The organism is Cupriavidus sp. 291-E7 (genome assembly GCF_057798835.1).
Map to the genome: position 1 here is coordinate 1 of NZ_JBYOJV010000032.1, position 48,788 is coordinate 48,788.

The 48,788-nt window shown below is 62.9% G+C and carries 44 protein-coding genes; 17 read left to right on the forward strand and 27 right to left on the reverse strand.

Features of this window, described 5'->3' with window-relative positions; all coding sequences use genetic code 11:
* Positions 1 to 70 precede the first annotated feature (70 nt).
* Positions 71 to 1,158 (forward strand): IS3 family transposase gene (locus tag AC3FLX_RS31235; RefSeq protein WP_488696234.1). Its coding sequence is split into 2 segments (ribosomal slippage): positions 71 to 323 and positions 323 to 1,158, totalling 1,089 coding nucleotides; the frame shifts between segments, so codons are not numbered across the junction.
* A gap of 19 nt (positions 1,159 to 1,177) precedes the next feature.
* Here AC3FLX_RS31235 and AC3FLX_RS31240 read toward each other — a convergent pair.
* From AC3FLX_RS31240 to AC3FLX_RS31255, 4 genes are all read right to left on the reverse strand, one after another.
* Positions 1,178 to 2,026 (reverse strand): FecR family protein, encoded by an 849-nt coding sequence (locus AC3FLX_RS31240; protein ID WP_488701193.1) that lies wholly within the window; start codon positions 2,024 to 2,026, stop codon positions 1,178 to 1,180.
* A complete protein-coding gene (locus AC3FLX_RS31245) occupies positions 2,010 to 2,597 on the reverse strand; it encodes an RNA polymerase sigma factor (RefSeq protein WP_488701194.1) in 588 nt (195 codons plus the stop codon). The genes AC3FLX_RS31240 and AC3FLX_RS31245 overlap by 17 nt, the downstream gene beginning before the upstream one ends.
* Positions 2,598 to 2,777: 180 nt before the next feature.
* Positions 2,778 to 3,506 carry a hypothetical protein gene (locus tag AC3FLX_RS31250; protein ID WP_488701195.1) on the reverse strand — a complete coding sequence of 243 codons (729 nt, stop codon included), beginning with the start codon at positions 3,504 to 3,506 and terminating at the stop codon, positions 2,778 to 2,780.
* 7 nt (positions 3,507 to 3,513) lie between these two features.
* The gene (locus AC3FLX_RS31255; RefSeq protein ID WP_488701196.1) at positions 3,514 to 5,676 is read right to left on the reverse strand and encodes a TonB-dependent receptor; all 2,163 of its coding nucleotides are present in this window, start codon (positions 5,674 to 5,676) and stop codon (positions 3,514 to 3,516) included.
* A gap of 373 nt (positions 5,677 to 6,049) precedes the next feature.
* Between AC3FLX_RS31255 and AC3FLX_RS31260 the strand changes: the two genes are divergently transcribed.
* Positions 6,050 to 6,559, forward strand: coding sequence for a helix-turn-helix transcriptional regulator (locus AC3FLX_RS31260; protein ID WP_488701197.1), 510 nt, complete (start codon positions 6,050 to 6,052; stop codon positions 6,557 to 6,559).
* 32 nt (positions 6,560 to 6,591) lie between these two features.
* On the opposite strand, the gene AC3FLX_RS31265 is transcribed toward AC3FLX_RS31260, so the two are convergent.
* The 6 genes from AC3FLX_RS31265 to AC3FLX_RS31290 form a co-directional block, all read right to left on the reverse strand.
* Positions 6,592 to 7,302: a hypothetical protein gene (locus AC3FLX_RS31265; protein WP_488701198.1), complete on the reverse strand. Its 711-nt coding sequence runs from the start codon at positions 7,300 to 7,302 to the stop codon at positions 6,592 to 6,594.
* 3 nt (positions 7,303 to 7,305) lie between these two features.
* The gene (locus tag AC3FLX_RS31270; protein ID WP_488701199.1) at positions 7,306 to 9,762 is read right to left on the reverse strand and encodes a TonB-dependent siderophore receptor; all 2,457 of its coding nucleotides are present in this window, start codon (positions 9,760 to 9,762) and stop codon (positions 7,306 to 7,308) included.
* Positions 9,763 to 9,944: 182 nt separating this feature from the next.
* Positions 9,945 to 10,391: a Fur family transcriptional regulator gene (locus AC3FLX_RS31275; protein WP_488701200.1), complete on the reverse strand. Its 447-nt coding sequence runs from the start codon at positions 10,389 to 10,391 to the stop codon at positions 9,945 to 9,947.
* 594 nt (positions 10,392 to 10,985) lie between these two features.
* Positions 10,986 to 11,351: a hypothetical protein gene (locus AC3FLX_RS31280; protein WP_488701201.1), complete on the reverse strand. Its 366-nt coding sequence runs from the start codon at positions 11,349 to 11,351 to the stop codon at positions 10,986 to 10,988.
* A 127-nt stretch (positions 11,352 to 11,478) separates the two neighbouring features.
* Positions 11,479 to 11,718 (reverse strand): DUF2789 domain-containing protein, encoded by a 240-nt coding sequence (locus AC3FLX_RS31285; protein WP_488701202.1) that lies wholly within the window; start codon positions 11,716 to 11,718, stop codon positions 11,479 to 11,481.
* A 121-nt stretch (positions 11,719 to 11,839) separates the two neighbouring features.
* The gene (locus AC3FLX_RS31290) at positions 11,840 to 12,208 is read right to left on the reverse strand and encodes a 5-carboxymethyl-2-hydroxymuconate Delta-isomerase (RefSeq protein ID WP_488701203.1); all 369 of its coding nucleotides are present in this window, start codon (positions 12,206 to 12,208) and stop codon (positions 11,840 to 11,842) included.
* A 65-nt stretch (positions 12,209 to 12,273) separates the two neighbouring features.
* Between AC3FLX_RS31290 and AC3FLX_RS31295 the strand changes: the two genes are divergently transcribed.
* Positions 12,274 to 12,792, forward strand: a complete 519-nt coding sequence (locus AC3FLX_RS31295) for an MgtC/SapB family protein (protein ID WP_488701204.1) — start codon at positions 12,274 to 12,276, stop codon at positions 12,790 to 12,792.
* A gap of 56 nt (positions 12,793 to 12,848) precedes the next feature.
* Here AC3FLX_RS31295 and AC3FLX_RS31300 read toward each other — a convergent pair whose 3' ends face one another.
* Both AC3FLX_RS31300 and AC3FLX_RS31305 read right to left on the reverse strand, forming a co-directional pair.
* Positions 12,849 to 13,688 carry an IclR family transcriptional regulator gene (locus tag AC3FLX_RS31300; protein WP_488701205.1) on the reverse strand — a complete coding sequence of 280 codons (840 nt, stop codon included), beginning with the start codon at positions 13,686 to 13,688 and terminating at the stop codon, positions 12,849 to 12,851.
* An 8-nt stretch (positions 13,689 to 13,696) separates the two neighbouring features.
* Positions 13,697 to 15,298: a class I adenylate-forming enzyme family protein gene (locus AC3FLX_RS31305; protein WP_488701206.1), complete on the reverse strand. Its 1,602-nt coding sequence runs from the start codon at positions 15,296 to 15,298 to the stop codon at positions 13,697 to 13,699.
* 303 nt (positions 15,299 to 15,601) lie between these two features.
* Between AC3FLX_RS31305 and AC3FLX_RS31310 the strand changes: the two genes are divergently transcribed.
* From AC3FLX_RS31310 to AC3FLX_RS31325, 4 genes are all read left to right on the forward strand, one after another.
* Positions 15,602 to 15,901: a DUF3649 domain-containing protein gene (locus tag AC3FLX_RS31310; protein WP_488701207.1), complete on the forward strand. Its 300-nt coding sequence runs from the start codon at positions 15,602 to 15,604 to the stop codon at positions 15,899 to 15,901.
* Positions 15,901 to 17,529: a PepSY-associated TM helix domain-containing protein gene (locus AC3FLX_RS31315; protein WP_488701208.1), complete on the forward strand. Its 1,629-nt coding sequence runs from the start codon at positions 15,901 to 15,903 to the stop codon at positions 17,527 to 17,529. Before AC3FLX_RS31310 ends, AC3FLX_RS31315 begins: the two co-directional genes overlap by 1 nt.
* A complete protein-coding gene (locus AC3FLX_RS31320) occupies positions 17,526 to 17,912 on the forward strand; it encodes a DUF3325 domain-containing protein (protein ID WP_488701209.1) in 387 nt (128 codons plus the stop codon). Before AC3FLX_RS31315 ends, AC3FLX_RS31320 begins: the two co-directional genes overlap by 4 nt.
* A 119-nt stretch (positions 17,913 to 18,031) precedes the next feature.
* Complete coding sequence (locus AC3FLX_RS31325; RefSeq protein WP_488701210.1) at positions 18,032 to 20,236, forward strand: TonB-dependent receptor; 2,205 nt, start codon at positions 18,032 to 18,034, stop codon at positions 20,234 to 20,236.
* Positions 20,237 to 20,241: 5 nt separating this feature from the next.
* On the opposite strand, the gene AC3FLX_RS31330 is transcribed toward AC3FLX_RS31325, so the two are convergent.
* A complete protein-coding gene (locus AC3FLX_RS31330) occupies positions 20,242 to 21,123 on the reverse strand; it encodes an AraC family transcriptional regulator (protein ID WP_488701211.1) in 882 nt (293 codons plus the stop codon).
* 128 nt (positions 21,124 to 21,251) lie between these two features.
* On the opposite strand from AC3FLX_RS31330, the gene AC3FLX_RS31335 reads away from it, so the two are divergent.
* On the forward strand, positions 21,252 to 21,797 hold the full coding sequence (locus AC3FLX_RS31335) for a carboxymuconolactone decarboxylase family protein (protein ID WP_488701212.1): 546 nt from the start codon (positions 21,252 to 21,254) through the stop codon (positions 21,795 to 21,797).
* Positions 21,798 to 21,883: 86 nt separating this feature from the next.
* Here the strand turns inward: AC3FLX_RS31335 and AC3FLX_RS31340 are convergent, their stop codons facing one another.
* The 3 genes from AC3FLX_RS31340 to AC3FLX_RS31350 all read right to left on the reverse strand — a co-directional run bounded on the left by AC3FLX_RS31340 (position 21,884) and on the right by AC3FLX_RS31350 (position 24,867).
* Positions 21,884 to 22,534 (reverse strand): HAD domain-containing protein, encoded by a 651-nt coding sequence (locus tag AC3FLX_RS31340; protein WP_488701214.1) that lies wholly within the window; start codon positions 22,532 to 22,534, stop codon positions 21,884 to 21,886.
* A gap of 345 nt (positions 22,535 to 22,879) precedes the next feature.
* Entirely contained in the window at positions 22,880 to 23,080 is a 201-nt protein-coding gene (locus tag AC3FLX_RS31345; RefSeq protein ID WP_488701215.1) for a hypothetical protein, read from the reverse strand.
* Positions 23,081 to 23,262: 182 nt separating this feature from the next.
* Complete coding sequence (locus AC3FLX_RS31350; RefSeq protein ID WP_488701216.1) at positions 23,263 to 24,867, reverse strand: methyl-accepting chemotaxis protein; 1,605 nt, start codon at positions 24,865 to 24,867, stop codon at positions 23,263 to 23,265.
* Positions 24,868 to 25,177: 310 nt separating this feature from the next.
* Between AC3FLX_RS31350 and AC3FLX_RS31355 the strand changes: the two genes are divergently transcribed.
* Complete coding sequence (locus AC3FLX_RS31355) at positions 25,178 to 27,010, forward strand: EAL domain-containing protein (RefSeq protein ID WP_488701217.1); 1,833 nt, start codon at positions 25,178 to 25,180, stop codon at positions 27,008 to 27,010.
* Between the two features lie 11 nt (positions 27,011 to 27,021).
* On the opposite strand, the gene AC3FLX_RS31360 is transcribed toward AC3FLX_RS31355, so the two are convergent.
* On the reverse strand, positions 27,022 to 27,792 hold the full coding sequence (locus tag AC3FLX_RS31360; RefSeq protein ID WP_488701218.1) for a response regulator transcription factor: 771 nt from the start codon (positions 27,790 to 27,792) through the stop codon (positions 27,022 to 27,024).
* A 326-nt stretch (positions 27,793 to 28,118) separates the two neighbouring features.
* Between AC3FLX_RS31360 and cls the strand changes: the two genes are divergently transcribed.
* Positions 28,119 to 29,552 carry a cardiolipin synthase gene (cls, locus tag AC3FLX_RS31365; protein ID WP_488701219.1) on the forward strand — a complete coding sequence of 478 codons (1,434 nt, stop codon included), beginning with the start codon at positions 28,119 to 28,121 and terminating at the stop codon, positions 29,550 to 29,552.
* A 119-nt stretch (positions 29,553 to 29,671) separates the two neighbouring features.
* Positions 29,672 to 30,319: a TetR/AcrR family transcriptional regulator gene (locus tag AC3FLX_RS31370; protein WP_488701220.1), complete on the forward strand. Its 648-nt coding sequence runs from the start codon at positions 29,672 to 29,674 to the stop codon at positions 30,317 to 30,319.
* A gap of 89 nt (positions 30,320 to 30,408) precedes the next feature.
* Here the strand turns inward: AC3FLX_RS31370 and AC3FLX_RS31375 are convergent, their stop codons facing one another.
* Both AC3FLX_RS31375 and AC3FLX_RS31380 read right to left on the reverse strand, forming a co-directional pair.
* Positions 30,409 to 32,670, reverse strand: a complete 2,262-nt coding sequence (locus AC3FLX_RS31375) for a xanthine dehydrogenase family protein molybdopterin-binding subunit (RefSeq protein ID WP_488701221.1) — start codon at positions 32,668 to 32,670, stop codon at positions 30,409 to 30,411.
* A gap of 1 nt (position 32,671) precedes the next feature.
* On the reverse strand, positions 32,672 to 33,145 hold the full coding sequence (locus tag AC3FLX_RS31380) for a (2Fe-2S)-binding protein (protein ID WP_488701222.1): 474 nt from the start codon (positions 33,143 to 33,145) through the stop codon (positions 32,672 to 32,674).
* 232 nt (positions 33,146 to 33,377) lie between these two features.
* Between AC3FLX_RS31380 and AC3FLX_RS31385 the strand changes: the two genes are divergently transcribed.
* Positions 33,378 to 34,355 (forward strand): D-2-hydroxyacid dehydrogenase family protein, encoded by a 978-nt coding sequence (locus tag AC3FLX_RS31385; RefSeq protein ID WP_488701223.1) that lies wholly within the window; start codon positions 33,378 to 33,380, stop codon positions 34,353 to 34,355.
* Positions 34,356 to 34,412: 57 nt separating this feature from the next.
* Here the strand turns inward: AC3FLX_RS31385 and AC3FLX_RS31390 are convergent, their stop codons facing one another.
* Positions 34,413 to 35,402, reverse strand: coding sequence for a tripartite tricarboxylate transporter substrate binding protein (locus tag AC3FLX_RS31390; protein ID WP_488701225.1), 990 nt, complete (start codon positions 35,400 to 35,402; stop codon positions 34,413 to 34,415).
* Between the two features lie 114 nt (positions 35,403 to 35,516).
* On the opposite strand from AC3FLX_RS31390, the gene AC3FLX_RS31395 reads away from it, so the two are divergent.
* Both AC3FLX_RS31395 and AC3FLX_RS31400 read left to right on the forward strand, forming a co-directional pair.
* Positions 35,517 to 36,764, forward strand: a complete 1,248-nt coding sequence (locus tag AC3FLX_RS31395; RefSeq protein ID WP_488701226.1) for a S1C family serine protease — start codon at positions 35,517 to 35,519, stop codon at positions 36,762 to 36,764.
* Between the two features lie 37 nt (positions 36,765 to 36,801).
* A complete protein-coding gene (locus AC3FLX_RS31400) occupies positions 36,802 to 37,470 on the forward strand; it encodes a hypothetical protein (RefSeq protein ID WP_488701227.1) in 669 nt (222 codons plus the stop codon).
* Positions 37,471 to 37,478: 8 nt separating this feature from the next.
* On the opposite strand, the gene AC3FLX_RS31405 is transcribed toward AC3FLX_RS31400, so the two are convergent.
* Positions 37,479 to 38,534, reverse strand: a complete 1,056-nt coding sequence (locus AC3FLX_RS31405; RefSeq protein ID WP_488701228.1) for an AbrB family transcriptional regulator — start codon at positions 38,532 to 38,534, stop codon at positions 37,479 to 37,481.
* 201 nt (positions 38,535 to 38,735) lie between these two features.
* Between AC3FLX_RS31405 and AC3FLX_RS31410 the strand changes: the two genes are divergently transcribed.
* Positions 38,736 to 39,731 carry a bifunctional helix-turn-helix transcriptional regulator/GNAT family N-acetyltransferase gene (locus AC3FLX_RS31410; protein ID WP_488701229.1) on the forward strand — a complete coding sequence of 332 codons (996 nt, stop codon included), beginning with the start codon at positions 38,736 to 38,738 and terminating at the stop codon, positions 39,729 to 39,731.
* Here the strand turns inward: AC3FLX_RS31410 and AC3FLX_RS31415 are convergent.
* From AC3FLX_RS31415 to AC3FLX_RS31430, 4 genes are all read right to left on the reverse strand, one after another.
* On the reverse strand, positions 39,702 to 40,733 hold the full coding sequence (locus AC3FLX_RS31415) for a hypothetical protein (RefSeq protein WP_488701230.1): 1,032 nt from the start codon (positions 40,731 to 40,733) through the stop codon (positions 39,702 to 39,704). The genes AC3FLX_RS31410 and AC3FLX_RS31415 overlap by 30 nt on opposite strands.
* A gap of 21 nt (positions 40,734 to 40,754) precedes the next feature.
* Positions 40,755 to 41,447 carry a 5,6-dimethylbenzimidazole synthase gene (gene bluB / locus AC3FLX_RS31420; RefSeq protein WP_488701231.1) on the reverse strand — a complete coding sequence of 231 codons (693 nt, stop codon included), beginning with the start codon at positions 41,445 to 41,447 and terminating at the stop codon, positions 40,755 to 40,757.
* Positions 41,448 to 41,603: 156 nt separating this feature from the next.
* On the reverse strand, positions 41,604 to 42,014 hold the full coding sequence (locus tag AC3FLX_RS31425; protein ID WP_488701232.1) for a hypothetical protein: 411 nt from the start codon (positions 42,012 to 42,014) through the stop codon (positions 41,604 to 41,606).
* Positions 42,015 to 42,243: 229 nt separating this feature from the next.
* Complete coding sequence (locus AC3FLX_RS31430) at positions 42,244 to 42,741, reverse strand: hypothetical protein (protein WP_488701233.1); 498 nt, start codon at positions 42,739 to 42,741, stop codon at positions 42,244 to 42,246.
* 428 nt (positions 42,742 to 43,169) lie between these two features.
* Here AC3FLX_RS31430 and AC3FLX_RS31435 point away from each other — a divergent pair, with 428 nt between their 5' ends.
* Positions 43,170 to 44,723 carry a DHA2 family efflux MFS transporter permease subunit gene (locus tag AC3FLX_RS31435; protein WP_488701234.1) on the forward strand — a complete coding sequence of 518 codons (1,554 nt, stop codon included), beginning with the start codon at positions 43,170 to 43,172 and terminating at the stop codon, positions 44,721 to 44,723.
* Between the two features lie 21 nt (positions 44,724 to 44,744).
* Here the strand turns inward: AC3FLX_RS31435 and AC3FLX_RS31440 are convergent, their stop codons facing one another.
* Both AC3FLX_RS31440 and AC3FLX_RS31445 read right to left on the reverse strand, forming a co-directional pair.
* The gene (locus tag AC3FLX_RS31440) at positions 44,745 to 46,127 is read right to left on the reverse strand and encodes a CAP domain-containing protein (RefSeq protein ID WP_488701235.1); all 1,383 of its coding nucleotides are present in this window, start codon (positions 46,125 to 46,127) and stop codon (positions 44,745 to 44,747) included.
* Between the two features lie 318 nt (positions 46,128 to 46,445).
* On the reverse strand, positions 46,446 to 47,237 hold the full coding sequence (locus AC3FLX_RS31445; protein ID WP_488701236.1) for a type IV pili methyl-accepting chemotaxis transducer N-terminal domain-containing protein: 792 nt from the start codon (positions 47,235 to 47,237) through the stop codon (positions 46,446 to 46,448).
* 327 nt (positions 47,238 to 47,564) lie between these two features.
* Between AC3FLX_RS31445 and AC3FLX_RS31450 the strand changes: the two genes are divergently transcribed.
* Positions 47,565 to 48,785, forward strand: a complete 1,221-nt coding sequence (locus AC3FLX_RS31450) for an ISL3 family transposase (RefSeq protein WP_488694692.1) — start codon at positions 47,565 to 47,567, stop codon at positions 48,783 to 48,785.
* Positions 48,786 to 48,788: the final 3 nt, after the last annotated feature.

A 48,788-nucleotide genomic window follows, 5' to 3' on the forward strand; every position in this document is an offset into this window, starting at 1 on the left:
GGTATTCCCCCCGTAAAGTAAGCGTCGCGGGAAGTAGAATTTTCTATCAGCGGTACCTTAGGAAATTTGCATGAAGACCTCCCGATTCACGGACAGCCAGATCATCGCCATCTTGAAGCAGGCCGAAGCCGGCACACCGGTTCCGGAGCTATGCCGGGAGCACGGCATGAGCAACGCTAGCTTTTACAAATGGCGGGCCAAATATGGCGGCATGGATGCGGCGCTGATGACACGGATGAAGGAATTGGAAGCCGAGAACGCCCGCCTCAAGAAGATGTATGCCGAGGAACGCCTGAAGGCCGATGTCCTGAAGGAAGCCATCGAAAAAAAGTGGTAAGGCCATCTCACCGACGTGAGATGGCCATGCGTGCCGTGCGAGAACGCGCCCTGACGGTCAAGACGGCCTGCGCTGCCTTTGGCGTGAGCGAGACGTGCTATCGGTATCAGGCCAAGAGCTCGACGGAGAATGACGTCATCGCCGATTGGCTGGTCAAGCTGACCCACAACCAGCGCAACTGGGGGTTCGGTCTGTGCTTCCTGTACCTGCGCAACGTCAAAGGCTTTGGCTGGAATCACAAACGCGTCTATCGTATCTACCGGCAGTTGGAGTTGAACCTGCGCATCAAGCCCCGCAAGCGGCTGGTGCGTGAGCAGCCCGAACCGTTGGCGGTGCCATTGACGTTGAATGAAAGCTGGTCGATGGACTTCATGCACGACCAGTTGGCCGACGGCCGCAGCATTCGGCTGTTCAATGTCATCGACGACTTCAACCGGGAAGGCCTGTGCATCGACGTGGACTTCTCGCTGCCATCACCGCGAGTGATCCGCGCTCTGGATCAGGTCATCGAGTGGCGAGGGCCGCCGCAGGCGATTCGGTGTGACAACGGCCCGGAGTATGTCAGCGAAGCATTGAAGAACTGGGCCCGCAAGCGGGGAATCAGGTTGCAGTTCATCCAGCCAGGCAAGCCTCAACAGAACGCCTATATCGAGCGGTACAACCGGACTGTGCGGTATGACTGGCTGGCGCATTACCTGTTCGAGACCGTCGCCGAAGTCCAGGACTACGCGACAAAATGGCTATGGTCTTACAATCACGAACGCCCCAATATGGCGCTCGGTGGCATTACCCCGAAACAACGATCGGCCATCATGGCCTAGCCTCTACTTCCAGCGACCGCTAGAAATGGGGGGAATACCGCACGACAGCAACGGGGAGGATGGTCGGCAACGTGTCGATAAAGGACTCAAGTCTGCTGATGTCGAAGTCGCCAGACAGTCGCAATGTGCCAATACCTTCATCGCGCATCCGTATTGGGGCGGTTCGATAGCGCTGAAGTTCGGCTACCAATTGCTGCAATGGCGTACCGTCCAAAACCAGCCGGCCATCGGCCCACGCCGTATGGTCGGGGTGCGTGGCGCGTTCGGACATGGCGCCGCCCGCCGTTACCTCGATGGCGCGTCCTTGCAGCAAAGCCATCGCTTGCGGAGCGCTGGTGGTCGATACGGCAACCTCCCCATCCAGTACGGCAACATCGACCGTGCGAGTGGGGTCATCTGGGCGGCGTCGGACGTTGAATACCGTACCGATGTCCAGAATGGTCGTATTGCCGGCCTCCACGACGAACTTGCGCCATCCGTGAGACACGGTAAAGCGGGCCTCTCCCTGTTCCAGGACGATGCGCTGGCTGCGCAAGTGGTTTTCGACCACCGCGACCGAGTTGGTATTGAGCTGGATGGTCGAGCCATCGCGGAGGGTCCAGGTTGTTCTTTCGCCGATACGGGTGGCAATCTGAGACGACTGCCACGCCGGATCGACGGCCCACAACGTGGCAATCAACGCGCTGACAGCCGCGACCGTGGCTCCCGCGGCACGCTTGCGTCGGCGCTGAACTTCGACACGCGCCTGTTTGAGCAATGCATCCTTGCTCGGGTAATGCCCGATGAGCGCGTCCTTGAACGAAGCCAATGGGTCGCCCGATGTCACGGTCTGCCTGGGCGACTTGGGCGGGTCAGCACGTCTTTTCATCGGCAAAGTGCGTTGGCGTGGTAGCGGATGGCGCGGAGGATACCTCACGCCCCTCCGGTTGCGCGTCATTGGATGGACCGTTTGCCGTGCCGAAATCCAGCACGGGGCGCAGGGTGGACATTGCGCGCATGACATGGCGCGCGACCATGTTTCTTGAGATACCCAATGCCTCGGCAATCTCCGCTTGCGGCATGTCATGAAGCCGATGCAGCAAAAAGACCTGCTGGCATCGGGGCGGCAAATCGTCGATGGCACGGCGTATGAGTTCGAACTGCTGACGCCAAAGGAGCTGTTCCTGGGGGCCGATCGTGTGGATGGCGTCGGCGTACTGCGCTTCAGCTTCTGAGACGATACTGGCGTGCCTTGCTTCCGCGCGTTGACGGTCAATGGCGCGATAGAGCGAGGCGCGCCTGAGTAGCGCCAATGGCTGCCTTACCGTCGTGCGGCTTGGGCGCTCCAGTAGTTGCAGGCACAGGTCATGCACAACGTCCCGCGCGAAGGAACGTCCCGAGAAACGCCGGCGCACATGATCGACTAGGTCCTCATAGTGTCGGACCAGCGTCGCCAGCAAGGTCTGGTTCTCAGGCAGTGGATTCACGAGCGCGTGGAAGAGTGCAGGGCAAGGGTCGGGAAGTTCGGCGTTGCGCCCGACGAGTTGCCGATAAGACCGGTGCGCGGAGATGCCGCCACGTGGAAAGTGGCGGCGTCAGAGACGGTGTGCTGGCCTATAACCGCCAGCCATTGCCACGAATCAATGCGGTTGTGACGAGCCCCACTTGGTCGGCACCTGGGTGGCCGAACCACGCGAGACATTGATGGTGGCAGTGGTGCGATGGCGCATGGCCTCGTAGGCAACCCCGTTGAACTTGCCCGGGGTCTTCTCCAGACGCACGACGTGAAGGATGTACTGACCCCGCCAAGGGAAATCAAAGTGCACCTTGCCTTCCTTGTCGGTCGTTGCTTCCCGTGTCCACGCGTTGGGCGCGATGATCCGGACATCGGTCGCGGCCAGCGGGGCACCGCGGAAGACGACGCGGAACTCGCCAGCGGTAGCGGTAGGCAGGATGTCGAGGGTCATGGCCTCCGCATCGCTTGCGGGCACGCCGTCCACCAGGCGGGCGTAGAACATGGGCTTGACGATGCCGATACCGGCGCGCGTCCAGTCCTTGACCTCGTAGGCGCCTTCCGTTGCCACAATTGACGTGCCGCGCGGCGGTCGTGCGAACGCAAAGCCGCCCGCCTCGCGCGTTGCCTGCACCGCGCTCGACTGACCGGAGCTGGTCACGGTACGAATTTCGGGCGCCGGCATTTCATCGAGGCGGCCAGGGGAGCGTTCGCGCAGCATCTCTTCGTACTCGCCGAAGTAGAGATGTCCGCCGGCCTTGTCCTGTTCAAGCCAAAGGTAGTGGGCTTGCGCAGCGGACGGGGCAAGGATGGCCAGCGTCAGGGCCAGTCCGGAAAGTAGTGAATGGCGAATCATGATGTCCTCACTGGAAACGGTAGCGCGCCGTCAGCATTGCGCTTCGCTTGTCGCCAGGCAGCGCACCGGAGAAGGTCGGCGACGTGTAGTACGTCTTGTCGGTCAGGTTGCGCAGGTTCAGTGTGACGTCGAACTTCTTCTGGCGGTAATAGATCGCGGCATCGAGCACGACGTATGACGGCACCTGATACAGGTTCAGCGAATCCGCATAGCTGTCGCCCTTGTAGGTCAGGCCCAGCCCCACGCCCCAGCCATGCAGCGCCTGTTGCTGGAAGTCATAGGTGGTCCACAGGCGGCCGCCGGTGCGCGCCACGCCGGCCGGGCGAGTACCGGCAATGCTGCGGTTGTTCACGCCCATGATCGCGTTCGAAGCCAGCGCGTTCGATTCCACTTCCACGTTCTGCAGGACGAAGTTGGCCAGGATGGTCCAGCCAGGCATCGGCAAGGCGGACAGTTCCAGTTCCACGCCGCGGCTCTTGTCGCGGCCATCGGGCGTCGGGCTCAACGCGCCCGGCAGCGTGATGTAGTAGTTCTTGCGCGTGGTTTCGAACAGCGACACGTTCGTGTTCAGCTTGCCTTCCAGGAACTCGGCCTTGACGCCGATTTCCTTCTGCAGGGCTTTTTCCGGCTCAGTGGACAGCGCGGCCGGTTCGGTCGACACGTTGATGAACTTGCTGGTCGATACCCCGGCGTAGAACGACAGCGCGCGCGTGGGTTGCCAGACACCGCCCAGCGAACCGGAGGTCAGGTTCTGTGTATCGCCGATCGAACGGAAGGCGGTGCCTTGCGTGCCGACGTCGCTGAATTTCACGTTGTCGTTGCGCACGGCGCCGCGCAGCTTGAAGTGTTCGCCAAAGGCCAGCTGGTCCTGCAGGTAGACGCCAACGTCCTCCTGCTTGAGCACGCGATTGAAACCCTGGGCGGGCACCGCGGGAATGCCAGCCAGCGTCGTCTCGGGAACGACCGGTGCATTGATGTTGAGGATGTTCGGCAGGTTGTAGCCCGTGCGAACCGTGTTGATGTGGGTATCCGAGTATTCCAGCCCGAACAGCACCGTGTGATCGACCGGGCCGGTGCGCGTCTTCCAGACCAGCTCGTTTTGGGCCAGGATGAAATGGCCGTCATCGAGCTGCGTCCGCGCGGCACGGCCGGTCATCTGGTTCTGGGCGTTGCCGCCATTACCGCCCGCATTGCGGGTCATGTTGAGCGAGCGTTCGTCATAGATGAACGCCGTGCGCATGGTCAGTGACGGGTCAATGCGCCAGTCGTGGCTGACCGTGACGCGGTCGATCAGTTGGCGCGTGTCGTTGAACGGGCTGTAGTAGCGCGCATCGCGCGGCGCGCTGGCGATCTTGCCCTGGCTGTTGAAGACGATGCCATAGTTGTCCGGGACGATATTGATGTCGCGGTGGTCATAGTCGATGGTCAGCGTCTTGTTGGTGTCGTAGGCCCAGCTGAACGACGGGGAGACTTCGCGGATGTCGCGGCTCAGGCCACGGTAGCCGTCGCTCTTTTCGTAATCGGCGATCAGGCGCGCATTGACCTGCGAGCTGACGGGGCCGCCGACATCCACATAGGTGCCCCAGGTGCCGAAGCTGCCGCCGAAGGCGCCGATCTCGGCGCTGAACTTCGGCTGCGGCTGCTTGGTGACGATGTTCACCGTGCCGCCGGGCTGGCCTGATCCGTACAGCGCCGAGCCCGGGCCCTTGAGGACTTCGATACGGTCGACGTCGTACATCGTCCGGTAGTAGCCGTTCTGGCTCGGCCCGTCGATGTATCCGTCGCGCAGGAAGCGCATGGCCAGGCCGCGGATCGTGTAGTTATTGGCAAAGCCATAGCCGCCGGCCAGTTGCGGCTGAACGCCAGCCGAATTCTGCAGCGCGTAGTTCAGGTCGATGGCGCCTTGGTCGCGCAGCACATCTTCGGGAATGACGGTGATCGCGGCAGGAATATCGCGCAACGGGGTATCCGTCTTGGTGCCGGTGCTAACCGTCTCGTTGGGATTGCCAGGCAGCATCTTGCCGCCCGAGACGGTCACGGATGGCAGCGTCTGCTCGGAAGAATTGGACTGGGCCAGGACGGAGGCGGGCAGGCCGGCGATCAGGGCGGACGCCAGGGTGGCGATAACAGTGAGGCGTGGCGCGTGACCGCGGCGGGCAGAACGGGACATTGACGTAGGACGGTTGGAGTCGGAGGTTCGGATGCAACGGCGCGCGAAAACGCCGGGATTCTTGCTATCGACCCGCTGCAGAGCGCAGGTCAGCCAGGAGAAACCTAATGCGAATCATTTGCAGCAACAATCCGATTTGCGCCGTTCCCTGACGTTTGTCCCGTGGAAATTGGCTGTTTGTCAGGCGATGTTTGATGAACTTTTGCAACACAGGACATCTGTCCCGGTACACAAAAGCGCCGCTAACTTATCTTTTATGGCTGATTCTTTAGAGAAACTGCTTTCGTGATAAGTGAGAATCAGTTACATTTGGGCTCCCGTTCGGAGCCGTCGTGCACTGTGACAGGGGAGTCAACGTCCAGAGTTCGCGACCATGCCGACCAAACTCGCTTTCCTACTGATTGTTTTCCCGGCCTATCAGGCGTGGGACTTGTATCAGCTCTTCGCCATCGGTGCCGACTTTCATGTCATCACCGAAACGGTCGCGACCTTGGCGTTCGTCGCAATTCTTTTCGTCGTGATTCGAGAGCGGCGCCGTGCGGCAAAAGACTTTGCGAACCTCAAGGCTTCCGCCGAGGCCGCGCAGCGAGCCGTGGCCGAAAGGGACGAGGTGTCGCAGCAGTCGACGCGGCATTTCCTTCAGTCCATGCAAGTGCAGTTCGAATCCTGGAAGCTGACACCCTCGGAAAAGGATGTAGCTCTGCTGCTCGTGAAGGGACTGTCGCTTGAGGAAATCGCCCAAGCGAGAAAATGCGGTGCCAAGACTGTTCGTCAGCACGCGGCCAACGTGTACGCGAAGGCAAATCTCAACGGCCGTCATCAACTGGCCGCTTACTTTCTTGAAGACCTCCTGGTCGTGCCGACCAGTCAGTTCGCCCACTGAATCCGGATTCGATACAAGGGCCCGCCGCCTGATTACTTCGATTTGGATTGCGCAGCCCAATCGAGCGTGGCATCGAATAGGCGAAGTCCTTCGCGCGAGAGATTCGGGAACGTTTCGTTATCCAGAAAGAACATCACTCGGCGTGCCGGTGCGATGGACTCGTAGTCCATCGTGGCGCCTTTCTCGTAGGTGAAGACCGCCGCCTTGTCTGGCTGCCCATATAGCGTGGCAATGGTGCTGGCGCCAAGGCCCGGCTTACCCCAACTCATGGGGCCCTGCTTCTGGTACACGTTCACGACCCCTGTGGGGAGTCCCCCGGCTGCCTGATGCGGGGCATTCACAAGCCAGACATAACGCTCCCGTGGTGCTTCCCCGAAGTCGGTGTCATGGCGTTTTCCTGTCATCGCCAAATCATCGAGATAATCGTTCTCCCAGGTCATGAGTGGGACTGGAAGCTGTCTCCAGCCGGCCTTCATCGCTTTCGCGGAGACGGTCGAGGAAAGGATGATGCAATCGACGTTGGCGACAACATCGGGGGAGACGTCCTGATCGTAGATCTTGACGTGATAACCGCGTGATTCCAGATGGTTCTTCACCATCTGGTCCACGGCGGCGCTGGGGCCGGAGACTTGCGTGACGAGCGCAATATTGCGTTCGGCGGCGCAGGCTGCCGCTGACCAGATCGCGCCTGCGGTGCAAATGGCCGCGACAGTCCAGCGATGTGTATGGAAGAGACCAGGCATGGGTCAGAACTCGAAGGTGGTGATCAGGGAGACCTGCCGCGCGTCGCCGACAGCGACGAAGTAACGATTGGCGCTCGACGGGTAGTACACGCGATTGAAGAGATTCTTCGCGTTCAGTTGGAACCGAACCTTCTGGCCGCTGATGCGCGTTTCGTACGTGGCAAATGCGTCAAAGAGGGTGTAGGCCGGCAGCGTGAAGCTGTTTGCCGAATCACCGGGACGATTGCCAACATAGTGAACCATGCCGCCAAGTCGGAGCCGGTCGCCGCCAAATATCTGCCCGAAGTCGTAGACGGCCGATAGAGACGCCGTGTGCTGGGCCACGTTCCATAGACGGTTTCCGGCATACAGCGGATCTTCGGTGGTCTTGGCATCGATATAGGCATAGCTCGCGATGACATTCCATCGGGTGCCAATTTGCCCGGACAGATCCAGTTCCGCACCGCGTGAGCGGGCTTTGCCGGACGTGCGCCAGTCGGTCAGCTTCGTTACGTCGTTGAATTGAGAAACCAGTACGTTCTTCTTGTCGATGTTGAACAGCGCGAACGTGCCAGTCAGCCCGCCGACAAAGTCCACCTTCGTCCCCAGTTCCCAGGATTTTGCTTCTTCAGGCGCGATCGAGGAATCGATGACGACGCCGCTGCTAAGCGGTGCAATCGTGGAAGTTGGCTTGAGCGATTCCGTGTAGCTTGCATACACGGATAGTGCGGGTGTTGCCTTGTAAACGACGCCGGCGCGCGGCAGCCATTTGTTTCCCGAAATATCGGTGTTGGCGACGAATGGTCGCCCACGCCCGGCCATTTGGCTCCAACTCATAAAGCGAACGCCGCCCACGAGAATCCACTTGTCGGTCAAGTACAGGCTGTCCTGCAAGAAGACCGACGTATTGTGAAGCGAGTCGGTCTGGTCACTGTCGCTTGCAGAGACCGTGGTGGAAGGGCTTTCAAGGCCATACACCGGATTCAAATAGCTGAACTTGCTCGTCGTCGCCTGGCGAAGGAGGTCGGCTCGATAAATCAATCGATACTCGCTATCCATGCCAACCTGCAGGTTATTGCGCATGCCGCCCAGCTTGAAGTTGCCATCAACGTAGGCAATGCCGTAGCTGTCCGTGCTCAATGCACCGTGCGTTGCATCGTTGCTGCGTGTCAGCGTTCCATTGCTCGTGTTCACGCCATTCACGCGAAGCTGTCCCGCGTCATAGGTCTCGCGGTTGTAGCTATAACCGAAGTGGCCCTTCCAGTCGGCGTTGAATTGGTGATCCACCGACAGTTGCGCCAGATGTGACTCGCCGCTCATCTCGTTAAATGATTCGTCGAGTCGGCGTCGGCTGGGAATCGGCAGCGGTTCGTTCGTGCGAGGGTCCAATGCCGTGCCACGGTCGAACGGATAGAGGAATTTCCGATATTCGTACGACAGCACGGCTTGCGTCTCCTTCCCATACCAGGCCACCGACGGCGCGATCAGCGTTTCACGATGGATGCCGAAATTGCGCCAGTACTGCTCGTCGGTGTAGTCGGCCACGAGCCGGTAGGCGAGTGGCGTGTCACCAATGGCGCCGGTCGTGTCGAGGGTGCCACCGGCGCCGTTCTTGCCGTGACCATAGGTGGAGCCTCGGAGGGACAGCTCGGTATGGCGCTTCAGCTCTGGAACCTTGCTGACGATATTGACCACGCCGCCGGGGTCCATGATCCCGTACAGCAGCGACGCCGGCCCCTTTACCACTTCCACGCTTTCCGCCGCCGCGTTGAAGCCGCGACCTTGCACGAGGGGCATGCCGTTATGCATGATCGAGCCGTCGCGATTACCACCGAAGCCACGCTTCATGATGGTGTCCTGCGTGCCGGCCAGCGTATTGCCCTGAGTGATGCCGCTGACGTTTCCCAGGGCATCGTCGAGATTGCGGGGGCGCTGGTCCTGCAGCACCTGTGCCGGAACAATGTTGACGACCTGGGGCGTATCCTGAAGCGGCAAATCCGAGCGGAGCGTGGAGGGGCTCGGTTGCGGACGATAAGTCTCGGTAGGGCCCGCGGCGCTTACGGTCACCTGGGGAAGAGTCGGTCCGCTGGAAGATTCGTGCGACGCTTGACCTGCCGGTTCCCTGCGTACAAGAAGATAGCTCCCGTTGTCCTGGGTTGCACCGAGGCCGGTGCCCTCCAGAAGTTTGTCCAGGCCACTCTGAACCGTGTATTGGCCGCGCAGGCCATTGGTAGTCAGATTCGCCGTTTGTTCGGGAGTAAAGGCCAGCAAAATGCCAGATTCGCGGCCGAACCGGTTCAACGCCGTTTGCAGGGCGCCGGCTGGAATGTCATACGAGCGGGAAACCGGCGTGACATGCGGCGGGGTTCCCTGCGCGAAGCCTGGGGCGACGTGGGTGAAGACCGAGCCAAGGAGCGCGGTTGCAAGAACGGTGCGCGGGAATAGTTTCGTCGTGCGAGAAGAGCGGCTTTGAACGGGCATACGTGGAATCTGACAGCGTGACGTGAGAGGAGGTCTCACTAGCTATGTCACGCGAGAATCCAAAACAGACCACCCTTCTTGAAAAGTTCTTGCCCAGCGGGCTAAGCTGACCTGCCCACGACGGGCAGCGACCGTTGGCGGCGGTGCTTGGCGCGGCCGGTTGCCAGTCTGCCTTCAGTTCATCATCGATCCGCGCAACTCGAACATATTCCGACCATAGCCAGGTCGACATTGGCAGCCCTGAGTCCGTGCGCACTGAAGTGTTTCAGCAGGGTCCGCTCGAAATCGTCATCGAAAACCTCATCGATTGAGCCGCACCGTACGCAGTACAAGTGTCGATGGGATGACTGGTTTGCCAGTTCGTAGAACGTTTGAATCCGATTTTTCTTTTCCTGCACCAAAACACGTGACAGCACGCCGAAGCTCGCAAGCTCATATATCGCGTTCTTCAGGGTGGATATTCCAGGCAGCTCGCCGTTTTCCAGCATGGCAGCGCAAAGCTGCTCGGCGCTCAAATGTCGCTGCGAACTTCGCTGCAGCGCATTAAGAACGGCTACCTTGGCGGGAGTTACCGCAATCCAATTGTTTTCCAGCAATCTGGTCGACGACAGGGACGCTTCGCTGGACATCGGGTTAATCGTGGCTCCCATATGTTCGAGCGGGATTTCTCAATCCCAATAATGGACATCGGTAAAAATGCCAAATCTCGACCGTTGGCGATGATATTGGCAGCAGTCCAGAGTAGGGTAGCCAGAGAAAGGCGCACAAGATGCATTCGACTGGTTTGGGACGTTTGTACCGGTGCCTGTGTACCTTTGTACCGCGACATGGGCGACACATGACGCCGCATGCTGGGGGTCGGCGTATCGTTCGGCAACTGGCGAGCGCGGGCGCGCTTCGAGATCAGTCCGCTTTACGCGGTTAGGGGATGACAGTTTTCCCACGTTTACGGCCACGCCCGGAGCCAAAACCAGGTAAATGGATTGGTGAGCGATTTTCCTGCTTGCGACGCTTCCGGGATTCTGGCTGATACAGGGCTGGTTTGATATCGGCTATTGTCGGTGTGGCTTCAGGCAGCGCGAGAAATCAACATAAGGTATGGCGAGACGAAAATACTCGTCTTACGCTCCATACCATTTTTCGGAAGAAAAGATTCCCTTCGCCTGATTATGCGGGCTTAGGATTGATCGTCCCAATTTATGGGAGATACGGCCGTCCCCGGTCTACTGCATGCACTTTTCCTGATAGACCTTCTGCAGCTGGCGGCGTGTCCGGTCGCGTTCGACCGTGGAGATTTCGTTGCCCTGGCTATTTTCGACCGGCGAGTTCGACGGCCGATAACTGCGGCGCGGGGTCTCGCCGATCTCCAGAGCCAGCTTGTCGCATTGCTCCTCCAGAGAGGGAGGTTGTGCGGGGGTGGGCTGGAACCGGATCGAGCCCTGGCGCACCGCATCGGAAATCGCGTCGTTGATGGCGGCGTCGGCCGCGGACGGCTGCGGCGTCTGCGCGTGCCCGTGGAACATGGGCGTCAGGCCGGCAAGCAACAGGGTGGTCACTGCAAGTTGGCAGACAGGACGGCGCAGCAGCATGACGATCTCCAAAGCGTACTGGCATGCCCGCCGCGGCGCGGCGGGTGGCGGGTCGCAATCACCTGCCGGGTGGGTGAACGATGGTAGTCCCGATCGAGCGCGGGCGTCCATCGTCGTTGCGGGTGTCTCAGACCGGCGCGCGCAACGCCAGGTTGAGTTGATCGACGGCCTCGGCCCAGTCGGCATCCTCGATGATTTCGTCGCGCAGCAGGGTGGCCTGGGCAGGCGTCCAGAACGGCGCTTCCCAAAGCTCCTTGTCCTGGGGCAGCGGGGAATGGCTGGCGATAAAGGCCCGGATGCCGGCCTCGTCGGACGGCAGGCCGAGCTGTGCGAACAGGTCCGAAAACGGGTGGAATGGCGTGTCCATGCGAAGTCCCTCGGCTATCGGCGGATGGCTGGCGGCAGCCCGCCGTGTGGCGGGCCGGGCGTGGCTGGTGCAGGTTTCAGCTTAGGCCAGGATTGCCGCGCCTGCATTCGGCCGGCCTCAATCAGCCGCCGACGATCTGCTTGGAGAATGTCGCACGTTCCATTTCCACCACGTTCGCGGTCACCTGCACGGTCTGCCCCGGCGCACCGGGACGCACCATTTCCGAAATCGCATTCACTACCAGTTCGCCCAGCTGCTTGCGCACGGCCTGGTCGCGGCCGTCCAGTATCTGCAGCGTGGCATGCACGAAGGCACGGTCGGCCTGCTCGGTGCCCTGGCGGTACGTGGACAGCGTGACACAGCGCGACTTGATATCGGGTTCCTGGAACTGGCCGCTCGACAGCAATGCCGCATTGGCTTCGTCGAGCAGCTCCTCCTGCGAGCAGGTCAGGCGCGTGTTCTCGGTGAGTTCGATGACGAGGTGGGGCATTTGATCAGTTCCGATCGAGGGATTGGGAACCTGAATCGTACGGCAATCCCGACTGTCATGTCGACGTGACACGCGCTAAGCTTGCCGACATGGACCATTTCTCGCTTGAACTGTTCTGGCGCCTGCTTGGCGGGCTTGCCGCGGGTGCCGTCATCGGCCTGGACCGCAACCTGCACGGCAAGGCGGCCGGCATGCGCACACTCGGTCTGGTGTCACTGGGCGCCGCCACGGCAGTCTGCCTGGTGACGCTGGACAGCCACCCGGCCGATGCGATGTCGCGCGTGCTGCAGGGGCTGCTGACCGGCGTGGGTTTTCTGGGGGTGGGGGTGATCGCCCGGCATGGCGTGCATGATCGCCCGCAAGGCTTGACCACGGCGGCTGGCATCTGGCTGGCGGCCATACTGGGGGCCGCCTCGGGCGCCGGTTATTACGCGATCGTGGTGACCGCGCTGGTGCTTGGCATGCTGCTGCTGAGGCTGGGTGGCCGCCTGGAAAACGCTCTGCATGCGCGCTTCGATGGCAGGCTGACGAAGAGCCCGCCGTACCGCCGGGACGACGGTTCCGACGATGGCGAGAAAGGGTAACGACCGGCAGGGAGGCGACCGGCCGCCGCGTTGACTGGCAGGCGGCCGTGGCTGCTTCAGGCCGCGACGCCGAGCGCGGTTTCGATCTTGCGGATATGGTGCCGCAACTGCGGCCGCACCTTTTCCAGCAGATGCGCGGGTGGCACCAATGCGTTCGGCCCGCTGCAGCTCAACGTCATCGGCGGCAGCGATGACCCTGGGCGAAATGCGAGCGCAATCGAATTGATGTCGGGCAGCCATTCGCCAAACGACGTCGTGCAGCCCAGCCGGCGCTGCTCGTCGCGGCAGTTCGACAGGATGCCTTCGGCCTGCGCGGCGCTGACCTTGTCGTCGGCGCGGAAGGCCGTCAGCGCCTGGCGCTGCTCGGCTGGCGACAGGGCCAGCAGATAAGCACGGCCCGCGGCGGTGGTCAGGCCCGACACGCGGCTGCCCACGGGCACACGCAGCGTCAGGTAGCTCTCGGACTGGCAGTTCTCGTAGATCAGCATGCGGCCGCGATCGCGCACGATCAGCGATGCCACGCCTTGCGACAATTCGGCCAGTTCCTGCATAAACGGCTTGGCCACGGACAGTACGTCCACGCCTTGCTGTCCGGCCGGTGCCAGTGCCAGCGCCGAGCTGCCCAGGCGATAGCGCACGGGGTCCGTCAGCGCCTGCAGGTAGCCGAGTTCGGTCAGCGTGTGTGTCAGGCGCGAGATGGTCGATTTCGGCAGACCGCAGCGCTGCGCCAGTTCCGCGTTGCCCAGTTCGGCATCGAACGCGCGGAAGCAGGCCAGCACGTCGAGTCCACGCGCCAGCGCGGTGACGAAATGGCGGTCTTCCTTGCGGTTGTCTTTTCTTGCGGGCGACGTGCCGGCTTCCGGCGCGTCCGCGAGGTCGATCAGGGTATCTTCCATGAGGCTGCTCATACGTTGCCGGCCGCCAGCTGCTCGCGCAGCCGGGCCTTGAGGATCTTGCCCGACGGCGCGGCGGGCAGCTGCGCCACCGTGCGGATTTCGGCGGGAATCTTGTAGGGGGAAAGGCGCTCACGCAGGAAGGCGCGCAACGCCGTTTCGTCCAGCGTCATGCCGCCGCGAATCTCGACAAACGCAATCACTTCCTCGTTGCCTTCCACCGTGCGCCCCACGACGGCCGACTGCAGCACGGCCGGGAACGCATTGATCGATTGTTCGACTTCCTCGGGATACACGTTGAAGCCCGAGTGGATGATGATTTCCTTGGACCGGCCGACGATCGACACCGCGCCATCGTCCTCGATGCGCGCTAGGTCGCCGGTATGCAGCCAGCCATCGCTGTCGATGGTCTGTGCGGTCAGGTCGGGACGCCGGTAGTAGCCCTTCATCACGTTGGGTCCGCGCACCAGCAGCTCGCCGCTGCCGTCGGGCAGGAGCTCGCCCAGTCGGATTTCGACGTCGGGTACCGCGGGACCAACCGAGCAGTCGCTGCGCGGGCTTTCCACGCGGGTCTGACACACCGTTGGCGAAGTCTCGGTCATGCCGTAACCATTGTTCAGCACGATGCCGAAGGCGTCCTCGAAAGCAGCCTTCAGCGATACCGTCAGCGGCGCACCGCCAGACTGGGCGATGCGCAGCGACGGCGTGCGCAGGGACTGGCCGTTGGCGCGGCCCCATTCGATCACCTTGGCGTACATGGCCGGCACGCCGTGCAGCACAGTCAACTGGTCGTCGATCAGTGCGCGCACGAGCTTCTCGGGCCGGAAGCGCGGCTCGTAGTAGACCGTTGCGCCGTTGGATACCGGGCCGACCAGCAGCACCGACAGGCCATACACATGCGAGATCGGCAATACGCCGTAGATGCGGTCACCGGGCTGCACCCGCGACTGCATGCGGTTGGAATGACCGATAAACATCAGGTTGGCGTGGGTCAGCATCACGGCCTTCGACGCACCGGTGGTGCCCGTGGTGTAGATCATCGCCGCTACCTGCTGGCGCGGGTCGGCTTCCACGGGCTCGGGCGTCACGCTGTTATCGACGGCGCTGACCAGCAGCTTGCCCACGTGCGTCCACTCGGCCCATTGCGCGCCACGCGCCAGACCGTGCTCGCGCGCTTCGGGGAAATCGTTGTCCAGATACAGCGTCACGCGCGCACCGGCGTGTTCGACGATGTTGGCAATCTCACGTTGCGAGAGCCGCGCGTTGACGGGCACCGACCAGGCATCGAGCGCGCTCAATGCGAGCAGGACCACCGCGCAGCCCACGCTGTTTTCCGTCACCAGCACCACGCGGTCGCCGCCACGCACGCCGAGTTTCGACAGCGTGTCCGCCGTCTCGCGCACGGCGATGTCGAGTTCGGCGTAGCGCAGCGCGCGGTGCGCATCCACGATCGCGACGCGGTCGGGCGCGCTGGCCACCCAGGGCGCCATCGTCTGATGCAGGCGATCGAACGCCGGCTCGAAAGGTGGCGGTGAAGCAGGGGAGGAAGCAGTGGATGCGGGCGAGGCGGCTGCGGGCCCAGAACGGGCCGCGGGTACGGCGGTACTGCGCATGATGTCTCCGGTAAGGCTGTCCGGCGTTGCGAGAGTCGCCGGTATTCGATGAAGTGGATCGTCCCATCGTTCTTCGACGAGTGTCAACCGCACGGCGGAACGAGAATTCTGCAATGCAGAATTCAATGAAAATCTCTGTGCGAATATCGGCGCCCTAATTCCGCGACGCCAGGCGGGATTTGCGCCATTTGCGACATGTCTGCCAATGTCTTGTGCCGGAAACGTATCTCGTCGTACGTCCTTGAAGACAATGCAGATGAGAACGCTTATCATGTGCGCTGGATTTTTTCGATGCAGACAGACATGAAGCAGGGCGTTCCGCTCGGATATCGCATGGCGATTGCCTCGCGTGCGATGGCCGCCATCCTGGGTGGTTATGCCGTGGCCGCACTGGCTACGGGATGCGTCTCGCTGGTGCTGGCGCAATGGACCGGCATGGCCCGGCCCGAGGCCGTGGTCACATCCACGCTGCTGTCGTTTCTCTGGTTCGCGCTGGCGGTGGTCTGGGTGTTTGCCGCCGATACCGCCTGGCGCGCGTGGATCGGCCTGATCGTGCCAGCCGCCGTGCTGGCGCTAGGCTGGCTTGCCCTGCGTGGTGCGTGATGAGTGAACTCAAAAAAGGGCAAGGGTTGCGCCAGTCGATGGCCTGGCTGCATACGTGGTCGGGCCTGCTGGTCTGCTGGGTGCTGTTCCTGGTGTTTTGCGGCGGTACCGCCAGCTACTACAAGGACGAGATCACGATCTGGATGAAGCCCGAGCTGCACGGCATGCTCGGCCAGAAAGTGCCCGCCGGAGACGCCGCGCAGCGCGCCTACGCCTATCTGCAACGCGAGGCGCCCGACGCCGAGCGCTGGTTCATCACAATGCCGGACGAGCGCAATCCGGCTATCTCGATGTTCTGGACCCGCAAGGCCACACCTGCCGATGCCGGCAAATCGCCGCGCGCCCGGCTGGAGATTCGCACGCTCGATGCCGCCACCGGCGAACCGGTGCCCGGTGCGCGCGATACCCGAGGCGGTGAATTCCTCTATCGCCTGCATTTCGATCTGCACTACATGCCCGCGATCTGGGCGCGCTGGATCATCGGCTTCTGCACGATGTTCATGCTGGTGGCCATCATCAGCGGCGTGATTACGCACCGGCGCATCTTTGCCGATTTCTTCACGTTCCGTGCGCGCAAGGGGCAACGGTCATGGCTGGACGCCCACAACGCCGTGGCCGTCCTGGCATTGCCGTTCCATTTGATGATTACCTACACGGGCCTGGTGACGCTGCTGTTCATGTATATGCCCTGGGGAATTCAGGCCGTGTACAAGGGCAACGAGCAGGCATTCAATGCCGAGGTGGCGGCGCGCGCGCCGCGCGTCAAGGCGTCGACGGAGGCCGCGCCGCTCGCGCCTATCGCACCGATGCTGGCGCAGGCCTCCTCGCACTGGGACGGCGCGGCGCCACGGCGCATCGTCGTGGACGCGCCGAACAAGGCCAATGCCACGGTGTCGGTGACGCGCGAAGACGGCCGCAATATCCGCACGACGGCGCCCACAGTGGTTTTCGCGGGCGCCACCGGCGCGCTGCAGGCGAAGCTGGGCGATGAAGTCGCGCCTGCCAGCACCACGCGTTTCACGATGGTCGGACTCCATGTGGCCCACTTCGCGCCGGAGTTGCTGCGCGCGTTGTTCTTCGCGTCCGGCATCGCGGGCTGCCTGATGGTGGCGACGGGTGCATTGCTGTGGGCCGTGAAAACACGCCAGAGTCACGCGAAGCGTATCGCCGCAACCGGGCGCACGCCGTTTGGGCTGCGGCTCGTCGAGGCGCTGAACCTGGGCGTCATCGCGGGGCTGCCTATCGCCATCGCCGTGTACTTCTGGGCCAACCGCTTGCTGCCAGTCGATCTGGCGCAACGTCAGGCTACCGAGATTCAGGCATTCTTCGCGGCCTGGGCACTGGCGGCCGTGCTCGGGCAATGGCGCCCGACTCGCGCGATGTGGCGCGCGCAGCTATGGGCCGGCGCGGTGCTGTTTGCCGGCCTGCCGTTGCTCAACGCGCTGACGACGTCGACCCATCTGGGCGTCACGCTGCTTCACGGCCCGGCCGTGGTGGCGGGCTTCGACCTGACCGTGCTGGTGCTTGGCATTGGCCTGGGTGCCGCGGCATGGATGCTGGGCCGTCGCAGCACGGTGACGCGCAAGGCGACCGCACCGCGCGCGGTGTCGCAGGAGGTTGCGCAATGACCGATGGGATCGCAACGATTTCGGTCGGGGCTGCCTGCGTGGCGGGTCTGGGCTTTGCGATTGCGGGATTTGCATGGCTGGCGCAGGCGATGGATCGCCACCACGCCGACATGTTTGGCCGAGGCAGCGTCCCCGCACCGGCGCGCGTCACGCGCTTGCGCTGGCAGGGAACGATCGCGCTGGCGCTGGCATTGACGGCGTGTGTACTCGCTGAAGGCTGGGCGTTCGGCGTGGTGTATTGGGCAGGCGTGCTGACGGTCGGTGCAATGACCGTGGTCGGCGCGTTTTCGTGGGCGCCGCAAGCTGCGCCACGCCTAGCCAATGCCTCGATTGCAGTGGGCGTTGCCGCCGCGTTGGCATCGCCCTGGCTCATGCAGCCATAAGCAGGTCACGAGCATCGCCAGCAGAGCGATGCCGCTATTTACGGACACAGGTCATGTCTGTCCGCCGCGTCGGGAATCGCGGTGCTGGAGAAATCGTTTTCATTTTTGGGAGTGTCATCTTGTCTTTTGCCGTACCCCGCGCTCGCGCGCGCGCCTTACGTTCTTCTCGTACCAACCTTCGCCACATCGTCACGGCCCTGGCCGCGGCGGGCGTGCTGCCGTCGCTGGCGTTTGCCCAGGAAGCCGCCCCGCCTGCCGCGCAGGCATCGGCACAGCAAACGCTGCCGACCGTGACCGTCAAGGGCGAAGCATCGCCGGATCAGCTGCCCGCGCCCTATGCCGGCGGCCAGGTTGCGCGCGGCGGCCGTATCGGCGTGCTGGGCAACCAGGATTTCATGGATGTGCCGTTCAGCGTCACGTCGTACACGGCGGAGCAGATCCAGAACCAGCAGGCACGCACTGTGGGTCAGGTGCTGGCCGATGACCCGGCGATTCGCGTGAGCTCGGGCTTTGGCAACTTCGCCGAGACGTTCGTGGTGCGCGGCTACCAGCTTGCTTCGGACGATCTGAGCTACAACGGCCTGTACGGCATCGCGCCGCGCCAGCTCGCGTCGACCGAAGGGCTGGAGCGTGTGGAAGTGTTCCGCGGCGCCAACGCGTTCCTGACCGGCGTGTCGGCCACCGGCAGCACCGTCGGCGGCTCGATCAACCTGGTGCCGAAGTACGCCACGGCTGCACCGATTACGCAGGGCACACTCGACTACACGAGCGACGGCCAGGCTGGCGGCCACATCGATGTGGGCCGTCGTTTCGGCGACAAGAAGCAGTTCGGCGTGCGCGTCAATGCGATGGCGCGCGGCGGCGATACGGCCATCGACAACGAAAGCCGTCAGCAGCGCCTGTTCACGCTGGGCATGGATTACCAGGGTGATAACTTCCGTGTGAACGCCGATTTCGGCTACCAGAAGCAGCGCATCTATCAGGGCCGCAGCACGGTCAACCTGTCGGGCACCGCATTGCCGGCCGTGCCCTCCGCCACGACGAACTTCGCGCAACCGTGGACCAATTCCTCGCTGGAAGATATCTACGGCACCATCCGCGCGGAGTACGACATCACGAAGGACTGGACGGCATACGCCGCGTTCGGCGGTCACCACACCAATGAGTTCGGCAGCTACAGCGGCGCCACGGTAGGCAACAACGGCTTTGGCACCGCAACCCGCCTGACCGTGCCGTTCGAGCAGGACACGTATAGCGGCGAAGTCGGTGTGCGCGGCAAGTTCACGACCGGACCGGTCAAGCACACGGTCAATCTGAGCTGGTCGGGTCTGGAGCAGAAGAAGGCCACCGCCTTTGAGTTCTCCAGCAGCTTTGCGACCAATCTCTACAATGCGCCGATTGTGGCCTATCCGTCGGCACCGGCCACGGGCAATATGTCCGATCCGTTTGTCACGCAGCGGACCAACCTCAACGGCGTGTCCGTGTCTGACACGCTCGGCTTCCTGAACGACCGTGTGCTGCTGACCGCCGGCGTGCGTCAGCAGGTGATCAACGTACGCGGTTATGCCACCGCAACGGGCGCGCAGACGTCGACGTACAGCGATTCGGCGACGTCGCCGATGTTCGGCCTCGTCGTGAAGCCGCTGCAGAATCTCTCGGTGTACTACAACTACATCGAGGGCCTGGCGCAGGGTCCGACGGCAGGCAACACGGCAGTGAACCGTGGCGAAGTGTTCCCGCCGACCAAGTCGAAGCAGCACGAGGCAGGCGTGAAGTACGACGCCGGCTCGTTCGGCACGACGCTGGCCTTCTTCCAGATCGAGCAACCGATTGGTACCACGCAGTCGAACAACGTGTTCGGCCTGCAGGACCTGCGTAACCGTGGCGTGGAACTGAGCGTGTTCGGCGAGCCGCTGCGCGGTGTGCGCCTGCTGGGTGGTGTGTCGTATATCGACTCGCAGTACCAGAACACGGGCAACGCGGCGACCGAAGGCAAGAAGGGCGTGGGTGTGCCGAACTACAGCATGACGTTGAGCGGCGAGTATGACCTGCCGTTCCTGGCCGGCGCGACGGTGTCGGGCCGCTTCATCCAGACCGGCCGCCAGTATGCGAACACGACGAACACGATTGCGCTGCCGTCGTGGAACCGCTTCGACCTCGGTGCCCGTTACACCTTCAAGGCTTCGCAGATGCGCTACACGCTGCGTGCCGCCGTGGAGAACGTGTCAAACAAGGCCTACTGGGCGAGCGTCTCGACTTCGGCTAACACGCTGTACATCGGCAATCCGCGGACGTTCAAGTTGTCGATGACGGTCGACTATTGAGTCGGCTAGGGCATCGGCAGATGCTTCTGCTCCGCGCGTAGCCAGTCGCGCGGAGACTGGCCAACCCTGGCCAGAAACACACGCGACAGCGCCGACGGATTGGCATAGCCCAGTTCGTCGGCCAGCAACTTGAGCGGCGCGCCGCCGCGCAGCCTGGCCTGCGCCAGGCTCACGCGCCAGTCGGTCAGATAATCGGCCGGCGGCTGGCCCACGACGTCGCGGAACGCGGTGGCGAATGCGCTGCGCGACATGCCCGCGCATGCGGTCATCTTCTCCAGATTCCAGTTCTCCCCCGGCGCTTCGTGCATCGCCACTAGCGCCCTAGCCAGTCGTGGATCGGACAGGCCCGAGATCAGTCCGGGCTGCACGCCGACCCGGCCGGGATGATCGAGCATCCAGCGCAGCAACTGGATCACCACCACTTCGAACAGCCTGTCTGCCAGCAGCCGCTGGCCGCAGCGCACTTGTTCGGTTTCTGCGAAGAGCAGCGAAAGCGCGGGTGAAAGCCCCTGGACCTCGGCAAGGGGCAGCACGATCAGCGGCGGCAACGCGCGGGCCAGCGGATTCCTGGCGCCACCGGCAAATTCCAGCGTCGCGCACGAAAACTGAGATCCCTCGGCCGGTGGATTGTGAAACGTGTGGAGCGCTGGCCGGGGATAGAGCAGCAGTGACGGCTCGCGGATTTCCAACCGGCGCGGCAGACCCCTGGTCTGGTGCGTGACGCTCATCTCGCCTTCACGCATGACGTGCAGGAAGCCGCGATCCGGTTCGTGAAAGCGCGAGACGCCGCACAGCGGGCCGGTGTGGAACAGATGCGCGTGGATGCTGAACCGCTCAAGCAGCGCGGACAGGCGATCCACGGTAGGTAGGACGGGAGTGGCGGTCACGGCTGGACGAATAGGTAAGTTTTCTGGATGGATGGTATCCCATCGTACGCCGTGGGCGACCATAGTGGAACCCAAGGACGGCGACGTCCTGATCTCAACCAGTCAACCACCCGTACAGGAGATTCATCATGACCGCACGCATTCCTCTGCCCGAACCGAAGTCCGCACCGGCAGGCAGCCAGACCGCCCTGAACCAGATCCAGGCCGCCTTTGGCGGCGTTCCCCAGATGTTCCGTGCCGTATCGAATTCGCCGGCGGCGCTGCAGTCGATGTGGGGTGCCTTTGGCGCGCTCGGCGGCGGCGTCATTCCGGCGAAGCTTGGCGAACAGATCGCGGTGGCCGTGGCCGATCGCAACCGTTGCGAATACTGCCTGGCTGCTCACACGGCGCTTGGACGCAAGGCCGGTGCGTCGTCGGCCGAGATGACGGCGGCCCAGTCGGGCCAATCAGAAGATCCGAAAACGGCGGCGGCACTGGCTTTTGCGCTGCAGGTGGTGGAGGCACGCGGCCAGGCGTCTGACGCGGATGTGGCGCGGCTGCGCGAAGTGGGCTTCAACGACGGCGAGATAGTCGAGATCGTCGCCCATGTCGCGCTGAACCTGTTCACCAACTACATCAACGTTGCCTTCAACGTACCGGTGGATTTCCCGGCCGTGAAGCTCAACGCCCGCTAATTCTCAGACCCAGCATAAAAAATGGCCGCCATGACTGGCGGCCATTTTTTTGCATTGCATCACGGCGTGATGCTAAGGCGGCAATCTTATGCGTGGATGCCGATCGGCTCCAGATGCTTGCCGGTCAGGCTGGCCACGGCGATGGCCATCGCCTGCTCGCGTGCCTCGGCGGCGGCGGGGGCCGGCATGAAACGCTCGGGTTCATCGCGTGCCAGGCGTTGCAGGTGGCGCAGCTTGGCCTTCAGACCGGGCTCTACACGCGAATCCGGCGTGACGGTGGACGGGCAGGCGACGCCGAGGATGTCCAGCGCGCGGCGGAAGTTGTCCACGGTCAGACCTTCGGCCGGGTCTACCTGCACCAGGCGGGCACGTTGTGCCTCGGTGAAGGACGCGGCCGGCGAGGTCGACAGGATGACCCAGGCACCCGGCGCGGCGTGCTGGCTGAACCAGGCATCGATTTCCGCGACATGCCCGCCTTGCACCGGCGGCGTCATTCCCTCCACCTGCAGGTCCAGTTGCTGGAAGATGGCGGCCGGCGTGCCTCGGCGCCACGCGTCCGAAACCACCACACGGGCTCCGGCAATACCGAAGAGGCGGCGCAGATAGCCCAGGGCGATGGGATCGAAAAACCTGACGTCACGCAGGGTCCCCGTGTTTGGCGTACCACCCAGGCGGGCAGCGGAGCGGTCCGAGTACAGGACGCCGGGTACGTCCAGCATGATGAGGCGTTCGGTCATGATTTCTCGTGGTCAATCGGTGATGGGATGAATCAAGCGTATCCGGCTTTTGCGTGGGAAAGTCGACACAAAGTGTTCGTAAGTGCAACAGTTGTGTAACTTTTACGCGGGACTCGTAAATGCCGGTTACTGCGTGGGTCCAAGTGTTTCTCGCGGACACACCTGCCGCGCCAGGCCTTGTTTTCCGGCCTGATCCGCGCTGCGGATATCGCCGTAATGCACGCCTCAACGGGTGGTGAGCGAGCCTGGTTGACAGGAATTTGAAAGGAAATGTTCGCCGGAATGACACGAAGCGGGCAGACGGCCCGGCGGGGCAGGCTAACAGCCAATAACTGACAGATTGTTCTAGCCCTTCTGCAGTAATCGCATTTCGAAATGCTCGAATGCGTATTGGCAGGTGATGCTGCAGAAAAGGTCTGCCTGGCCGACCGCCTGTTCGCAGGCGTGACAGGTTCCGCAGGGCTTGAGTCTGGGTGCCCAGTCGCGGCCGGCTGCTTCGAAATCTTCCTGGAACGACATATCGTCCTGCACTGCCTTGCGTAGCATGCGTGTTCTCCGCGTTCCGTCAGCCTCAGCGTTGATCCAAGTCTCGATCGGCCCCCGCTTTCAAGGCGATGGCGCAAACGCCATGCTAACGGTGGGCGGCCGTATAGCGAATCGGATCTGACTTAATTACGGCGGCGCGCGACGAAGCTGAAGTTTGTGGCAGTGCGGCAGAAACTCAGGGTTCAGAACTGAAAGCGTGCAACGTCGGCTTCCAGCGAGGCTGCCTGGTGATCGAGCTGTGTCGCCTGCTCGCTGACGACGTCGACGAGCTTGGCATTGTCGGCGCTGGTCTGTTCCAGCCGGGACAGCGCGTCGCCCACGGTGCGGATGCCATCGGCCTGTTCGTCGGCCAGCATGCGCAGTTCGGCGGCCAGGGTATGGCTGTGGTTCACGGCGGCGTCGATGCCCGACATGGCCGCCTCCACGCGGCCGCTGAGGTCGGCGCCACGGGCGATTTCATTGGCGGCATCGCCGATGATGCCGCCAATCTCGCGTGCGGCGGTGGCACTGCGCTGGGCGAGGGCGCGCACTTCCTGCGCCACGACGGCGAAGCCTCGGCCTGCCTCGCCAGCTCGCGCAGCTTCCACCGCGGCGTTGAGTGCCAGGATATTGGTCTGAAAGGCGATGCCTTCGATGACGGACACGATTTCCGAGATATTGCGGGACTGCGCGTGGACGTTCGACATGGCGCCGCTCATATCGCGCACTGCCGCCATGCCGACTCCCGTGGCCTCGCGGGCGCGACTGGCCATGTCGCTGGACTCCTGCGCCTGTGCATGGGCCTGCTGGACGAGCGTGGTCAGGCGCGCGACATTGGTCGTGGCCTCCGTCAACGCACTGGCTTGCTGCCCGGTGCGCGTGGCCAATTCCTGGTTGCCGTGGGCGATGCCGTCGCTTGCAGTGGAAATCTCGTGCGCACACTGCTGAATGCGCGCCAGTACGCCGGCGAGCTGATCACGCATGCCCGCCAGGTTGAACAGCAGACTGCTGCTGTCGTGTTCGCGCAAGGTAATCCGAGCTGTGAGGTCGCCGCTGGCGATGCGCGTGGCGATGCTCGCTGCATCGCGCGGCTCCCCGCCGAGTTCGCGCGTCAGGCTGCGTGCGGCAATCCATGCGAGCGCGGCGGCCGAAACCAAACTGGCCACCAGCAACACGCTCATCACGGTTTGCGCCGTCACCTGTGCCGAGGCTACGCCAGCTACCGTATCAGCAGCCTGCTGGGCCATCGACACCCGTGTGGTTTCGATCAGTGCGCCAAGCTTTTGCAGTTGCTCGCCAAGGAAATGGCCGTCGATGGAGACCGCCGCATCGAATTGCAGCGAGTCGAGCGGTTGCTTGCGGATCAGGTCGACGTACTTGTCCACCAGTTCTCCGGCGGCCTTGCGTTCGTTCAGCAATGCGCGGGCCTGGGCAGGCGCGGCCTGGCGTACGCCATCGACCGCTGCATCGAGCTGCCTGGAAGCATGCGCGATATCGTTGGACGCGGTATCGCGTTCGGCGGAACTGGTGGCCAGCGTCAGCGCAAGCTGCGCGCGGCCCAGCATGGCCAGCGACGCCTGTGCGCGCTCGGCCGCGATGGCGCCGCGCATATCGCGCTGGTAGAGCTTGTCGGTGTCGCGCTTCAGGTCGATCAGATTGAAAATGCCGGTGAGACCGACAATCGCGCCGAACGCGTAGATCAAGACAAACGCCGCGGAAAGACGCACCACCAGCGGCAGCGCCGCCAGTCCTTTCCATACGGATTGGCCGCGCCGCCCCGGCAATCCAAGCTTGATGGCTTGCAACACAACAGAACTCCTTCGGAGCAACGCTCCGCCATACATGACCCTGGCAAACCGCAGCAGGCCGGCCTCTCGTCGATGCGGTCATGAAGACGTATCGCGGGGCCTGGTCTTGTTGCAGTGCGGCGTGATCCTCGGCGACCTGTATGACAACAATGTGACAAATGGCATGCGACGAGTTTGTCACACGGATGACATATTTCTGTCCTGCAATGGCGCGCGTTTCATGTGTGCCTGAATTGCAAAGTCGTGCTCAAGAATGCTTGTGGCCGGCCGTTACCAAGCAGGTGGCCTGCCATCCGTCCGAATCCGTTTCATGCTGACCGTTGCCTCCAATCTGGCTGCGGCCCGAGAGGCCGTGCGACCGCCACCGCTGCATGCGGTGTTCCAGCCTATCGTGACGCTGGCAAGCGGGGAGGTCCTGGGTTACGAGGCGCTGATTCGCGGGCCTGCCGGGTCGATGCACGCGTCTCCTGACGCTTTGTTTCGCATGGCTCATGAGACGGGCACGACCGTGGCCCTGGAAATGTCGGCGGCCCGGACCGCGCTGGCGTCCTGGGCGGCATTGCATCTGCCCGGCAAGCTGTTCCTGAATTTCAGTCCGCTGACGCTGCGCCATCTGCTGGACCAGCGCGGCCGCGTCATGGCATCGCTGCTGGGCCTGGATGGTGGGCAAGGCGCGGCAATCCGCATCGCACCATCGCGCGTGGTCATCGAGGTCACCGAGCAGACCGCGGTAGGCGATGCCGCGAGCTTTGCGCAGGTCGTGGCGGTGCTGACGGAACTGGGCATGCAGTACGCGCTGGACGACTTCGGAACCGGCCATGCCAACCTGGACCGGTTGGCCGAGCTGACCCCACAATACATCAAGATCGATAAATCGCTGGTGCGCGGCATTCAGGCCAGCTCACGCAGGCTGGAGGTGCTGCGGGCTGTCCTGAACATGATGCACGCGCTGGGCGGCCGCGTGATTGCCGAGGGCATCGAGACCGCCGAGGAACTGGCGCTGGTGCGCGATCTGGGCGTGGCGGCGGGGCAGGGCTATTTTCTGGGACGTCCTGCCGCACATCCGCCCAGCGAGATCACGGCGGAGGTGCGTACGGTGCTGGCATCGCGTCAGATCGCTGTATTTCCGCAAACGCTACGCACCGGCTGGTCGGGCATGACAGCGGGACAACTATTGCGTCCGATGCCGGCCGTCAGTGCAGAAACTCCGAACAACGATGTACTGGCGCGGTTTCATGAACACAGCGACCTGCATGCGATGGCAGTGGTCGACGAAGGCCGGCGTCCCATCGCGCTGATCAACCGGCAGACGCTGATTGATCGGTACGCGACGCCATTTCACCGCGAGCTATACGGCCGCAAGGCATGCATTGCGCTGGCCAACCTTGAACCTGTCTGCTTCGACAGGCGTGCCACGCTGGAGGAGATGGCCCAGCACGTTGCCGGCGAGCCGTCGCGTGCGCTGGCGGACGGTTTTGTGATCACCGACGAAGGCCGCTATGTAGGTCTTGGCACGGGCGCGGACCTGCTGCGCGCCATTACCGACGTGCGCATGGAAGCGGCGCGCTATGCCAACCCGCTGACATTCCTGCCGGGCAACATTCTGTTGAATCAGCATATCGACCGGTTGATCGAGGCACGCAGCCCGTTCCATGCCTGCTATGCCGATCTGAACCACTTCAAACCCTTCAACGACCACTACGGCTACTGGAAGGGCGATGAGTTGCTCAAAGGTGCCGCCGCCATTCTGGCGCAGGCCTGCGATCCGGCCCGCGACTTCCTGGGGCACATCGGCGGCGACGACTTCCTGGTGCTGTTCCAGGGGGACGATTGGGAGGTGCGCATTCACGATGCGATGACGCGCTTCAACGACGGCGCGCTGGCCATGTATGCGCCGGCAGATCGCGCTGCCGGCGGCATCCAGGGTGAGGATCGTCACGGGCGCCCGATGTTCTATCCGCCAGTGACGATGGCCGTGGGTGCGGTTCGCGTCGGCGCCGAGGCGATGGCCACCTGGCGTCTTGGCAGCCAGCATGTCGGCGCTGCCGCCGCGGTGGCCAAACGCAGGGCGAAGGGCGTGGAGCGGGGTGTCGTATGCATCGACATCGCCGACCTTGCCGCTCGCGGAGAGCTGGAGAACTAGCGGTCGGCCCCTTAGTGGTCAGCCAGTGCCGCGATGCTCAGGCGCGGCGCACGATGGGCGGTCAGCTCGGCGCGCGCGGCACTGTCGAGAATGTCCAGCCGGTAGCCTTGCGCATAGACCACCGTGACCGTCACCCCGTTTTCGGCGCAGAGATCGAGCGTGCGACGCATGCGCGAGACCAGTCCGGCCAGCGCGCGCGAGGAATGGGAGAGCGAATGTCCCCAGATGGTGTTTTCGATGCGGGAAGTGGCCAGGATGCGGCCAGCATTGGCGAACATCAGCATGGCGAGGTCGAACTCTTTGGGCGTCATCGGAATGCGTTGCCCATTCAGCATGGCGTAGCGCCCCGGATTATTGAGCTCGTACGGGCCGGCGCGCAGCGGAATGTGGGCCGACAGACGGGTGCCTGCCATTCGGCGGCGCAGTGCGGCGATGCGGGCAAGCAGCACGCGCGCATTGAGCGGACGTACGATGTAATCGTCCGCGCCGGCGTCCAGCGCTTCAACCATGTCGTCATCGTTGCTCTCGCTCGAGAACATCACGATCGGCACATCGCGGTTGCGTACCGCACGTACGGCCCGAATGACGTCGATGGCGGAAATGTCCGGTAGATCCCGGTCAATCAGAAGCATGTCGTAGCTGTCGTGGCCCAGGCCGTGGATCAGGTCCCGGCCGGACTGGAATACGCTGCATTGGAATCCCGCAATGGAGAGCAACTCCTGCATGGGATAGAGAGGTGATGTGCGGCTGGCCAGCAGCGCAATGTTGGATGGAGTATTCATACGACACACTATCGATCCTGCGAAACGCATTGAATTGGGCAAACACGATGCAGCGTATCGACGGGGCATAGGTGCAACAATCGGTGTTCCCTTAAAAGGACCGATGAAACATCCCTGAGTGATCATAGGAATACCCTCATCGTTATCCACAGATTGTGTGGATAACCGCGACCGATGCTGGCGCGGCCATGCGGTGGGCGGGTACCGGATCGGCGTGATTAAAAAATGGGCAATCGTGGTGTGCGTCACGGCTTGCTGCCGGGAAGTGACGCGCTGTGCCAGAATACGGCTCATCCTGTCCAGGGCCGTTCACGGTATACGTGCCTATGCTCAGTCCTAGCGTGATTGCCGCGGTCATTCTCGCGTTCCACATCGTTGGAATCATCGCGGCGTTGCATGCCGTCATGACGGTGCGCACCGCGCCTGGTGCCATCGCATGGGCCGGGTCGCTGGTGATGATGCCGTACTTCGCCATCATCCCTTACCTGATCTTCGGGCGCAGCCGCTTCGAGGGCTACGTCAACGCGCGCCGCTTCAATAACGATCGCCTGCGCGAGATCCGCCACGGCATGACCGCGCAGGAGCGCGAAGCGCTGGCTGCCGCCGTGTTGCCGATGCCTGACCAGGCCTACCTGCGCGCGCTGCCGACGCTGACGGGCATGCCATGCCTGAAGAACAACGATGTGCGTCTGCTGATCAATGGCGACGCCACGTTCGAAGCGATCTTCGCCGCAATCGAAGGCGCCACGCAGCAAGTGCTGGTGCAGTTCTTCATCGTGCATGACGACGAACTCGGGCGCGCGCTGCAGCAGCGCCTGTGCGACAAGGCCCGCGCCGGGGTCAAGGTTTACTTCCTGTACGACAGCATTGGTTGCCACGCGCTGGGGCGGGGCTACATTCGCATCCTTCAGCACGCTGGTGTGGAGGCGCGCCCGTTTTCTACCCATCCAGGCTTCGTCAATCGCTTTCAGCTTAATTTCCGCAATCACCGCAAGCTGGTGATCGTCGATGGGGCGCGGGCATTCGTCGGCGGACACAATGTTGGCAATGAATATCTGGGCCGCCGCCCGCCGCTGGCACCGTGGCGCGATACGCATATCGATATCCGCGGCGCCGCAGTGCTCGACCTGCAGATGGCCTTTGCGGAAGACTGGTACTGGGCCGCGCGCGAGGTGCCCTTCCTGATGACGCCACCGCCCGGCTACGTGGGCGACATGGTGTGCCAGATCGTGCCGTCCGGACCTGCCGATGCACAGGAAACCTGTTCACTGTTCTTTGTGGAAGCCATCCAGTCCGCCACGCGCAGGCTCTGGATGACTTCGCCATACTTTGTGCCCGATGAAGCCGTCTTCGCCATGCTGCGGCTCGCAGTGCTACGCGGCGTGGATGTACGCATCCTGATTCCGTCCCGCCCCGATCACCTGGTGGTGTACGGCGCATCGACGATCTACGCATACCAGGCCGTTCGCGCGGGGGTGAAGATCTATCGCTACCAGCCGGGCTTCCTCCATCAAAAGGTGATTCTGATCGACGACGAAGCGGCGGCCGTCGGCACCGCCAACCTGGACAACAGGTCGTTCCGCCTGAACTTCGAAATGATGGTGATGACCGCGCATCCCGACTTCGCCGCCGATGTCGCGCGCATGCTCGAAGCCGACTTCGCCCAGGCTCGCCAGATCGATTCCGAAGATTTTCTGGGTTCGCCGGTCATCCTGCGCGTGGCCATGCACGTGGCAAAACTGTTCGCTCCCATCCTGTAAACGTGGCGCTTGCGGCGCGATATTTGCCGCGCAGTGGCGTATCAGAAACTGGCAGTATTTGTGTACACTGTCTACTATTATTCGAAGATGAGTGGACAACGTCCACATGGGGAGCTGAGATGACACGTACTGCCGCTGCAACGCCTCCCACCCGCACCACCTACCGCCACGGCGACCTGCGCCGCGCGCTGCTGGAAGCCGGCATCGACCTGGCCCGCGAAGGCGGCCCCGACGCGATCGTCTTACGCGAAGCCACGCGCCGTGCCGGCGTGGTACCCAACGCCGCCTACCGTCACTTCGCCAGCCGGCAGGATTTGCTGCAAGCGGTGCGGGCATCGGCGCTCTCCAGCCTGGCGATGGCGATGGAAGCCGAGATGGCGGCGATCCCACCCGATGCCACACCGGCCGAACGTGCACGCGGCAGTTTGCGTGCGGTGGGGATCGGCTATCTGCAGTTTGCGTTGGTCGAGACTGGGTTATTTCGAACAGCGTTTTCGGTGCCTGACGATGTAGAGGGCGATGCGGACCCGGCGAAAGCGGGCAATAGCGGTCTGAATCCGTTTGAATTGCTTGGGGCTGCGCTGGATCGGTGGGTCGAGGCCGGATTGCTGTCGGCGGAGCGGAGGCCTGGGGCGGAGTACATCGCCTGGTCGGCGGTGCACGGATTGGCAGTGCTGCTGATAGATGGGCCACTGCGGAGCAGGGCGAAGGAGCAGGCGGGGGTGATTGGGGAGAGGTTGTTGGAGATGGTGGAGAAGGGGTTGTAAGGGCCGCTGTGCGAAGACGAGCAACGCGCCCACGTTATGAGTGTTGGCTACCGAGTCAAAAACCCCGGCAGCCAACAGTCCATCCAACCTCAGACCCCGACCTTCCCCTCAAGCCGTCGCCCCGTCCCTCTCAACCCCACCAGCATCTTCTCCGGCAAGAACGGCACCGACCTGAGTCTCACGCCCGTGGCCGCAAACACTGCGTTGGAAACGGCCCCTGGAATCGTGGCCGGCGCCATTTCCCCGGCCCCCCAGGGCGGTGCTTCCGGTCGATCGATCAGACTGATTTGGATGTTCGGAACGTCAGGGAATCGCAGGATCGGATAACTCGCCCAGTCGAGCGACGTCACGCGGTGCGCGTCGAACCGCAGCTCCTCCATCAACACACGGCTGATGGTTTGCACGATGCCGCCCTCGATCTGATTTCGCGTGCCATCCGGATTGATGATCTGACCGCAATCGTGGCTGCACCAGACGTCGGTCACGCGGATGTGGCCGTCCTTGCGGTTGACCGCCACTTCCAGCACGGTGGCGACGTAGGTGCGGTCGTTGTCGTAGCGGACGAAGGCCACGCCGCGACCGCGGACCACGTCGCGCGGGTCTCCCTTGCGGCGGATTGCCCTGGCGGTCTTCGCGTTCCAGTTTGAAAGCTTTGCCACGTCCTCCAGCACGGCGCGCGCGCGTGGATCGGAGAGATAGTCCAGGCGCCATTGCAGCGGGTCGGCGCCGGCGGCCATCGCCAGTTCGTCGAAGAACGCTTCGTTGGCGAATGAGTTCTGCAGTCGGCCAGGCGAGCGCAAGTGAGCCGTGCGGAACGCGCTGTCGGTCAGCCGGTAGACCTTGGTGCTGACATTGGGCAGGGCGTACAGCACGTCCGCATTCTTCGAGATATTGCCCGTGACATAGGCCGGTCGCTTGATGCCGGAGGTGACCGTCGCCAGCAGCGGGAACTCGGCGATCGAGCCTTTCTGCGCAGCGACGTAGAACTCGGATTGCCAGGCGACAGGCCGCTTTTGCGCGTCGAGGCCGCCTTTCATGTCGATGGCCGTCGGTGGGCTTTTGGGGTCCCAGCCGTGTTCGTCGGCGCGCATCCATTGCACGCGCACCGGTGCTCCGGCAAGTTGCGAGACCAGTGCGGCGTCGGCCGAGCAGTCTTCATGACCATTACGGCCATAACATCCGGCGCCGTCCAGGTAGATCAGGCGGACTTTCGATTTGTCTACGCCGAGCGTCAGTGCGATTTCGCCTTGCAGCGAGTGCGTGGATTGCGCGGCCGACCAGATCGTGCACTGGCCATCGCGGAAGTCACCCACGGCGCAGGCGGGACCGATGGAGCCGTGCGTATGGGGCGGAAACTCGTACGTGGCTTCGATGCGTTTGGCCGCACCCGCCAACGCAGTGGCAACGTCGCCCTTGTTGGCGGCGGTCTCGACATTGCTGACCGGCAGCTTGCGCCAGTACGCATACAGCTCGGCCTGATCGGGGAAGTGGGGGGGATCGTCCCAGCTCACCTTGAGGTTGCGCGCGGCCTTGATGGCGCCCCATTCGCTCGGGCTGACCACGGCCAGAAAGTCCTGCTTGCGGACGATGCGCACGCCGGGCAGATCACGGATCGATGATTCGTCCACGCTGACCAGCCTGGCACCCGGGCCGGATGGGCGAATGACGCGCGCGTGCAGCATGCCCGGCAACCGGAAATCCTGCATGAACGTGAACTGGCCGGTGACCTTGCCCGGAATATCCACGCGCGGGACGTTCTTGCCGACGAGTTTGTGCCGGGCCGGTGCCTTGAGCGGAACCTTCGGGTCCAGCGCCACCTGCAGCGGCTTGCCGGCAACCAGCTCGCCATAGCCGATCTTGCGTTGGCCGTCCGGGGTGGAGATCACGCTGTCGGCCACGACGAGCGTGCCGGCATCGACGGACCATTGCGAGGCCACCTTGCCGAGCAGCGCCCGTCGCGCGGAAGCAGCGGCGCGGCGCAGCGTGCCGCCGCCATCCTGGATGGTCAGGCTGCCTGCGGTCTGACCTTGGTCGAGCGTCAGCAACGTATCGCCCATGATCATGTCGACCTGGTGAAAGCGGACATCGAGTTCTTCGGCCACCATCTGTGCGAGAGAGGTCCGTGCACCGGTGCCCAGATCGACCTTGCCGCTGTAGACCGTGACGCGGCCGTCCGGGCCAATCGCCAGCCAGGCGTCGACTTCGCCTTTGGCCGTGGATGTCTTGACGACGGTCTGGCCCGTGGCGTCGATACCCGTGACCGATTGCGAATGCGCGGTGGAAACCAGACCGGGCAGGGTGAACGACACCAGCAGCCCGCCGCTACCCTTGAGGAATGCGCGACGATCCATGTCATGCCTCCTTGGCTACGGTCTCGGCAGCGCGCTGCACGGCCTTGATGATGCGGGTATGGGTGCCGCAGCGACACAGGTTTCCAGCCAGGGTGTCACGAATCTGCGATTCGGAAGGCTTGGGATTCTGCGCCAGCAGGCTGACGGACGTCATCACCATGCCGTTGATGCAGTATCCGCATTGGGCGGCCTGCTCCGCGATAAAGGCGGCCTGCACCGGGTGCGGCCTGTCGGGTGTGCCCAGGCCCTCCAGCGTGGTGATGCGGGCATCGCCGACCGAGGCCACCGGCAGCACGCAGGACCGCGTGGCCGCGCCGTTGAACAGCACCGTGCAGGCGCCGCACTGGCCAAGGCCACAACCGAATTTGGGACCGTGCAGCGCAAGGTTGTCGCGTAGCACGTAGAGAAGAGGGGTATCGCTATCGACGTCCACGGCATGCTGTTTGCCGTTGACCTGTAGCTGGTAGGTGGGCATGGGGCGCTCCTTTGTCATTGTTATCTTGATGGCGTCCGCCGACAGCGATCTCGGATGGCGTGAGACGGCGGCACTTCGGGACGCAACGTTGAATCTAGGACAATGCGCGAGCGCCGAACAGGGTCTGAAACGTTTGATTTCCACGGAATGGAAATAAAGGCTTTTCTCCCGTCGTTTTCTTCCTACACTCATCGGCACCCGATAACCGGCTGGACGCCAGACAAGGTCTCATATGCGCATCGTGATTCCCGACGACTATCAGGACTGTGTCCGCACCCTGGACTGTTTTGCGCGGCTGGCCAGCCATGACGTGATCGTCCACCATGACAACGTGAAGCCGGTCGACGCGCTGGCGGCGCGTCTGGCCGATGCCGATGCCATCGTCCTCACGCGTGAGCGGACTGTCGTCACGGCGGCATTGCTCGATCGCTTGCCACGGCTGCGGATGATCAGCCAGACCGGCAAGGTGGCGGGACACATCGATCTGCGCGCCTGCACCGAACGCGGCATTGCGGTAGCCGAGGGCAGCGGCTCCGGCGCTGCAACGGCAGAGCTGACGTGGGCGCTGATACTGGCCAGCCGGCGCCATCTCGTGGCGGAAGTGAACCGGCTGCGTGCCGGGCAGTGGCAGGGTTACCTGGGGCAGCAACTGCGCGGCCAGCGGCTTGGAGTCTGGAGCTATGGGCGCATCGGCAGGCAGGTGGCGGACTTTGGCCGGGCGTTCGGCATGAAAGTGTGGGTGTGGGGACGGGACGCATCCACCGCCGATGCACGCAACGATGGCTTCGAGGTGGCGCCATCGCGCGAGGCGTTCTTCGCGGAGAGCGATGTGGTCAGCCTGCATATCCGGCTGAACGCGGACACCGAAGGCATCGTCACGGCGCAGGATCTTGCGTCCATGAAGCCCACGGGTCTGCTCGTCAATACGAGCCGGGCCGAGCTTGTCGAGGCGGGCGCGCTGGTCAGCGCATTGCAGGCCGGGCGACCAGGCTTTGCCGCCGTGGATGCGTACGAACGGGAACCGGTGCTGGGCGCCGATGAACCGCTGCTGCGGCTCGATAACGCCTTGTGCACGCCCCACATCGGCTTCGTGGAGAAGGACAACTACGAGGCGTACTACGGCGGCGCGTTCGACAATATCAACAGCTTCTTTGCCGGTATGCCGGTGAATCTGGCAAATCCGGACGTGCTTGGGCGGTTGCGGGCGTGACCGTTGGTGGTTCGTGCCTGCGAACGGCGGCGCGAACGCCGCCGGATTGCGTCGTGGTTACTGGCTGCTGATGCCTGCCCGGCGCGCAATGGCGCGCATCTTTGGCAGCTCGGCCTCGATCTGCGCCTCGGCCTGGGCCGGTGTGCCATAGCGAGGCTCGAAGCCGGCTTCGATCAGTTGCTTGCGTGTCGCGGGATCGGCCAGCGTATCGGCCAACGCCTTCGTCAGCTTTTGTTTGACGTCGGCGGGCAGGCCGCGCGGGGCGGTCAGCACGGACCACGCATCGATGTCGACGCCGGAAATACCGGCCTCCGCGGCCGTCGGCACATCGGGAAGTTGCGCGGACCGGCGTGCAGTGGTTACCGCCAGCGCCTTGATCTTGCCCGCCTTGATTTGTGGCGCCGCCGCCGTCACGGTGTCGATGGCCAGCGGAATCTGTCCGCCGATCAGATCGTTCATGGCCGGCGCGCTGCCCTTGTAGGGCACGTGCACGAGCTTGATGCCCGCGTTGTACCAAAGCAGTTCACCGGCGAAATGCGCGGTGCTGCCTTCGCCGAACGTTCCATAGCTGTATTTGCCGGGCTCGGCCTTGGCCTTGGCAACCAGCTGCTTCAGGTCCGCGATCTGTGCCTTGGGATTGGTGATCAGTACCAGCGGCAGGCGCGTGGCAAAGCCGATCGGCTCGAAGCTTTTCACCGGATCGTATGGCAGGTTGTTTTGCAGCGCCGGGTTGATCGTGAACGTGGTAGTGCCCGCCGTCAGTAGCAGCGTATAGCCATCCGGCGCTGCCTTGGCAACATAGCTGGCACCGACGATGGTGCCCGCGCCGGCGCGGTTTTCCACGACCACGGGCTGGCCCAGCCGCTCGCCAAGTTGCTTGCCTAGTAGTCGCGCCAGCACATCGGTGGCGCCGCCCGGCGGGAACGGCGCGACCAGGCGGATCGGACGGCTGGGATAGGTGTCGGCAGTAGCGTTGCCGGTGGCCGCTGCGGCGGCCAAGCCAAATGTCATGGCCAGGGCCACGCGGGTAGTGATTGGGAAAGCCATGAAACGCTTGATTTCAGTCTGAAAATTGGGCGCCCAGTCTAGCTGCGTCACCGTTATCGCCAAACGACCGATTTGGCATATCGGTATGGCGGCCCGGCGAAGGCAGCCCCGATATTGACTTGGGAACCAAACAAGTTCCCGCACCCCACCTGTCTGCCACCTCCTCATGACGTGGGGTGCGCGCAACGTCGACGCTCTTTCAATACTTATTCCGTTACACTCGCGTCGCGGTTTCCGTCGTTATTCAAATTCCAAAATCAACGGTCGCGGATGCTCACAAAACACAAGAATTTCCGCGGCATGGTCAGCCGCGGCGGGGTCAGGAAGCTGCTTTCGGTCGTCGCCGGCGCGCTTTGCGCGCAGTTGCTGGCGGCACCGGCGCACGCGCTCGATGCGGCCCAGATCTATGCGCTGCGCGCGCCCAGCATCTGGGTCGTCCACGTGTTCGATGCCCAGGTGCGCCGTATTGGTCAGGGCAGCGGAGTCGTGATCGGACCGGACAAGCTGGTCACCAATTGCCATGTGCTGTTTCACGGCAAGAGCATTGCCGTCAAGCGTGAGAACACCTCGCATGGCGCTCGTCTCGAATATGCGGATGTGGATCGCGATCTGTGCATCCTGCGCGCGAAGGATCTTGCCGCGCCCGCAGTCCCGGTCGCACCGCTCGCCAGCCTGAAGGTCGGGGACCGCGTGTATGCCTTGGGCGCGCCTCGCGGCCTGGAGCTGACGCTATCGGACGGACTGCTGGCCGCGCTCCATCACGACAGGGATGACAATATCGTACGCCTGCAGATGACGGCGCCGATCTCGCCGGGGTCCAGCGGCGGCGGGCTGTTCGATTCGGAAGGGCGTCTGGTCGGCGTGTCTTACATGACGATCCGTGATGCGCAGAATCTGAACTTTGCCATCCCGGCGGCCTGGATCGATCAGGTACCGGCACGCGCTACCGCCGCGCTGCAGAAGTTTCGCGCCGAGCAGGCAACCGCCACGGTTGCGGCCGCGCCAAAGCCATCCAATGTGCCGCCACTCTCCGGACCGGAAGCGACGGTGGTGTCGGGGGACGATCTGAGCCGCCATGTCGCGTCGCTCGGTCGGATCATGGTGACGGCGCCGAGCGGTGTGCAGCTCGAAATGCGGTTCAGCCCGAATGGTTCCTTCGGTGTGACCAACATGCGTTCAGGCGGCTACTCGAACGGCCAGCTGACGGTGGCCCCCAACAGCAACGAGGTCTGCCTGGCGGTGGGCAATCCGCGCTTCAGCGCGATGCAGACCTGCTACCGCGTCACGCGCAACGGTGAGACATACACCATGCGTTCGGTTTCTTCCTCCTACTATTTCACCTATGCGTTCCAAGGTTCCTGACCGCGTGCGCGGGCAAATGCATGGCATGCGGCGCTGTGTGCCGATAGTGTTTCTGGCGGCGGCAGTCATGATGCTGGCCGCGTGCGCGCCGCGCACTACGGTGACGAGCGTGCGCGCCCAGGACTATGCCGGGCGGCCGCAGCGCATGTTCGTGATTTCACCGGCCGGCATGGGCTGGGGGCCGGACTTCTCGACGGCGTTCCGCGCCAAGTTTCAGGACATCGTGCGCGCCTGCAACGCAACGGCCGCTTTCGACGAGGTGACGGGCCTGGAACTCGATCGGAACCTCTCGATAAACAAGGCCGCGGCGTTCCGGGCGGATACGGTGCTGTCGATTGCCGCCGGTGGGGGCGTTGTCGATTCAAACGGGTTTCGCCTTTCCATCGTCTACAACACCACGCTTGGAGATCTGGCGCAGGACCGTGCCGTATGGCGCGCGAAAATGTCGTTCGCCCGTGGCAGCGCACTGATCTCGCTGGCCGAACGTGGTGCCGTCTTCGCCATCGAACTGACCAATGGCCTCAAGAAAGACGGCATTCTGACGGGCTGCGCGCCGATCCGGCTGGAGGGCGGTGCCCGCCTCGATGCGTCGGCCATTCCGAAGGCTCCGCCCGCCGGGCTTGCACTGCCCGACCGCAACGTCCGCCCCGAGACGACGGCAAAGCCGTCGCTGCGGGACCTTCAGGATCTGCTGCCGCCCCAATGAAACCGGGGCTATGCGCTGAGCGATCTGGTAATCCGCTTGGCGAGCCAGGGGCCGCAAAGCACGACGGAAAACAGCCTCAGCGTCTGGGTGGCCACTACGAAATTCATGTCGGCGTTGGTGCCTAGCGCGATGGCCACGATCGATTCGACACCGCCGGGAGAGGTCGCCAGATAGGCCGTCAGGAAGCTGACGTTGGAGGCGGCCGAGATCAACCATGCCGAGGCCGCGCACAACGCCATCATCGCGACGATGGCGGCAAGCATGATCGGCAGCGACGCAACCAGCGGACGCAGCAGGTCGCGCCGAAACTGCAGGCCGATCGTCCAGCCCAGAATTGCAAAGCAGCCGCCCAGGAGCGGCGACGGAACGACCGGTGGGACAGGTGCGGCCGTCACCCACACCGCGCCGATGGCCAGTGGCACGAGGAAGGCACCGGCCAGTATCCGAAAGCGTGTACCGAGCCAGCACCCCAGCGCGGCGATGCCGATGGCGATCAGCGTGCCGAGTTGGGCGGCCTGCGTGGACGTCTTGCCGGCCGCAATCACCGAGGATGCCGCCACCTGCGAATCGACAATCGCGTGGGCAACCAATGGGCCCGTGACGACGACCAGCACAACCCGCAGGTACTGCATGAGCGATACCAGGATGCCGTTGCCGCCGTTTTCGCTCGCCAATGCGCCCATGATGGATGCCGCGCCCGGCAAGCTGCCCCATGCGCCGGTAGTGCCGGGCAGTGAGGAATAGCGGACCAGTAGCCAGCCCACCGCGACCGCGCTCCCGATCGTCAGCGCGACGCCCAGCACCACCAATCCGTCCGAGGCGGCCTTCAGCAGCTCCGCAAGGTGGAGCGTGCTCGCGATTGCCGTTCCGGTGATGGCCTGCGCGAAAGCCGTCAATGCCGGTCTGATGCGAAGCCTGATATCCATGAAGGCGACGACCATGCCGCAGGTCATGGCCGCCACCAGGATGCTCGCGGTGGAAATCACGGGCTGTAGCAGATAGCTCAGCCCAAGCGTGCAGACCACGACGAAGGCCCAATGCAGAATCCAGCCGGTGTTTGCCATCTCGTGTGTGGGTGATGCGTGATTGGTGACGTCAAGCGCTGGATTCTATCCTCTGTGCGGGGGACGCCACCGGGGCATCAAGCCCATTCCAGCTTGATGCCGATGCTTTCACGATCTTTCCTCATGGATTTGGAGTTGGGCTTGCATTAGTTGCATGCCGCAACTAATATTGGTTGCGATACGCAACTGACGAGATGGCACATGGACTTTATCGATACCTCCCCCACGTCCCGCGACACCACGATTCTTGAGCTGCGGGAGTTTTCCCGAAAGCTGGTACGGGAACTCGGGTTCATGCGGACGACGCTGGCCGATAGCGATCTGGCGCCTTCGGCCGTCCATGCGGTCATCGAGATCGGCATGGCGCCCGGTATCAGCGCAAAGGACCTGGGCAACATCCTGCGGCTGGACAAGTCGAACACCAGCAGGCAGGTTGCCCGGCTTGAAGCGGGCGGGCTGGTAAGGCGCGCGGTATCCGACGACGATGCGCGGACGTCCGAGCTATACCTGACGCCGGCCGGGCAGAAGCTCCGAGAGAAGATTGACCGGTTTGCGACGGACCAGGTGTCAAACGCACTCCGGCGCCTCGTTCCCGAAGACCAGCAATCGCTGGTGCGCTTTCTCGCGCTATATGCCGACGCGCTGGCGCAAGACAACGCGGCCAAGACAGCGATTGGAAGCGCCGAGGCACCCCGGATTCTGGAGGGCTATCAACCGGGTTGCATCGGCGATATCGCAAGTCTGCACGCCCGGTTCTACTCGGCGGCCTGGGGTTTCGGGCCGGTCTTCGAGCAAAAGGTGGCAACCGAGCTGGCCGGGTTTGCCGCCACCTTGCCTGCCGACGGCAAGGCTCTGTGGCTCTATTCCGAGAACGGCCGGACGCTGGCATCGCTGGCGATCGACGGCAACAAGGAAACGGGCGTCGCCCATTTGCGATGGTTCATCGTCGACGAGTCGCTGCGCGGGTCGGGGGTAGGGCGGCAGCTGATGGCCAACGCCATGCAGTTTGTCGATCAGCGATTCACTGAGACATATCTCTGGACCTTCCGCGGCCTGGATGCCGCACGCCATCTGTACGAGTCTTTCGGCTTTCGACTGGCCAGCGAGTCGGAGGGCACCCAATGGGGCACCAAGGTCGTTGAGCAGCGATTTACCCGAACTACGTCTTCAAAGCAGGCGCTCGGCCTCGTCGAGTAGCGCACGTGAAGACAGCATGTCGCCGCGTGCGAAGCGGACAAGGGAAAAGGACCGCACCAGCGGCGGATCTCCGGGGATATGTGCGGTAAGCAAGTCGATGTCCGTGGACGGTGCGGTGCTGTTCGGTGCGAGCAAGACATTGGTCGCGCTAAGCCGCAGGGGCGTGCGCGCAAGGGTGAAGCTGTTGCGCGCATCCTGGAACGCCTCGATCAGACAATCGAGCTGGCAGTCCAGCACATCGGTCTTCGGCGCCAGTTGGGCAAGCTCGGCCTCGTTTTTGGCGATGTGCTCGCGCAAGTCGTCTGCCTTGTCGACCTTGTCGGCCGGCCGCACGCTGTCAGCGCTGCCGACCACCGAACGCAGGCCGGTGCCTTGCCGTTCCAGCAGGCGCAGGCGCGCCAGGAGCAACGTCTGCTCGCGATCGAGCACGTCGCGGCGGGATCTTCCGGCGGCATAGCGCCCCATGCCTTCGAGCGTTAGTTGGTCGAAGATCCGGCGGACGATTTCTTCGCGCAAGGCGGCATCGGAGCTGGCGATGATGGTGATCTTCCGATCGCTGAAATTGATGTTGGTTTGCGGCACATCGGATCGCAGGACGTCACCTTCCAGCGCAACGCCAAGCGTGCGCCGCTCTGACATGCTCATGCCCAGCACGGCAAAGGCCGTCGGCGTATCGGGCGATTCCGTAAAGAACTCCCGTAGCTCCGGAGACCGGCTAAAAGTCAGTTCCACTTCATCCGGCGTGGCGAAGAACGCGTGAATGTAAGGGTCCGTTCCCCATGCGTGGCAGCTGGCCGTGAGCGGGGCAGGAAAGCCGACGACGATGTCGTGCACGTACGCCAGCGCCTGCTCCAGAGATGGCCGGAGCCTGCGCTGGTAGTGGGATACCAGGCGCAGTCGTGGGTTGAGGCGCGTGACTCGTTCCGTGAGCTGGTCAATATCCCGCTTGCTGCGGGCGTCTGTTCCGGCTTGGCGCCGGCGCATCCATTCCAAGACTGCCATGATTCCGCTCCCGCACGATGGTTAGCTGGATGCTGGCTCCTGACTGGGTAAAGGCGCGGCGGGCGCCATCGGGTCCCAGAGGATGTCATGCAATGGCCGGCGTTTGCGCCAGCCTTCCTGTTCAAGCATCGGTGCCGCGTAAAAGGCGGGCACCGGCCCCAGGCAGAGCAGGCCGAAAGGCTTCGCCCCCGCGGGCAGCGCCAGTTCGGTTGCCAGGGCAACGGGATCGAACATCGAAACCCATCCGAGCCCAAGGTTCTCGGCACGTGCCGCCAGCCAGAGATTCTGCACCGCGCATGCGGCGGACGCCCAGGCCATTTCTACAGGCATGCTGTGGCGCCCGAAGATCGTGCCGTCGTCTGGGGCCAGAATCACCGCAAGCAACTCGGCGCAATCACGAATACCCTCGACCTTGAGGCGCAGGAATTCCGAGCCGCGCTCACCAAGGGCCTGCGCCGTGGCCTGCCTCTCGGCCTCCACCAGTGGCGCCAGGCGCGTACGCCATGCCGGGGTGCTCAAGCGCATGAATCGCCACGGCTGCATCAGGCCCACGGAGGGCGCCTGGTGTGCCGCCTGCAGAAGGCGCTCCAGCTGATCGTCAGCCAGCGGCGGCCCCGGCGTGAAGTGACGGCAATCGCGCCGTAGCGCCATCACGCGGTACAGCGCGGCGCGTTCGATATCGTTGATGTGAGGGCCTGTACCGAGTTCTTCCATTTTTTCAGATGCGTTGTGGAGGGCGGGTGTTACTGAAGGTGCCCGATGCGCTACCTCGCAGCGCCAGCGCGAGGGTACCTGAAAATCCTTCCTGCACGGACGTGCGATGGATGGCCACAAACTCCGCTGCGTCCAAATGAAATCCTGGAGACGGCTTCAGAGCCGCGATTTGTTTTCCATTGCTTCGCAGTCCATTTCCAGTATCGCAAGGACGTCGTAGAACACTTCGTGCCAATCCGGATGCGCTGGGTCGCCGACATGCTGGTCGTGGCCGCTTGCCACCTTTGCGTGCAGGCCGTGGCGCGTGAGAGTCATCACCACGGGAACCTCAGTGGTGTGCTCGTCGAGGCCGTTCTGGCCGAAGCCGACGACGTAGCTGAATCCATAGCGCTTGGGGTTGCCGTTTTCGCCGGAGGGCTTGACCGATATCCGGTCGGCGGGAGCCTCCAGATATGCAGCCAGTTTCTCAGCCGTTGAGCGTGCAACGGATTCCAGCTGGGCCTTTTGGTCTTTTTCGAGCGCGGATGCTGTGGCGAATCGCTCGCGTAACGCTTCATATTGAGACATCGTTACCCCCTCGCGTGATGGCGGGCGACAACGGACGATCCCGCCGCGGCTTATCCCCGCAGCCAGCAGCCACGGAGTGCTCTTTCACATTACTCCATGCGCCGGCGATTGCAGCGGCATTCGCGATGGCGCGGGACGGCTGTCATGGGAATGACACGGCAAGGGGGGAGGGGCGGCCCGGCGAGATATCGGCGTCGAATGTCCTGGGCCTGTTCGACGCCGTGAATTGTCAGCGGATCTGACCGAATCCCTCGGCGGCCCAACGCGAGGCGCTATCTCGCGTCAGACGGAAGTCCGGTCGAACAGTGATCGTCGCAAGCACCTCTCCAAATGGGTCGACTGCCGTTAGCGTTCCGAACGGCTCGAATTCATCGGGCGTGATAGCAAGTTTGACGTTGACAACTTGAGACGCCACCTCGATGGCAATCTGCTTGTTCAGTTGTGCGTGCAGTTGCTGCTCGTGCCGGCGAATGACTTCGGCAGCCGTTTTCACCAGGGTCTGGTGCGCGGTGGCATCGAGCGGCTTGGGGTCGACCTTGTTTCGGCCCATCGTCCAAGGGCCAACCAAAGCCGGCTCCGAGCTTCCATCTCGGATCATCTCAACGGCCCAACCGTCGCCATCCTCATTCTTGATGACCCTCGCGGTCCAGCCCTTGTCTCGCCAGAGTCTGGGCTCGTGGATCGGGGAGTCATCGCCGTCCAGGGAAGTCGTGTCGGTGTGGGTCATGAAGCGGGTCATCGATGCAATGAAAGGTCGCGGCGGTACTGCGTGGACCGTCGAAAGGTGGGGATTTTAGCCGAGTGCTCAGGCGACACCTGTCACGTGCTTTGGCGAGAACGCCGGATGGCACTTCGGCGGCACGCCACATCCGTGCTCGTCCATCGTCGGAAAAATAGCGGCGTGGCAGCAGGCGCATCATCCGCCACAGATGGCTTTGGTCGTGTGGACCTACGTGCCCTCAGCATCAATGTCTTGGCCACTACTGGCGGAAATTTTGGGGCATTCGGCATTTACCACCGGGACTTCGCTACCTATTATCTGACAGGTCAAATAATATTGGGCGTGCGCGGTGCAGGGCGCCGGGCAACTGGCGGGGCGATGTGCCTGCACTGCCCGTGCCCGGCGACAACCGCCGCCCCCAACCTTGAGATTCAATGACAGCAGTAACTGTGAATCCGCCGCCGTTGAGCGGCGCTCGTCTGATCTTGGGTAGCTTCGCCGTCGCGCTGGCCACCTTCATGAACGTGCTCGACTCCTCGATCGCGAACGTTGCCATCCCGACGATATCGGGCAATCTTGGTGTATCGGTGCATGAGGGCACGTGGGTCATCACGCTGTTCGCGGCGGCGAACGCCGTCACGATTCCGTTGACTGGCTGGTTGACGCAGCGTATCGGGCAGATCCGGCTGTTCGTCGGCGCGCTTCTGCTTTTTGTGCTGGCGTCCTGGATGTGCGGCATCGCGCCAAATCTGGTGACGCTGCTCGCCGCCCGCATCATCCAGGGCGCGGTGGCCGGGCCGCTGATTCCGCTTTCCCAGGCGATCCTGCTCGGTTCATACCCCAAAGAGAAAAGCGCGCATGCGCTGGCGCTCTGGGCGATGACCGCGACGGTCGGACCCATCGCAGGCCCCGCGCTTGGCGGCTGGATGACCGATCAGTACTCATGGTCGTGGATCTTCTACATCAACATCCCCGTGGGGATTTTCGCGGCGGCCATGACCTGGGCGATCTACCGCGACCGGGACACCTCGGCCGTGAAACTTCGGATCGATACGGTCGGGCTCGCGTCGCTGGTCGCATGGGTCGCCGCGTTGCAGATCATGCTCGACAAGGGCAAGGACCTCGACTGGTTCTCTTCGCCGGTGATCGTCGCGCTCGCCGTGGTGGCGGCGGTCAGTTTCCTGTTCTTCGTGATCTGGGAACTGACCGAGCCGAATCCGATCATCGACCTGCGGTTGTTCAAGGGCCGCAACTTTCTGGCCGGGACGGTTGCAATATCCGTGGCCTATGCCGTGTTCTTCGCCAATCTCGTGGTGCTACCGCAATGGATGCAGCAGTATCTGGGCTACCCGGCTGTCAGCGCGGGGCTGGCGACGGCGCCGCTCGGCATCTTTGCCGTGTTGCTCACGCCGGTGATGGGCAAACTGTTGCCGAAGGTGGAGTTGCGGGCGCTGGCCACCTTGTCGTTCCTGGGTTTCGCCGCCGTGTTCTTTATGCGCTCGCGCTACACCACCGAGATAGATATGTGGACGCTGGTGCTGCCGACGCTGCTGCAAGGCATTCCGATGGCGCTCTTCTTCGTGCCGCTGACGGCGATCATCCTTTCCGGTTTGCCTCCCGAGAAGATTGCCGCGGCTGCGGGGCTATCCAACTTCGTGCGGCTTTTCGCGGGCGCTGCGGGAACGTCGCTGGCGACGACTGCGTGGAACGACCGCTCGATCCTGCACCATGCGCGGCTGATCGAGCAGGCGCATCCGTTCAATCCAACGTTCGAGGCCAGACTGCACGCGATACAGACGGCCATGAAGCTGTCGCACAGTCAGGCGCTGGCGTACTTCGAGAAGTCACTGAACGCGCAGGCCATCATGCTGGGTTTGAACGATATCTTCTGGATTTCGTCGATGATCTTTCTTGTCATCATTCCGTTGATCTGGCTGACGAAGCCCGCGCGCGGTGCCGCGTCTGGCGCCGCTGCCGTCGCGCACTGACCTTGGGGGGCGGTGCCGCCGTCAGTGAACGTGGCTGCGCACGAGAAACGAACCCCAGACCCAGCCGCCGGCGACCCTGCACCAGTCGTCCGCCCGGCATTCGTAGAGGGGCAGGACCTGGCCTTGTCGAAGGATGCCGATTACGTTTCCGACGCCGCCGGGAACGTCATAGAGGTCGACATCCGAGATGATCGCGGTGGTTGTCTGACTGGCGGCGCGCCGTTCCACCGCCATCGTTGAGGCGAATCCCTGTATGGCTTTCGGCACGTTCTGAGCCAACACGCCAGGCGTACTTGCGTTGGCGTTTCCCGCCGGGTCATATTCGCAGGCCCAGAGGGTGCCCTGGTTTCCATTTTGCGAGCAGGTATTTTTGGCGCAGCCGAGCTTCGTTGTCGCGCGCCAGATCAACTGGGTGAAATGACCCGTCACCTTCTTGGGATTGTTCGCGGGGTTGCAGGTGTCGCCGAAAACCGTGCCCGAATCGTCTTCTCCAGCCAGTTTCGGAGATGGATTGTCAAAGTTGTAGACATTGGATTCGCAATACCATTGCTCCGCAGCCTCTTTGCCGGTGCGGCTCGGCCAGCCGAACGAGAGATTTTCTCCATACGCATAGTTGGTGTCGGTCCCGCATCCGTACGCGGGACTCTGGTGACAGAAATATTCGTCGTTGTTGGCGTTCTTGGCTTTATGACAGGCGCTGACCCATTGTTGTGCGTTTCTGGCAAGGTCCGCCGACCACGTCAATGGCGATACGCCATGTTTGGCGCGATATGTATTGTGTGCGGTGCAAATGTCGAGGTCGTCCCCGGACAGACCGGCGCATCCCGCTCCGGCTGCGCCGGCATCTGGCGCGGTTGGCACTACCTGCGTGAATGCGCCGCAAATCAGCCCCAGTGCATTCACGTGTTGACCATATCGACCTTGAATGCCCGTAGCGGCTTCGCCATCCGGACAAGTTTGTATTTCCGTTGGAAAGCGTGAAAATCCTGGCGGCTCCTGACCGAGCCTGAAGTTGCTGCGGCTGGGTCCTGTCGTGGAGCGGCAGGAAAGGTCAATGGTCAGGACTTGACGATTTCCTTCAGTGAACAGAAGCCCGAGTCCGGAAACGATTCTGCTGGCTGCGCACGTTCCTTCGGAGGGGCCGCCCCCATTTCCTCCACGCACAGGCCCGCGCCATTGCGCACCAATCGAGCCGTCGGGTTTGACGGGACCGCAGGTGATCGAAATCTGGTCCATCCAGGCGCCAGATCGAATTTTCATTCCAATGAGGTATTGGCCGTCCGGGCACATGTCCCTGGCGCTGAAATCGCCAGACCCGCCGACAGGCGCGAATTCCCGGGCGGTGACGGTAATCGGATGGAAGGCAGCAAACCAGGCCAGGAAAACAAACATCACGAGTGCCATCTGGCTTCGCGGTGTTTTTGCCCGGCAAAGGCCATGACGCTGGTCGTCGTGGACATCCGGCGTCACGAGATTCGCTAACGCAGCCCGGCGGCGCGTCTGTCGATCGCTTGAGGTCTCGCCTTGTGCCGTGCCTGGAGTCATCGCAGGCGCCCCCGTGTGTTGCTTCTTGTTCTTGCGCGCGGGACACACCTGATGGTGATCCGGGCAATGGCTTCAGCCTAGAAAGCGTTCATCAAAATGCAAATGCACGTCGCTTCAGTCTGATCTGCACGGCGTTTTAGGGATCGACGCCGCGAGCGTAGGCCCTCCGCGACTCAGCTACTTTGGTATCCGCTCATACAAGGTTGTGACGTTCTCCATTACCTGAAGGATGCGCTCGCTGGTCGAGGCGATGTTTCTCAACTGTTCTGCGCGACTGACTCCGGTTTGCCTGAGCGCCTCGGCAAAAAAGAGCCACTGCGTGGTGGCAAGTTGCAGTTCGCCACGGATATCTGCCGTGTTCTGTGGCGCGGAAGTGAGAAGCTGCTGTGCGGCGGAGAACTCTCTGGTGGCGGTGTCCAGGCTCTGTGCCATCTGCGGAGAGGTGATCCCCCACGCGCGGAACATGCTGATGCTGGCAATCCTTTGCGAGAGCATCCGCTGTCGCCCGGCAACATTAATCAGCATGCCGGCTGTGGTGCCGGCGTGTTTCTCAAGCAGGAGGGTTCCCTGTTGCGCAAGATTGAGTACCTCTTCGCTTGTCTTTGCGATGGTTTTCGCGTTTTCGAGATTCGCATCGCCGGAGAGTAATTGCCGGTAGGGCGTCCACGCTTGCTCAAGCCGGGCGTAAGTGTCCTTGATCTCTGGCGTGGGCGAATACGCCTTCAGTTCGATGAGGTTCTTGTCGAATTGCGCGATGGACTGTTCGAGGATTCGCTTCGAACGCTCCGGATCCACACCGAGGCCAAGCTGGCAGTAAGCCTTGGCCATGCGCTGAGACAGCATGCGCTGTCGTCCTGCCTTGTTGATCGCCGCGTTCACGGAGAGTGTTTCAGCGCAAGCAGTGCCGGCGAAAGCCAGTGCCAGAACGCCGCAAACAATGAGCCAAAACGAACAGAAATAACGTTTCAAGGGTAGCTCCGCGAAAATGCCTCGATAAATCATTGGCTGCTGCCCACAGCCAACGCGGTGGCGGGGCGGCTAGCTTCTCGCATTAATGATTTATGCCGGAAATCGCAAATTAATCTTAGCTTGCGAAAATGATAAAAAATACGCGCACGGAGTATGATTGACGAACTCACCGAAATACTTGAGTTATATCAACGAATAAAACGGTTCCCCTGATCCGGAAAGGGGGATTGCCAGGGCGCGATTTAAATGGTTCTTCGGAGAATTCCGGGGACTGAATTGCCACATTCCGTATCCTAATGGCCGTTAAGACGGCTGTTGAGGAACGGGATGCTGGATCGGAAGACGCTGCAGGCCTTGGGCTGCTGGGATGGCTACAGGCTGGATCGGGTGGTATGGCCTGAAGGGGAGAGCCGTACGCTGGCGCTGTACTTGAAGCCAGTCAGCAAGGTCATGTACTGCGAGGAATGCGGATCGAAGTGCCGGCAGGTCCATGAAACGGTGGTGCGGCGCGTGCGCGATCTTCCGCTGTTCGAGTACCGGGTGGTGCTGCATGTCCCCCGCAGGCGCGTCTGGTGCGATCAATGCGGGGGGCCGCGACTCGAGCGGCTCGAATGGCTTGGGCGCTACCAGCGTGTCACAGCCAGGCTGGCGCAGGCCTGCGGGCAGTTGCTGCGTCACTGCACGGTGCAGGCCGTGGCGGCTTTCTATGACCTGGGCTGGCATACCGTCAAGACGATCGACAAGGCGCGCCTGCGCGAGGCAGTCGTCGAGCCGGACTGGTCCAGCATCCGCTACCTGGCCATGGACGAATTCGCGCTGCACAAGGGCCATCGCTATGCGACGGTGGTGGTCGATCCGATTGGGCGGCAAGTGCTCTGGATCGGTCAGGGCCGCTCGCGCGAGACGGCGCGCGCCTTCTTTGCGCAACTCCCGGCAGGCGCGGCAGAGCGCATCGAGGCCGTTGCCATCGACATGACGACCGCCTATGAACTGGAGATCCGCGAGCATTGCCCGCAGGCTGAGGTGGTCTTCGACCTCTTCCACGTCGTGGCCAAGTACGGGCGCGAGGTGATCGACCGGGTCCGTGTAGATCAGGCCAACCGCCTGCGGCACGACCGTCCGGCCAGACGGGTACTCAAGTCCACGCGCTGGCTACTGCTGCGCAACAAGGAGAACCTGAGCGACCCTCAAGCCGTGCATCTGAACGAGGTGCTGCAGGCCAATCAGCCGTTGCTGACGGTCTACATCCTGAGAGACGAGCTCAAGCGGCTGTGGTTCTACCGCCGCCCGGGATGGGCGCAAAAGGCGTGGGAGCATTGGTGTGAACAGGCAAGCCAGAGCCGGATTCCGGCTCTCGAACTGTTCGCCCAGCGCCTGAAAGCCTATTGGCACGGCATCATCGCCCGATGCCGGCACCCGCTGAACACGAGCGTCGTAGAGGGCATCAACAACACCATCAAGGTCATCAAGCGTAGGGCCTACGGCTACCGCGACGAGGAATACTTCTTCCTGAAGATCAAGGCTGCCTTCCCCGGAATTCCTCGTTGAACC

Excerpts from the sequence above, each read along its gene's own strand:
- AC3FLX_RS31270 (WP_488701199.1), bottom strand. The coding sequence starts at position 9,762 with ATGCCCGTTCAAAGCCGCTCTTCTCGCACGACGAAACTATTCCCGCGC.
- AC3FLX_RS31405 (WP_488701228.1), bottom strand. The coding sequence starts at position 38,534 with ATGGCAAACACCGGCTGGATTCTGCATTGGGCCTTCGTCGTGGTCTGC.
- AC3FLX_RS31375 (WP_488701221.1), bottom strand. The coding sequence starts at position 32,670 with ATGGATCGTCGCGCATTCCTCAAGGGTAGCGGCGGGCTGCTGGTGTCG.
- AC3FLX_RS31450 (WP_488694692.1), top strand. The coding sequence starts at position 47,565 with ATGCTGGATCGGAAGACGCTGCAGGCCTTGGGCTGCTGGGATGGCTAC.
- AC3FLX_RS31265 (WP_488701198.1), bottom strand. The coding sequence starts at position 7,302 with ATGCCTGGTCTCTTCCATACACATCGCTGGACTGTCGCGGCCATTTGC.
- AC3FLX_RS31355 (WP_488701217.1), top strand. The coding sequence starts at position 25,178 with ATGCTGACCGTTGCCTCCAATCTGGCTGCGGCCCGAGAGGCCGTGCGA.
- AC3FLX_RS31290 (WP_488701203.1), bottom strand. The coding sequence starts at position 12,208 with ATGCCCCACCTCGTCATCGAACTCACCGAGAACACGCGCCTGACCTGC.
- cls (WP_488701219.1), top strand. The coding sequence starts at position 28,119 with ATGCTCAGTCCTAGCGTGATTGCCGCGGTCATTCTCGCGTTCCACATC.
- AC3FLX_RS31440 (WP_488701235.1), bottom strand. The coding sequence starts at position 46,127 with ATGGCACTCGTGATGTTTGTTTTCCTGGCCTGGTTTGCTGCCTTCCAT.
- AC3FLX_RS31415 (WP_488701230.1), bottom strand. The coding sequence starts at position 40,733 with ATGGCAGTCTTGGAATGGATGCGCCGGCGCCAAGCCGGAACAGACGCC.
- AC3FLX_RS31390 (WP_488701225.1), bottom strand. The coding sequence starts at position 35,402 with ATGGCTTTCCCAATCACTACCCGCGTGGCCCTGGCCATGACATTTGGC.
- AC3FLX_RS31250 (WP_488701195.1), bottom strand. The coding sequence starts at position 3,506 with ATGATTCGCCATTCACTACTTTCCGGACTGGCCCTGACGCTGGCCATC.
- AC3FLX_RS31300 (WP_488701205.1), bottom strand. The coding sequence starts at position 13,688 with ATGGAAGATACCCTGATCGACCTCGCGGACGCGCCGGAAGCCGGCACG.
- AC3FLX_RS31425 (WP_488701232.1), bottom strand. The coding sequence starts at position 42,014 with ATGTCTCAATATGAAGCGTTACGCGAGCGATTCGCCACAGCATCCGCG.
- bluB (WP_488701231.1), bottom strand. The coding sequence starts at position 41,447 with ATGGAAGAACTCGGTACAGGCCCTCACATCAACGATATCGAACGCGCC.
- AC3FLX_RS31435 (WP_488701234.1), top strand. The coding sequence starts at position 43,170 with ATGACAGCAGTAACTGTGAATCCGCCGCCGTTGAGCGGCGCTCGTCTG.
- AC3FLX_RS31315 (WP_488701208.1), top strand. The coding sequence starts at position 15,901 with ATGAGTGAACTCAAAAAAGGGCAAGGGTTGCGCCAGTCGATGGCCTGG.
- AC3FLX_RS31345 (WP_488701215.1), bottom strand. The coding sequence starts at position 23,080 with ATGCTACGCAAGGCAGTGCAGGACGATATGTCGTTCCAGGAAGATTTC.
- AC3FLX_RS31340 (WP_488701214.1), bottom strand. The coding sequence starts at position 22,534 with ATGACCGAACGCCTCATCATGCTGGACGTACCCGGCGTCCTGTACTCG.
- AC3FLX_RS31410 (WP_488701229.1), top strand. The coding sequence starts at position 38,736 with ATGGACTTTATCGATACCTCCCCCACGTCCCGCGACACCACGATTCTT.
- AC3FLX_RS31280 (WP_488701201.1), bottom strand. The coding sequence starts at position 11,351 with ATGCTGCTGCGCCGTCCTGTCTGCCAACTTGCAGTGACCACCCTGTTG.
- AC3FLX_RS31335 (WP_488701212.1), top strand. The coding sequence starts at position 21,252 with ATGACCGCACGCATTCCTCTGCCCGAACCGAAGTCCGCACCGGCAGGC.
- AC3FLX_RS31360 (WP_488701218.1), bottom strand. The coding sequence starts at position 27,792 with ATGAATACTCCATCCAACATTGCGCTGCTGGCCAGCCGCACATCACCT.
- AC3FLX_RS31285 (WP_488701202.1), bottom strand. The coding sequence starts at position 11,718 with ATGGACACGCCATTCCACCCGTTTTCGGACCTGTTCGCACAGCTCGGC.
- AC3FLX_RS31320 (WP_488701209.1), top strand. The coding sequence starts at position 17,526 with ATGACCGATGGGATCGCAACGATTTCGGTCGGGGCTGCCTGCGTGGCG.
- AC3FLX_RS31305 (WP_488701206.1), bottom strand. The coding sequence starts at position 15,298 with ATGCGCAGTACCGCCGTACCCGCGGCCCGTTCTGGGCCCGCAGCCGCC.
- AC3FLX_RS31240 (WP_488701193.1), bottom strand. The coding sequence starts at position 2,026 with ATGAAAAGACGTGCTGACCCGCCCAAGTCGCCCAGGCAGACCGTGACA.
- AC3FLX_RS31380 (WP_488701222.1), bottom strand. The coding sequence starts at position 33,145 with ATGCCCACCTACCAGCTACAGGTCAACGGCAAACAGCATGCCGTGGAC.
- AC3FLX_RS31260 (WP_488701197.1), top strand. The coding sequence starts at position 6,050 with ATGCCGACCAAACTCGCTTTCCTACTGATTGTTTTCCCGGCCTATCAG.
- AC3FLX_RS31310 (WP_488701207.1), top strand. The coding sequence starts at position 15,602 with ATGAAGCAGGGCGTTCCGCTCGGATATCGCATGGCGATTGCCTCGCGT.
- AC3FLX_RS31275 (WP_488701200.1), bottom strand. The coding sequence starts at position 10,391 with ATGTCCAGCGAAGCGTCCCTGTCGTCGACCAGATTGCTGGAAAACAAT.
- AC3FLX_RS31370 (WP_488701220.1), top strand. The coding sequence starts at position 29,672 with ATGACACGTACTGCCGCTGCAACGCCTCCCACCCGCACCACCTACCGC.
- AC3FLX_RS31385 (WP_488701223.1), top strand. The coding sequence starts at position 33,378 with ATGCGCATCGTGATTCCCGACGACTATCAGGACTGTGTCCGCACCCTG.
- AC3FLX_RS31255 (WP_488701196.1), bottom strand. The coding sequence starts at position 5,676 with ATGTCCCGTTCTGCCCGCCGCGGTCACGCGCCACGCCTCACTGTTATC.
- AC3FLX_RS31430 (WP_488701233.1), bottom strand. The coding sequence starts at position 42,741 with ATGACCCACACCGACACGACTTCCCTGGACGGCGATGACTCCCCGATC.